Raw genomic sequence first — 57,671 nt, 5'->3', positions numbered from 1 at the left:
TACCTCGTCGACGACGACTGGTACAGTGACTGATGCGCCTGCCAATCAGAGTTTTGGTGATAATGTCGCAGTTGCACTGAATTTGTTTTTAGAGCGCTCTGGAGATGATCTTCTGGTCTCTGGAAATTTTGGTAGTAGTACGATTGTAGCGAGCTACGAGGATTATTTTGCATCTGCCTATCCGGCGACCTTTGATACTATTGGTTTCTATATGGCGAGTGCGGGTGCCAGTGCGAACTTGAATAGTATGACGATTTCGAATGCAACTGTGACAGTGCCAGAAGCATCAAACTTTGCTGCGATTTTGGGTCTCTCTGCCATCGGATTTGTTTGTGTCGTTAAGGCGCGCCGCCGTAGATAGCTGTTTGCTCCTCTCGCCCTATTTTGGATCTGTGATTTATTCCATTTCGAATATGCATATTGATAGAAAGAGAGGGTTTACTCTCATCGAATTGCTGTCTGCAATTGCGATTGCTGGAATCCTTTTAGGGATCTTGATTGTAGGGATTGGTAGAGTTCGGCAAACTGCTGATCGGGTTAAGTGTGTGGCGAATATTCGCGAGTTGGGGAAGGGCATAATGCTCTTCTCCAATGAGCACTATAATCGCCTTCCTCCTAGTGAAGAGGGCGTTAGCTCTGGGACTTATCCAGGACCGACGTTTGGTACTGACGTTCATTCGTTTCGTTCCACTTGGTCGGAATATATTATCAACATTTACCTTCATGAAGCGTATGATGTGTTGATTTGCCCTTCACGCCCTGAGGAGTGGACGGCACAAAGCCGGGGTAAATATTCTGATTATGGATTTAACCAGCGTCTTTCGCCAGTTGACGGAGAGTATCGAAAGGGAGTGCCACTGGTGACGATTCCTAATCCGTCGAACACAGTGCTACTCGCAGATTCGAAACACTCGACTCTCAATGCTGGAATGTTTCGACTGCTTTCCTATACGGACGTGGATCCGCGCCATGTGGGATCCACTGCAAATGTCCTTTACGTTGACCAGCATGTTGAATCGGTCGAGTTGAATATGGAATCACCTCCTGGATATGACGAGCCATTGGGGCGCGGACAGTTTGTTCCTGAATTTTAGAAGGAAAATTGAATAGAAAATATGAAGTTAGTGAATCAAATCTTTAACGCTGCCTTGATGGGTTTGTTGCTTGTTAGTTCCATTGCGAATGCTGCGTCTGCTGTTCCATACTTAAGTGATTCTTCATTGAAGTTGGAAGTGGGCGATTACTCGTTAGAAATTTCGAAGGAAGCGGCGTGGACAATCAACACACTGACGTATCAGGGGGAGGAGATTTTGATGGATACCGGAGCGCATCAGACCGTCCTGAAAATGAAGAAGAAGGAGGGGGTGCCAGCTAAATACGAATTTATAGGCACCAAGCATGGGGGGGAGATTATCGAATCGCTCACTCTAGAAGTCGATGGAGTCGTCTATCCGTTTCGTCAACCATTAGAGGCTCCGGCAGGCGACATCTACAAATTCACGAAGGTTTCTCGCTATGGCCCGGTTCGTGGCACGTGGACTGTCATATTATCGGAGCAGGGACTTGAAGAGCTGGCTGACTTTGAGGAGGTCGGAGATACGTCCGAGGTCAATTATGCATATGTTTATATGCATTGTTGGAACCCGAAAATGCTGACATGGTCGGCCATCCTAAAGGATGGAGGGTTAGAAGAAGGCAATTTTTTGGGTAATGTCGTTGAGAAGGGTATCCGTGATGATATTACAGGTATCGCACTATTTTCTGAGAAAACTGGTGTGGGGGCAGTTCTAGCTTATCCGCAGGTGTTTCCTGGCGTATCAAATAATAAGAGCTTCCTGAAATACCGGCCGAGCAAGTATAATAAACTGTATCTGATGGTAAATGCGAGTCGCTTGGTGTCTGAAAGTTACTCCTGTAAGGTCAAAGGTTTTGTCGCCGATTCCACTGATGAATGGAAGCCTATGGCTATGGATTTGATCGCAGGTGCTTACCCTGCGATGGAGTAGATCCTATACTTTCTTTACGAAAAGTTAGTCCCGGTTGGTTCGTCTGATTCAGTCGTACTAGCGCTAGCTATGCTTACTTATTATATCTTTTTTATTCCCCACACTTCTATTTATCTATGTTTCTCCGTTATTTTTCTGTGCTCTTTTCTTTGACCGCTTTGATGTCATTTGGAGCGTCTCTTGAGCCTGCTGAATTTTGTGTCGCAATTGCTGAAAAGCAGTCGGCAACTACAGAAGAATTGGCACGCCTGCTAAAGCTATTGGATTCGGAGGACAATGAGGTCGTCGGCCTTTCGGCCTATGCACTCCGGCAAGTTGGCGACACTTCGCCTATGACTTTACGAGTTCTCGAAGAGCAGTTGGGCTATCCAAATACTGAGTCGACGCGCTCGGTGGCTGCAGTTACTTTGCTCTCATTAGGTGAGCCAGGTAAAGAAGTTTTACTTCGACGGGCAAAGACCGCGGTTTCTCTGCGAGAGCGAATTTCGGTCATCAGTGCTTTGCGGGCACAATTAGATGGATTGAAAGATCCTGAACTTCGTGAGTTGATGCAGGAAATATTTCCTTTGATTGAAAAGGTGTATAGTCCCGATCCTACACCTCCCGCGCCAGAGGATCCCATTCAAAATGGAACTTTTGAAAATCCCAATTGGACTTCCGATTGGACTTTTTTAACTGCAGATGGAGGACTGGGGATGGTTACATTTGACGAAACTCAGAGTCGTGGTGCTGGGGGGAGCTTGAAAATTGAAAAGACTTCATCGGAGGGTGAAATCACACTACGTTCAGTTAAGCCGTTGTTGGTGAAGGCTGGGCAAGAACCATTGGTTCGGATGTATTATCACTCAAATGATGCACCTTTCGACTCAACACTTCAGATCTTTTTTGAGAGAGCCGATGGCAGTTTGACGGTGGGTGAAATTGCTCGTGGCTGGGTTGTTTTAGGTAACACGATCTTGAGGAATCGTCCCGAAGGAGTGTGGGACAAGCGCTTTATTCAGGCCGATAAGACCAAGTCTGATAAAGAGTATTATATTCGAATTGTATTAAAGGGTAACCCGGCAACGGTTTGGATCGATGACGTGAGTGCGCCGGCACCCGATTTTAAATATATCCAACCAGTCCCCACCGAAACTCTCCCAGAAGAAAGGTGGAAGCCAGAGCCTGAAGAGCCGTCATTGGCGGAAGTTAAAAAAGAGGGAGATCGATCACGCTTAGTGATCGATGGAGAGGTGAGGCCCCCTGTATTTTACACCATTCTGAGAAGCCACTTTGGCGATTATGCAGGCATGGAGCAGATTGCCGGGGTAAAAACTTTGATTTCATCCGTTCAGATGAACGATATTGTGGATGAGCGTTATCCACCTGCGTATCCTGTCTGGAATGGTGAAGAAGCGTATGATTTTCGGACGCCTTTACATTGGCTGGAGCAAGCTTCGCTCAAGGCTCAAGATAGCCAGTTCGTGTTGAACCTCCATGTCTGTTGGCCGAGAGATTGGGTCGAGACACATCCGGAAGATGCATGGCAAGATGCTGCAGGAAATTGGGGCTATGGTAACGGACTTCATTTTAAGGGGTTTTCAGAGTCTCTGCCTAAGGGGGGCGTCGATTTCTTGCGCAAGAGTGCTTTGAATGAATATCGCTGGTGGCCTTCTCCGTTTAGTGAAAAGGCACTTTTGGATGCGGAGAAAGTGATTGAAGCATTTGTTGCGGAACTAAAGACGAAGCCCTATGCGAATCGTGTCGTCGGAGCTTTTATTACGGGTGGCCATGATTTTCAGTTTATGACTGCAATGTGGCCTGATTACAGTGACGCGGCAGTGCAGGCATTTCGTGATTGGTTGACTCGCCGTTACGAGTCGGATGCGGGCTTACAGGCGGCTTGGAACGATGACGAGGTAACTTTAGCAAGCGCGGAGATCCCTCATGTGGATGATTTAGTGAAGCAGGTTAAGAAGAAAAAAAATATCTTTTTGAGCCCGACGACAGAGCAGCGTTTTGTCGACCACCAGCAGTTCCAGTCTGAGCAAGGTTTAGTCATCCGTGAACGTTTAGCGCGTGCTTTTAAGAAAGCCTGGGATCGTCCCGCCTTTGCAATGACTTGGCAAATGGGGGGCGGACGTGGCCAAGGTGCAGAAACCGTTTTGTTACCTTCTAAGGATTTGGATATTCTTGTGCCTCAGCCTTATTATGAGCTTCGTCTTCCTGGCAATGTCGGGGGCGTTCGTACTTCACTCGCTTCGATTAGCCAACACGGGAAAATAGCCGTGAAAGAACTGGACTTACGCACATGGCTACGAACGAGTGGAGCAGAGATTCAAGCGCACCGTTTGGGAGCTGCCATGAACCCGCAATGGTTTAAGGCTACGTTCCGACGCGAAGCCGCGCAAATGATTGCTGCAGGGCAAGGATTTTGGTTCTTAGATTTGGCGACCACGATGTATCGTGATCCGGAAATACTTGAAGAAATTAACAATGGAGTGCGTGCTTACAAAGAGTTGGAAATTAATAATCCAACTCCGTACCGTCCAGAAGTCGCCTTTGTTTGGAATGATGAGTCTGCCTATTGGATGGGGGATTTCTTCAAGAGTGTGAGCAAGGGATTAGGCGGCACAAGTGTCAGCTCCTTGCAGACAGTATCGCGTTACAATCCCGCTTATATGAAGCAGGCAGGCGTTCCTTTTGAGGATGTCTATCTGTCTGACCTTCTAGCATATCCTGAGCAATTTGATTACAAGGTGTTGATTTTTGCAGACGCCTTTCGAATCACGGACTCGCAAAAGAAGCGTGTGATGGACCTTCTTCAGACTGATGGCCGAACCATCGTTTGGAATTATGCTTCGGGTTATGTCAGCGATGATGGACTATCGGATGATTCGGTCAGTGAGCTAGCTGGTTTTACAATCAAATCCAATACGGTAACTACCTTTCCTAAGGTGAGGTTTGGTGAGGTCGAAGATCCATTCACACAGGGGCTATCTGGAGTCCCGGGTATGGGGGAGACTTCCTTTCGAGTGATGAGTGGCGGTATTCCGAAGAGCAATATGCCTCTAGGGTTTCAACGATTTATTGTGAAGGATTCCGAGGCGACTCCTTTGGCTTTCTATGCTGATGGTGAAGCTGCAATCGCGGTGAAGCGTTTTGATGATTGGACTAGCGTTTACTTGGGCATGTTAGGGACCTTTGATGCCGGTATGCTTGCGCGGATTGCCGAAGAGGCAGGGGTCAATGTTATGGCACCAAGTGGCCAAGTCGCTGTTGAATTTAACGGTCGCTTCTTGTCCTTACACGGTATCGTGAGTGGGACTGTGCCGCTTTCACTTCCATATCAAAGTCATGTGTATGACTTTGATACTAACGAGTTGGTCGGTTCTGGTCAAACCATGGAAATTCCATTGCAAGCGGGGGAAACTCGTTGGTTCAAAGTCGAGCCGCTCAACCAATGACTCTAAGTGCACTCTTTCTATTATGATACAGAATACTTTTAACCCGCAATCAAGTGAGATGATCTCTGATTTACCGATGGAATCTCCTTTGATGGGAGCATCAAAACTTAGTGGTCTGATTGATCGTTCGATGATTCTTCGTTCGCTTGAAGGTATGGCTTCTTGGTTAGAGGCCGCCACCCGTTCCGCCGAGGGAGTGGGGAAGTGTCATCGCATGGCGATCTATGATCGTTCGGGAGCGGTGACGTGGATGTATCCTAATAGTAATAGTGCCGAGACTATTTCTGTGTGGCTCGATCTGGCAGATATTTTGCAACGTCCAGAGCTTAAGCAAAATGCGATCGATTATGCGGATACTCTAGTGAACGATTCGGAAAAAGGTATCTATTCGGGGCCTGCTAAAGACGCTCAAGGCTTGATGTGGTACTGGACCGATGCGGGTGTCTATAGCTCGCTCTATGCGATGCGCGTGCCCGCTCATTTTATGCGATTACATCGGGAAACTGGAGAGGATCGTTTGTTAGCTGCCTGTGAAATGGTCGGGAAAACGATGGTGAAATACCAATTGCCCAGCGGAATTGTTGGTTCTGGTTGGTCTCCGGAAAATGGCTGGCGTGAATCCGGGGGACGTGTAGGAAGTCGTTTTATCTACGTTATTTCTACTTATGCGACCCTGTATCAATTGACCCGCGATGCGGCTTATCGTGATGCATACGAGCGTGCCGTCGAAGCGTTAATTGTGATGCAGTGTGAGGATGGTTCCTTCTATCAGAATTATGATCCAAACACCTTGAAGGTCTCTGATACGGATAGTTCCACCAAGTGCATGTTTTTTGCTTATATTTTCAATGCACTCGCCGAGGCGTATGAAGTGTTTGAGGATGCGCGCTTGTTGGATTGTGCAAAGCGCTTAGGGGATTTTATCGTCAACTTATACTATTGCCGAGGAGCTTTACCTTACTGCATCGGTCACGAAATATTACCGTCCGATCGTCCGGAAGCGAATATGGCGATGTATGAGTGTGCCAATGGTTTACTCTGGCTACATAGTCTTGTTCCCGATGAGCGGTTTAAGGACGTAGGATTACGTCTGTGGATCACTGGATGGTATAATCAAGCAGAAGTGGTGGATAACCAGGGTTTAAATGGAGCCATTTTAATTGGAGCCGATACGACTGCGCTCAAGTCGAATGACGGAATCCCTTCCAATCGTAAACACTTGGCTCATGATCCCAGTCGCGCGGCGAAATGCGTACTGTGGGGTATGTGCAATCATGCCTTTGCCAGTGCTAAGCTGTTTCATTCGACGAATCTACTCCATGAAAAAAGAGTCCAGCCCTAGCAAAATATTTTGGATCGGGGATAGTATCTTTGTGCATTACCGTCCCTACCTGGTGCAATACTTACAGGGAGTCGCAGAAGTCGACAATCGAAATGGTTATCGTCAAGCCCTAGAGGACTTAGACCATCCGAGAGGAACGAACTGTGGGGACTCTTCAATGGTATTATCTTTTTTAAAGATGGTATTGGCGTCGCCTGATTTTTTGGCTGATTTAATCGTTATTAATTGCGGCTTGCATGATATAAAAACGACCCCAAATGCTAGCCTGAAACAAGTCGACCGCACCGAATACATTCAAAACTTGCGAGGGATCGTTGACTTGGTGGGAGCGTATGGGCATCGATTAGTATGGGTATCGACGACTCCAGTTGACGACACACGTCATCAGAAGTTTTGCCCCGAAGTGCATCGCCATCAAAGTGATGTGCTTGCCTATAACGCTGCCGCATATCAGATCATGCGGCATACACATATCCCTGTCATCGATCTACATGGTTTTACTGCTTCTCTCGGTGATGATCTCTATATGGATCATGTGCATTATAATGAGGCAGTGCGCAGCTTACAGGCAGCCTATCTCAGTGGGCACATCGAGCGTCTTCTGCTTTGATTGCTCTAGCTGAATAATGATATCTTCATTCTTGATTCAACACTTCGTTGGGCCGAATGAAGTGTGATGCCAATTCCGGCACTTCCACTTCTAGTAAATTCAAGACCCATTGTGCGACGATCCGACTCGCCGAGAGTGAGAAGTGTGTACGGTCTGTCGTTCCTTCTGGGCTAAAGCGCTGGATGGCTTCTTTATCAGTGATCTGTGCGAGTTGATTTAAACTGTAATTATGTAAGTCTATGTGAGGGACTTGCATCTCTTGGGCAACTATGCGCACGGATTCGGCGTAAGGGGCGAGTGAGTCTCGCAGTGTGCCATCAGCTGAGTAGGTGCGTCGGCATACGGGGGTGACTAGGATTGGTTGTGCGCCGTGTTCGCGTGCTTCTTGTATATATCGACGTAAGTGATCTCGATAGTCTGTCTCGGGGGCACTCTCACGCTCTGGGCCTTTTCCTTTTTGATCATTGTGACCAAATTGAATGAATATCCAGTCGGGAGTCAGTTTGAGAGCGTCGTCCCAACGGCCTTCCGACCTAAAGCTGCGGGAACTGCGACCACCCACAGCGGTGTTGATTACTTCTATGTCGTCGGTGGTCCATTGCTGAAGTGCCCATCCCCAACCAGCCTGATCTTTGTCTCCGCTTTTTCCCGTTACCGTGGAATCTCCCACAAGCACGATAAGTTCTCGTTCTGATGAGGCGTTTTGGGACTTGTCGGTTTGATTCATCATTGAAGTTTCTAACATGGATTTTTCAGTAGGTAGGGCCGTGGTCACGGGAGTTGCTTGCATGTTTGGAAGGACTGTTGCGCTTAAGTGATTTGCTGTCTTTAAATGATTGGCCGATGCGACACTTGCTAGTGTTAGTGCTGCGATGCAGATTAAAAAACGATGGATATTTTTCATTTCGGCTAAGTATGATAATTGAAAATGTAATACACGCTTTGCGTGATTGATCGTGATTGAAGTGATCATTTTGTCGAGCGATTTTAGTGTTGTGATTTTCATATATAATTGGTGGTTTCATCATAATGAAATCTGAACCTTGCCAGTTACTACTTATTGGAATCGGAGGCTACGGCCACTATTACATTGAGGCGATCCAGTCATTCGAAAAACAGGGAATTCTCAAGTTGGTCGGGATCGTAGATCCAGCACCTGAAAGTGCTCCTGATTGGGCGGAACTTAAGAAACGTAATTTGCGGCAGTATGCGTCGGTTGAGGCATTTCTGAATGATCCGATCCGCGTTGATCTAGCGGCGATCGTTTCACCTATATCATTTCATATGTCACAGAGCTGTGCCTTACTTCGGGCGGGAATTAATGTTTTATGTGAAAAGCCGATGGCAGCCACTATTGAAGAAGTCGCTGCGATGAAGTGCGCACGGGATGAATCTGGGAAATTTCTGGAAATTGGGTATCAGTGGACATTTAGTCCAGCGATACAAGAGTTGAAGGCTGATGTCTTGAAGGGCTGCTTTGGTCGGGCGGAAAAGCTACTAACTCGAGTCGCATGGCCTCGAGCGAGTGCTTATTATCAACGAAATAACTGGGCTGGAAAAATTCACAATGCGCAGGGGCGGCCCGTCTATGATAGCCCAGTCAATAATGCGACGGCACATTATTTGCATAATATGCTCTTCATTTTGGGGGAGGAATTGCATCTCTCGGCTAGTCCTTTATCTATGACTGCGGAGTGCTATCGAGCCAATGAAATTGAAAACTATGATACCGCCTGTTGTAAGATTGAAACGGAAATAGGTGCTGACATTTACTTTTATACCACCCATGCCACGGAAACTGTGGATGGACCTATTTTTCGATATATCTTTGAAAACGCCGAAATCCATTTCAGTCATGGCAAGGATATCGTCGCTCACTTTGAAGATGGTAGTCAAAAGACCTACGGCAGTCCCGATGGAGAGCGTATGCACAAGTTGCGAATCTGCATAGATCGTTGCTCCAATACATCGACACAAGATGATATCTGCGGCGTCGAAGCTGCGTCGGCTCATACGCTGTGTGTCAATGCGTTTCAGAAGGTTCCCGTGCAGACCATTGAGAAGTCGTTTCTGGAGCAAACAACACGCGGAGAGAATGATACGCTCACCTATTTACCGCAGATGGAATCACTCATGCACGAAGCCTATGATACTGAGCAGCTATTCAGTGCACTGGATCTTGCTTGGACTGGTCAACCCACGCATATTGAGTTTGATACGATCTGAAAGTAGTGGTTTCAGATCTGTGCACGACAGCTTAGTGTGCCGGACATCTAATCCATTGCGTGAGCTCCAGGGCCAACGCGAGCGGGGCACTGGCTAGCACCTGCAGCATGTGTCTTAAGCGTGAGGCTCGCTTGGGCGAACTATGGCTGGATCTTAAGGCTTAGGGGCTTTGTGCCCAGCATAAGCTCTGAAATGCTCGGCGACTATGGCCGCTGGTCATTTCTCATTTGGACACTTCTAGTAGAAGTGTGTCCCATTCATGCCTGCGATGATAGCTAGCTTTGCTGAGTGCTGCGGTTGAAGAAAGCGTCGCGCCCTTTTGGTTTCGGCTAACATCATAGCGACAAAATGCGAGTTCAAGTTCGTAGCTGGCTTGTCCCGTGGCGAGCTTGATGGATGTCCATGGAATGAAGACGGAACATTGCCACATTTTCTTTTCTGTATTCACGGTAACTTCGCTCTGAATGAATTCCGGATCTGTTATCATGCATTCTTGCAGTGGAATGGCTCCTTGTCTGAAGTCTTCAAAGCTTTGTGGATTCCAAGCAAGCTGTAGACGTTGGTTATTGGGAGTGATGTGTAGTTCCCAGTAGTCGGACTCTCCGGGGATACCTAAGAAAATTTCGACGACATCGCCGAGCTTCCAAGTCTCTTGGTTAAAGCCAGTTGCTTCGCTAAAAATTTCATCGTCCTCTAGGGTGAAAATGACTTTTAATCCGCTTTTATTGGGGTAGAGCTCTGCTATTGCTGGTCGAAAACTGTCGCTAGTTTGCTCAAGCCAGGCTTGTTTAAATGTCAATACGTGCTGAGGGGGCTCTGTGGTCACACTGGAAGGACCTGTGCAGCACGCGTGAGGATTGGCGGAATGAGCGGATGACATGAGTAAGTAATTTAGGAAGAATAGGGAATAAATGGAAAGTGGCTTCATGTTTTTCTTTGTGTCAGTGGACTTATTATTGCACGTGTTCTTCTTCGGAGACACTGCCATCGTCATCAAGGTTTCGATCTAGGGAACCTAACTTACGAATTAAGTCCATTAAATCGCGGAAGCCGCCCCATAAGAACCAAACTACGGTAATCAGGCTCGCGCAGATCGTCATTGTGACTATCAGCCCCCACCATTTCTCCCAAGCACTATCGGGGATTGGGTAGAATACATTGATTGTAGTGCCGATGATGAAACTTATCACGAAGAACATGACCCATGCGATTTTAAGAAAGTAGATGATACGGTCACCACGGGTGAAATCATCATTAATTCCTAATCGTTTAAGTAATAGATGCGTTTTGCTGTTATTCTTTACGGATGCCAACTCTTTCGCGCTAGCTTCGAACTTTGGTTCTACACTATATTTCCCGCGATGTAGAAGTTTGTCCATATTGGCTGGGGGTGTCTTGGATATTAGTGAGAAAAATACGTAGGCCAAGACCGCTAACACTGCAGCAAAGAAAGACATCTGCATTCCATTCAATGGAAATTTTTCCGGTAAAGATTGTAGCCATCCCCATTCGGAATAAGTGAGTTTCCAGTTCGGTAGCTGTTTGGGCCAGATGATGTTGCGTAGAACAATGCCACTGACCGCTAAGGTGGATCCAGTAATCATCGCGGCCCATGCGCCGCCCACTGTTCCTCGCTTCCAATATAAGCCTCCGATGATGACGGCTCCAGCACCTCCTAGGTAAATCGCTCCAGTTATTTGGAAATACATATAGATGTACTCGTTTAAGGGGAACATGAGACTCCAAATAAAGCCAAAGCTTGCGACGCCTACGATGGAGAGTCGTAAGAGCCACATATGAGCTTTTTGAGATAATTTCTTCTTATTTTTACGAAGTGGGATGAAGACATCTTGAATAAAGATGCTGCCCCAGGAGTGGAGGTAGGTGTTGTCCGTCGAAACCGCGGCCATAATAATGACTGCAGTGAATAGACCTATGACCCCAACCGGGAGAATTTCTCCGAGTGCCATCGGCACGCGCATTTGCTTTTGTATTTGAGTATCCTCAATCAGACTTAAATTTTGAGTCACCACTACCGCATCGCTGGAGAATTCATCCAAATGTAGGTAGGCAAAGATAAAGATTGGGATCAACAGGATGACTAAAGTTGTTACCATGCCGCGAAATTCACCTAGGATATTGGCCATTTTGGCTTCGTGGGGATTTCGAGCAGCAGCGTTGTAGGCCTGGGAGCCTTGCCATGCGCGGGTTCCATAGACCTGTAGGATGCCCATCATGACGAAGAACCACATGTTAAAATCACCCACTTTGTCCTGCTTGAAGGGGTTGATTCGAGATTCTCCTGGAGGAGAATGACGCAAGCCTTCCATCACATCGCCCCATGACATGTGGCAAAACAGGATCGCTAAGATGATCAACAGCGCTACGTTGACGAACTGCCCCTGTAGCATGTCGGTTACCATAATGGAGATCTGGCCTCCGACGCTGACCATAAGCAGCGCTATACTCATTAGAATTAGCATAACTAAGGCTAGCGTGGGGAATGTGTGGCCTAAAAATTCAAATTCTACGGGGAGGCCCGTGAAATAAATGAGGAAACGAGCGCTCACCGCTGGGAAAATCCCATAATTCAGTATCCCGGAGGTCCACGCTAGGATGCCAGAGAATATACGAAAATTATGACTATAGCGCATCTCAAAAAACTGAGCCATCGTTAGAGCACGCGTTTCACGATAACGATAGACAACAAAGCCTGTGAGAGCCAAGATTAGTCCAATGGGAGCAACCATTTTAGCCCACCAGTATGCGGAAAAACCCGTCTGATAATACTTTTCGAAATTCGCAGCAATAGAGATCGCTCCGAGACCTGTCATGCCCTGACCGACAGCGAGTAGGTATCTGCCCCCCATGCGATTTGCTGCGAGGAAATCGGCCACACTTTTATTCAGAGTGCGCGCGAATAGACAGATCCCGATCATTAGCACGAGCATCGCAATGGGAATCAGCCAGTCTATGTAGTGCATGTTCATGTGTATCTAGTCTCTTGCTGGAGTGTATCTTTATGAGTGAATGGTATCATCAGAATACTATGCTTCGTCGTTGGTTGATCTTATGAATTGAATCACTTGTTCGAGAGTGGCACTCGTCCCCTGACGCACGTAGATTCCCGAGGTGAAAACAGCGAGTTGCAATTGCTGTGTCGGTGGAAGTTCGAGTAGCATCCCGAGGGCATAGCCTGCATTGAAACGGTCGCCTGCACCGGTTAATTTGACGGGATCCGCGCAATAGGGACCTGTCGTTTCGGCAGTTCCCTGTGCGGAAGCGCTGACTGCATAGTCGACGGCATGGATGACCACTTCGTCGACGCAAAGGGCTTTTAGGAGTGTTTGAGCCTGGTCCTTAGCACGTGAGATGTCTGGTTTGGGTAAGGCCTCGCCACCTGTTGCTTTGGAGAGTAGGTTGGCTTCGTTCTGGTTCAAGCCTAGCGTGGTGTGACCGGTTTGGCAAAAGCCCGGTAGTGCTTTAAGCATCGCTGCGATATCTTCGGGACTTCGACTGACAGGATCGACGAGGTCGAGGAAGAACTTGGGACGATGGCTGAGCTTTGAAAATACATGATCTTGCAGTGCTTTCCAGCAGGCAGTCATGTGCGGGAAGAGCGTCCAATCTGTGATGGCGATCAAATCGGCGGTCTCGCACTTGGCGAGGAACACCCCATCTTGGATTCGCTGTTGGATGTCTTGAGGAGTGAATTCCGATAGGGGGCTGACGGCTGAAAACATGAGTTTTCCATCATTGAATTCAAAGGCCAGTGTCCGGCCGGGCTCACGCCCCCAGCTGTGCAGTGTCGCCTTGCTTGCATATTCTTGAAATGCGGCATGCACTGGTTCACCCACGGTGGCAAAGGTATCAACTTGAACACCAAGTGCGGCGAGCCCATCGCCCATGTTGATGGCGCAACCTCCTGGATCGGTTTGGGTGACTACAATTTCCCGCAAGCTGCTGTGCCCAGCTGCGGCTTTGATTAAACTTCCAAATTGATCAATCGTTTTGACTGCTTGGTAGCGATTGATGTCATGGCGTAGATCAACCGCTTGAATCATTTCATCAACAAAACCGTCGAAGCCAGTGACGACTAGGAATGACTCGATTTGATCACGCTGCGCGTCGAGTTTGTCCGCTAATGATTGGAGTGAATTCATGAAGTGAGTTCTTGTGGATGGAAGTTTGCTGAGTCGCTACGAACTACATGTTTGTCTATTAAAGGCCCGAAGTGTCCTACAGTGGACGAGCAATCGTTTGGTTGCGTAAATAGCTATAGAAGGTTTCGGGGGAGTTGACGCCACCGCCTAATCCGCTGAGGTTGACGCCTCCGTAAGGGAGTCCGTAGGCGAATACGTTGTGCGCATTGATCCAACTATTTCCAGCGATGAGCTTTCCAGCGAGATCTGTGGCTCGGTCCAGGTCCTTTGACCAGACGCTATTGGCGAGTCCATAGCTTAAGCGGTTGATGCGATCGATGGCATTCTCTTCTTCCTCAAAGGGCACGATGTAGGCGGTGGGACCAAAGATCTCTTCGCGGTAGCAGATATTGTCTTCATCGCCTGTCAGTAAGTGTGGCTTAATGAAATATCCTGCGTTGTTTGTCGTGGTGGGAGTTGTCAAGGGGACGACTACCTTGGCACCTTCGGCGATGCCTTTTTTATAATAGTCGTTGACTCGATCGTATTGTGTTTCGGATACGAGTGGTCCCATCTGAGTTTTTTCGTCCATTGATGATCCAATGGCAGTCTTTTCTAGTTCTGCACGTACGAGTTGTGTGAAGGTGTCTAGCACGGAGGAATGGACAAACCAGCGCGTGGCAGTGCAGCAGACTTGGCCGGTGTTTAGGGTGATGGCTCCTGCCAACCCTTCGGCGGCCGCTTGCAAGTCAGCATCCTGAGTCACGAGAGCGGCGCCTTTACCACCGAGCTCCAATTTGCAGGGGACCAGATGCTCGCCGCAGATTTTACCTATGAGTTTACCGATTTGAGGTGAGCCGGTAAAAGACATGTGTTTGAGCAGTGAGTGTTCTGCCAGAGGTTGGCCGCAGGCACGCCCCTCGCCAGTATAGATATTAATGACACCATCCGGGATTCCGGCTTCTTTAATTAAATTACCTAGATAGAGAGTGGCTAGTGGCGTCACTTCGGATGCTTTAACGACAACAGTATTACCGGCTGCGAGTGCGGGTGCAGTACCCCAGCAGAAAAGTGTGAAAGGGAAGTTCCAAGGGAAGATGAAGCCGCATACGCCGTAAGGCTTACGCTGAACGTGCGCATCGATGTCGTTGACTTCTAGCGGAACAGTATACTCTGCTTCATTGCTGAGATTGGCAAAGTAGTCAAAACAGTCTGCGCCGAAGGGGATATCGAATCCACGTGAGTTTTCGATGGGTTTACCCACATCGATGGACTCCAATTGAGCTAGAGTTTCTAGGTTTTCTCGAATTAAGTCTGCAAATCGTTTGAGCAGAGCCGCTCGCTCAGATACGGGCATCGCAGCCCATTCAGGGAATGCCTTGTCGGCAGCCTGCATGGCTTGATCAACGGTGGATGCCTCGGCCGAGGCTACGGAGGCTACGACCTCGCCGCTGGTGGGGTCGATGACCGGTATGGTGGATTTACTCGAATACCATGTGCCGCCAATAAAAGAGGCAATTTGCTCTTGTGCGAGGAATTCGGTGACGAGGGAGTGGGGAGGGATGAGTGACATATCTGGGGTATTAATAGGTGAGTTTGTTTTCGGTTAGTATAAGGTCGTCTTTCAATTCTCGTAACGGGCTGATGTTGACCCTCGCGAGGTCGCCGTGGTAGGCTTTGACCGCTTCGATGGGGGTGATTTCGCCATCGGTGATGCGCCGCATGTATTGAATAAAAGCTAAGGGGTGTTCGGATAAATTGATCTTTCGACCAAAGAGAGCTACCTTTGCGCCGTATTTTTGAGCGTCATGAATGAGTTGAAAGGCATCTAGAGTTGTTCCCGAACTGCCGCCTAAAATACCAACGACTAGATTGCTATCATAAGCGACGAGCTCTTCCAGTGGCCCGGGGCCATTGTAAGGGATTTTTAGGAAAATTGGACGACCGACCTTGGTGACACCTGCTAGGCAGCGAATAATACTATCGTTGAGGAAGGCTCCTGTTTTTTGAGGATCAAATCCTGGATCTACGTTGGGGTTGAACACTTCCAAAAAGTAGCGAAACTTCTTGGCTTCAGCTTCGAGACGAAACTTGTGGAAGGCTTCGAGTGCGGCGTAGTCTTGATCCAGTTTATTGGTGAAGGTGACTGAATAAAGGCCGAGATCCGCACCTGTGTAGGGCTTGTTGTAGTCTGTTTCCGTCTTTCCGTATTTGATGTGATCCAATGTCGCAGTGCGGAAGTGGCGTGAAGGGTGATTGGCGTAGCTTCCTCCGCGAACGGCCCAGATGTCAGTGGTATCGTTGGCTCTGGCGGCAGGAGTGATCGGGGAGTTTTTAAAAAGCCCTTCATCAATGCCAAGACGCTCGAGGTTGGATGCTGAGAGCAGCATGATGTCGACGACTTGCTGCTTAATCACCTCTCGTATCTGCTCATGGTATTGAGAGAGTGTTTTATAGCACTTGCAGCTTTGGCTGTCGCCATCTTTATTTTGAGCTAGCCGTTTGGGACCTGGTGCCATGGCGCCAAATGCCATGTCGGCGTCTTTGGCATCCGCAATAATGAAGTCATTACGCGTATCGATCCCTTGGGAAATTCGCTGTAGTTTTTGATCAAGAGTTTTTAGTGTCATTATCATTTGACTCCAACGACGTTCACTTGCAGCTGCTGTTGAAGATGTTTTTGAGTGGTAGATTCTGGCGCTTTGTCGGTGATTAATCTGTCGAAGTCGGACCAGCGAGCGAATCGGACGGGAGCGCTGGATATCCATTTTGAATGATCGCAAACAAGGATCGATTGATTCGAAGATTGAATTGCATGTTGCTTGACTGAGGCTTCTAGAGTTTCAGTGGTATAGGCACCTCGGGACACATTTAACGCACTTGCTCCGATGAGTGAGTAATCAACATTTAGATTCTCGAGCCAACTGAGTGCGGCTGATCCAATTAAAGCGCGCGATACTTCACGTAGAGTGCCTCCAATGCCTGTGACGCGAGCATTGTATTTGCATGCATCAATTAAAATTGGCAGGGAATTGGTAAATATAGGGCAATCACCGCGGCGCAGTAGAATCCTTGCGACTTCTAGGCAGGTAGTGCCTGAGTCGATGTAAACCGATGCACCTGTTGGAATTATGTTTGCTGCATAACTCGCTATTTCCCGTTTCTGTTCTGGAGCGGAGAGTTCTTTGTCTAAAAAAGAGGCTTCATTAATCGCTTCGGGACGAAGCAGGGCGCCGCCATGCGTTCTGACAATTTTTCCGTTCTCTGCGAGTTCCGACAAGTCGCGACGCAGCGTCGCCTCAGAGATGTCAAGCTGCTCTAGTAGAGTGCTAATTTTTACTTCTAGATCGATTGAAAGTAAAGAAAGTAGCTTTTGTTGTCGTATGTTTCTCATGTAATATATGATTACATGTGATTGAAATAATCATTATGTCGAGCGTTTTATTGCGCGTGATATTGTAAATGCGATATGTGATCATTCAACGCTTTGATGCTGTTTCATCACAGGAAATCTTAGCCCCACTTGCGATTGCTTGGCTGCTTCTGCAATTGGGCTTCCGCTTGTGTGGAGCTCATTCAGTTCGTAGAGCGAGAGGAGAACAAATCCCCATGGAGGTTCATCGCACGTGTCAGATCGGCAGGGGGCTGACTTATTTTCTGTAGGCCTGGGCGACTGTCTTCGTTTTTTTATCCTGCGCTAAGGCTTTCACTTGCACGCTTGGAGCTACGCCGTGGCAAGCGCTCGGGTACAGTGAACCATTAGTAGCCAAGCTATAGAAGTAGGCTTAAAGGATTTTGAAGAAACACTATATATTAAGCGATAGTCACGGATGCCTATATCCCGCGGACTAATTTGAGGCAGAATCATTCTAAATTTTGATTTGCCCTAGGCTCTGTTTCCTTGTGGCCAGTTAAAGGCGAACGGGAAGGCCCTTTGACTGTAGGTGCTCTTTGGCTTGCTTAATGGTAAAGGTGCCAAAGTGAAAAATCGAAGCGGCTAAAACGGCGCTTGTTTTACCTTCAGTGATGGCGTCGGCCAGATGGTCGAGGGTACCGGCGCCGCCGGATGCGATGACTGGGACTTCGACGGCTTCGCTGACTGCACGGTTGAGTGCGTTGTCAAAGCCTGCCTTGGTGCCATCGGAGTCCATACTGGTGAGGAGAATTTCACCGGCGCCGAGGGAGACGACTTCCTTGGCCCATTCGACTGCGTCGAGCCCGGTGGGCTTGCGGCCTCCGTGGGTGTACACTTCCCACTTGCCGCTTTCGCCGACTACGCGCTTAGCGTCAATTGCGACGACGATGCATTGATTCCCAAAACGTGCGGCAGATTCCTGAATCAGGTTGGGATTCAGAATTGCTGCGGTGTTGAGGCTTACCTTGTCCGCACCTGCGTTCAGCATGGCGCGAATGTCTTCTACCGTGCGTAGCCCGCCGCCGACTGTGAGTGGCATAAAGCACTCCGAGGCGGTGCGCTCTACGACGTCGATCATGGTATTGCGCTCATCGCTGGACGCGGTGATGTCGAGGAAGACGAGTTCGTCGGCGCCTTGTTGCTCGTACGCTTTGGCTTGTTCCACGGGGTCGCCCGCGTCGATTAAATTGACGAAGTTGACGCCTTTGACCACGCGTCCGTCATGGACGTCGAGGCAAGGTATGATGCGGATCGATAACACTTTTTTGAATTAAGAATTAAGAGTTAAGAATTAGGAGTTAGAATTAAAAGTTAGGTATGCTTAATCGGGCGCGTTGCAAGGCGAGCCTAATTGAAGTATTTCCTAATTTTTAACTCCTAATTTCTAATGCTCCTGTCTATTCGTCGGCAAATGCGAGGTCTGGCTCAAATGAGAGGGCGAGACGATACTGCGTGCCTGGGCGCATCACTAGTGGGCGATCGCGTTGTAGGATTTGCAGGTAGTGTAGGTTGCCGTAGTAAGTGCGGAATTCAGGATCATCGGTGACGACGTCGAGCTCTTTCCACTCTGCCTGGAAGTCATCTTTGAGGACTTCGGTGCGGTGACCTTCGTCGCCAAGAGTAAAGGCGGTCGCAACTCGGTAGCGACTGTGAGGCGCTGCAATGCCGAGAATGTAACGCATTTTGTCGAGCGTGACTTGTTGCTTCACGGTGAAGCAGAATTCGCAAGTGATCTTACCCTTAAGGAAGGTCCAAAGAACTTTACAGCTACCGAGGCCGTTGACGATTTCCTCGTCTTTGGTGATCAATTCCGGTTGGTCGTATTTGAAATTAAGCGCATTGCGCAGTCCCATACTGGTGGTGCAGTTCTTACCGTAGAAAGAGGGCACGATCACCTTGTCTCCGAATGTGAGTTCTGGCTGCATGATCGGCAGATACTTATCGACTGGCCAGTCAAACACTCCGGGGGAGTGCGGGAAGGCGAGGTAGTCGGAAGTGCCTTTACCGAGTTTGCTGGAGCCGAGCAATGGTAATTGCACCGCGAGTCCGGAATCGGGATCTTGGTAAACGAAGAGACCTTGTTCCTTGCGGTGTGACTTGTCGAAGCTGACGTAGCGGGCCACTTTGCGGGCAGGCACTGGCGAAGCAGGTGCTGCGCTGCCGCCAGCTGAACGCGCTAGGCGGGACCACTGGCAAAGGTAGCGAGCCGCATCGAAGTTTGCCATACGTGTGGTATGGTAAGGTACTGTGCTGCGCTCGTCGTCACGGATCACGAGATAGCCGTGCTCTTGGTCGAGGTAGGTGACAAAGAAATTCATGAAGAGGCGGCGAACCGCATCGACGTAAAGGTCGCGCTGATTGGCGGGAATCCAGCCATCACGCAGTGCCTGAAGTGTCAGGCTGATGCAGTGCATCTGACCGTAGGCGCCAAGCGAGCGACCGTAGGCCCAGCCCACACCGTCCTGACGAGCTAGGTCTGGAATGAGTTTGAGATATTTCTCCGAGTAAGAGCGTAGGCTTGGCAGCTTGCGTTCGCGCAGGTGCAGGTTGGCGTGCAGCTGCAGCGATTGACGAATAAAGACGAAGCTCATGACACCATAGATGTCGAATGCGCCACCTAAGCGGGTATCGTCGCCTGCCGCGTCGTCGATATAGCCTGTGGATGATTTGCTGTCGATGCGCTCTAGAAAACGGTCGATCAAGCGGCCAGTTTCATCCTTCTTGGATAGCCCGAGGCTAAAGCGAGTGACTGCCTTGGCGATATTGAAGGCTTGGTAATGGTTTTCGTAGTCGCTGCGCTCTAGTAGAAGCTTGTCCAGTTGCTCGCGAGTGGGGTCCATCAGGCGTTCCCATACGGCGTTGCGATCTTTGGCAGGGCTGAAGGACAGTAGGCCCAGCGCTGCATAAGCGAGGCCGTTTTCCATCTCTTCCGGAGCAAAGGCTTGTGCTGTCACTGTGCGTGCAGCTAGGTCGACTAAATCATAATCACCAAGTGAGGTCTCGTTGGTCGCACGGTAATACTCACCAATGGCAAGTGCGGCGTGACCGGGCTCGTCCAAACGGCTACCTTCGCCGGCCACAGGGGTGATAGTGCCCTGCTCGGAGATAGATTCTAAATTATGTCCCAAAATGGATTGGGCCATGTCGAGGCATTGATCTGCAAAATTTTCCATTATCAAAAAGCGCGTCTTATGAGCGCATTAAAGAGCTCATGAAGCTTGTGCGGTGGGTGCTTGTCAATAGCTTTCAGGCATTCTAAAATGGAGAATTTGCATATTCTCTCATTTGATGGTACAGCGATGGGGCTTTGGGCCTACTTATTTTAGGTCGGGCTGCCTCGTAGAGGCGCCCGACCTAGTTAAGTAGTTAAGTAGTTTTGCTGGGCTTAACAGTCTGAAAAGTTGCTAAGTGGTTGTGGATGTACGGTCCCTTGCGCAGTTTCTTGAAGAGTTCGGATTTCCGTTTCAACCGCTGTGACTGCTTCTTTGCTATCCAAGGCCTCGATTGTTATATTTGTGGTGCGTGACTCACCACCTGCGAGACTGATCACACGCCCTTGCTCTCTTTCAAATCGACGGGAGTTTGGATAATTGGTCGCGGGTTCGAGTCCGGTGACGTAGCCATCGGCGGTGCCTGCGGTGTTTTTCCACTGCGTGAAGCAGGGGAAGTCCTTGAGTGAGAAACGCAGCAGGGAGGCTTGATCACCGGCAGCGTTGCGCAACATGGTAATTGTTTGCTGGTTGTCCGCCTGACCCGCTAGGTCATAGAGATAGGCTTGTTCGACGAAACCAATTTCGGGCGCGCCGTATTCGCCGAAAGTGTCGATGCCTTCGGTGGAGCGCGGGTCGCGTGGTGCGACTTGCTTGAAGGGGGCGACTAGGCGGGCGCCTTCTTCCAGGATGGGGGCTCCATAGTTTATGTGGTAGAGCATTTCGTGCTCTTGTGGGTTATTGCCTAGATTGGTCACTGTGTCGGTGATACGCATCGCGCCTGAGCCGAACTCGGTGCGGATCTCGGTGTTGAGTCGCAGGGCGGGGCCAAACATCATGGATTCGTCGACTTCACCACGAACGATAATTGCCTCGTCGGTGACTTCGATACTGACTGCTCGGGCGGGCACATTGGCGATGTTGCCATGCAGTGTGAGTGGCACTTCGAACTCGTTACCACTGTAGTCGAGCACGGTGTCCATGCCGGGGGCCCCCATACTATTGAGACCACAGCGTACGAACCATTCGTTAAAGCCCTTGAGCCAGCCGAGACCGCCGCGATCCTGTAGATTGATAAAGGCAGGGTTGACCGGATCTTTGACGGGGGAATCCCAGCCGAGTGCGACCTCACCACATTGGCCCTTCCAGATGCCCATGCCGCGAGTGGGCAGGACGGCGAAGGAGAGTTTGCCGTTGTTGATCTCCACCACTTGCACACCTTCTTGCAGTCCGCCGCGCAGGGTGTAGCTATTTACAGACCAGTTCGTGGGGCTTTCGCCTTTGAGTTGGACGGCTTTGAATCCTTCGGTAGATTGAGGGTCCAAGAGGGGTAGTTTATAAAGTGTCTTCATAATCGTTTCCTGTGTTTGGAGTTTCCCTATTTATCTGAGGCTTTTTCGATTTGTGCAATCAGCTCTTCTTTGGTTGGGCCGGTAGCGTGGGTGACGAAGAAGGCGGTGGCTGCATTGGCCATGACTAGGCGTTCCTTGAGTGGGAGGTCGCCGAGGGAGGCGCACATGTAGCCTCCGTTGAAGCTGTCGCCGGCTCCCGCGGAGCGGATGACTTTGGTTTGACGCTCTTGGATGGCATAGGCTTCGCCATCTTTCGCACTGGATGCGGCCGCAAATTCGGGCGTATGAACGACTAATTCGTCGAAGCCAATCTTCTCGCGGGCAAGTGTTAAAGTGGACGCGATGGTTTCTGGCTTCAACTCGGGGCGCTCGATACCAATGCGTGAGCAGAGCTCCAGCACCTCGTGTTCATTGAGGCTAAAGGTCATGGGGATCTTGCTGTTGTATGGCTTGATCAGCTCCAGTGACTTTACGAAGGACTCGCTGGATTTCTTTTTGATATCAGCGAAGTCGAAGAACATGCGGCGAGGCGGTGTGAGCGTCTCGTATTGCTTCATGAAGCCCTTAAAGAAGCCATCGAAATCAGCAGTCAACGACCAGTAGCCGAGGCCTAAGATGTCGACATCGGCGAAGAGTTCTTTGAGCTGTGCTTCGGTGAAATATTCTTCGAAGTCCGCCCACGTGAGGTTGGAGACCGCTTCCAGGTTGCTCATCAATACCTTGCCGTCGCCAAATTCCAGGGCGATGGTGAGGGCGGGATCGCCGAGGGAGTAGATGTCGCAGATGTCCTCAAACTCGACAAAGGCCGGGTCGATGCTGGCTTTGCCGTAAAGGCCCGGCAGGCGGGGCTTGAGTCCGAGGATGGCGGCGATGCGCCCGGAGTTGATACCGAAGCCACCTTCGCAGCGGCGTTTGGGCACGAGTTCGACGCCCACGCCACCGTCGGCGCGTTCGACCAGTAACTCGCCAAACATCTTGAGATTCGTCATTGCGCTATATTCGCTCTGACTTTTGCGCTCTTGGACGATCTCATAGGTCTCGTCGACGAATCCGTCGCAACCTAATAAGATGTTACCGCTGAGCTTGTTAATGTAACCGACGTATTTTTCCATAACCGTATTCATAATTTGTATTTCTATATTGTGATATTATGTAGAACACGCCCCCGAGTGAGGAGTGTCTGTGCTGCTTTGGTCGGTATAGAAAGTTGGTAGCTTTCTAGGAAAGTACGAGTGCGATTTGAATGCCGGGGCCGTGGACGCCTTCGATGAGGATGCCCTCGACGTCGGCCGTCTTGGAGGGGCCGGTCGCAAAGATGATCGAAGGGTCGTCGCCGAAACGTTCGATGGCCGCCGGTATGTGTGGCACGATGTCGGCCTCGTCGATGACCGCGATGTGTATCCAAGGGGCGAGGGCGCCTAGACGGGCTGAGGTATCGCCGTCTTTGAGCATGATGGTGCCGCTCTCGGCTATGCCTGCGCTACCTTTTGTGATGCCAAAGCTGTATTCGTTGATCTTGGATTCATCATATTCGGTGTCGAAAGTAATGCCTTCGACGCCGTCGAGGAGGTGTGCCAGCGCGGGATCGCAGTAGCCGAAAGTGCTTTGCTCGGCTTTTAGAAACTCGACCAGTGGCTCGATGGAGTCGTAAAAGCGACCACTGGCAAATGCGAGTTTGTCAGCAAACTGTGCTTTTAAACTATCGAACTGTCCGGAAGGTTTGCAGACCACTAAGGACTCCTCCCACTCGGGCTTTTCGGTGCGAGTGGGCAGGGGATCGAGGGCGGCGCGTATCGCGCTAAAGATTTTTTCTCTATCAGAACTCATGATGAAATTACTTTCTATTTTTGAACCATTTACGGAATTCGCCCCCTTGGAACTTCGGCAACTTGCGTGCGCCTTGCCAAGATTTAGCGGATGGGTGAGGCACTAATTCAGTGGGAATGTAGTTCATGGTGTGCCCCATGGAGAGTGCGGTTTTCCACATGGTAGGCTGTGAGCAAAGTGTGGCCCACATTGTGAGGTTGGGGGTGCCCTTCATGGCGACCTTGGCTCCTTCGCGCTTGGCTTTGTCGCGCAAGCGTAGCAATAGGTCCGGGATCGGAATGTTGACCGGGCAGACTTCGTTGCACGCGCCGCAGAGGCTGGAGGCTTTGGGTAAGTCCGCGAGTTCTGGAAAGCGATTGCCTGCCAGCAGTGGACTCAGCACCGCACCGACGGGGCCCGGGTAGACACTGCGGTAGGCGTGGCCTCCGGACTGACGATAGATCGGGCAAACGTTGAGGCAGGCCCCGCAACGAATGCAGCGGAGAATTTCGCGGCAGTCACTGGCCAGCACTTCGGTGCGACGATTGTCGACGAAGATGATATGTGTTTGCTCGGGGCCGTGAGCTTGGTCCTTTGATTTGGGGCCTGCGATAAATTGGTTATATACGGTGAGCTGTTGGCCAGTGCCGGAGCGAGCGATTAAGTTTAAAAATAGGCCGAGGTCGCGGTCGGTGGGCACCAGCTTTTCGATACCGATCACTGCAATGTGAATCTTGTTGGCCGCCATGCAGAAGCGCGCGTTGCCTTCGTTGGTGACGAGCACCACGCGGCCACTCTCTGCCGAAACGAAGTTGCCACCGGTCAGGCCGACATCGGCATCGATGTATTTTTGGCGCAGGTGCTTGCGGGCGCGGCGAGTGATCGTTTCGGGATCGTCGTTGTAGTCGCCGAGGCCTTCACGCTCGAAGCTCTTGGCGATGCCGCGGCGGTTCTTGTGCACGATGGGCGTGACGATGTGGGAGGGGTGATCGTTGTCGATCTGAAGAATGAACTCGCCCAAGTCTGTCTCGACGACTTCTTTGCCGTTCTCCTCCAGGTATTTGAGCATATGCGTCTCTTCAGTCAGCATGCTCTTCGACTTCACCAGACTCTTGGCATTGTTTTCGTTCATGATGCTGAGCACCTTGGCGTTAACCGCGTCGTCATTAACGGCGAAGTGTACCGTGGCACCGTTGCGCTGGAAGGAGGCTTCCGCTTGCGCCAGATAGGTGTCGAGGTGTTCCAGCGTGTGTTGTTTGATCAGGCCGGCGGTCTCACGTAGCTTGTCAGGGGCGTCGTAATCACGGTGTAGCGTAGCATAGCGGCGCTCGGACTTGAGCTTGGCGCCCATGAAGTTGGAATTGTGAACTTCGGGATCGAGGTCGCGCGCCGTGCGATCAATTTTTTGTTGAGTCTTCATAGCTTAGATCTTGCCTGCGTTTTTGAGAGAGTCGCGGAGGATTTGGGCGACGTGCATGCGCTTTTGTGGGAAGCCTTGTTTTTCCATCATGCCGCCGAAGTGCATCATGCAGCCCATATCGGCTGCGGCCACGATGTCGGGCTTGCAGGCGGTGAGCTTCTCAATTTTGAGCGTGCCCATACGGTTGGAAATGTTAGGGAAACTGACCGCGAAGGTGCCGCCAAAACCGCAACATTGTTCCGTCTCGTCGATCGGCTCTACGGTGAGGCCTTCGATCGAGCTTAAGAGGCTGGCCATTGCTTCCGGGCTACGTGAGCCGCGCAGGTGGCAACTGCGGTGCACGGTGATCTTGGCATCAAATTTGCCGGGCCACTCAGTCACGCCGAGGCCGAAGACGATAAAGTCCAGCAACTCCCAGGTGCGGTTGGCCAGCGCTTGAATTACCGGTAGGTCGGCTTCTTTTTCGAAAGCCAAAGGCGCACCATGGAAGACCATGGCCGCGCAGGAGCCCGAGGGGGCGACGATCGGCTTGTCACCCGCAAATACTTTGGCGGTGTGGCGCACGACTTTGCGGGAGCTGGTCCAGTCGCCGGAGTTGAAGGCAGGCTGTCCACAGCAGGTCTGCCCGTCGGGCAGTTCAATCTCGCAACCGAGAAACTCAAGTACTTCGACGGTGGCTTGGGCCACGTCGGCATAAAAGGCGTCGCAGAGGCAGGTCGTCATCAGTTGGATAGACTTGCCTGTGGGGCGATTGGGAGGTGTATGGAGCATACTCATTTAGATGTGCTCGGACTAATCAGTTAGATGTGGTAAGAATCTTATGGCTGATTCGTTCGACGATTGGGTTGTTTATGTTGTAGGTGATCTGGCGGTTATTCTGTGTGGCGGGGGTGAAGAGGCTATTGTCCCTCTGATAGTAGTATCACTGTTGCTTATTCTGTTTTGGTTTATTATGCAAGTATCTTATGGGTCTGTGCAGCATTTGTTGACTTCAAAAAAATCCCCGATGCTGCTAGGGTATTATTTTGAGCAGTATCGGGGATCGCAGATTCATATTGTAACTCCTTTATTTCGAGCAGTTAGGAAAGTAGGTTGAGGGATTGCATTGCTTCTCTGCTGAGTGCGGCTTGGCGCTCGGCTAGTTGGGGCTCAATCAGGTTTTCATCGTAGGAGGGGATGATTGCCTTCATGCGCTTGTGACCTTCTTCAGTTTTGAGCTCATGGGAGAAGCACTTTTGTACAATTTGAACAATTACATTGGTTGAAACGGATGCGCCTGGTGATGCACCCAATAGTGCAGTCAGACTGCAATCGGCACTTGTAACCATTTCGGTTCCGAAGTGCACGATGCCCGCATCACCATCTTCTTTTTTGATCGCTTGCACGCGGATGCCTGCGTCAATCAGCTTCCAGTCTTCAGCTTTTGCGCCCGGGTAGAAGTTACGCAGCTCACCTAAGCGTGTTTCCATGCTTTGTGTGCCTTGCTGGACAAGGTAGCGAACGAGTGGAATATTGTGCAGCCCGACTTTAATCAATGAGCCGATATTATCAAAACGGATAGACCCTGGCAGGTCCAATGCGCTGCCTTCTTCATGCAAAAATTTAGTCGTCCATGATGCGTAAGGCCCAAAGAGGAGTGCTTTTTTACCGTCAATAATACGTGTATCCAAGTGCGGAACTGCCATGGTCGGTGCCGCGCCGGGGGACATGCCGTAGACTTTTGCGGTGTGCTGCTCGACGAGCTCGGGCTTTTCGGAGATTAACCATTGGCCGCCGATGGGAAAGCCGCCAAAGCCTTTGGCTTCGTCGATACCGGACTTCTGTAGTAGAGGGAGGCTGCCGCCGCCTGCTCCGATGAAGACGAATTTGGCAGTATTGGTGAAGCTCTTGTTTGTGTTGAGGTCTTTGATCTCAAGCTCCCATTTGCCGTCTCGTTTGTTGAGATCGGTAATGCGGTGTTTCGTGGCGTATCCGCAGCCCTCTTGCTTGCCCAGCCACTCGATTAGTTTGCCAGCTAGCGCGCCGAAGTTGACGTCGGTTCCATAGGGCATGCGGGTCATGGCGACAGGTTCGTTTTCGTCGCGTCCATCCAGAATCAGCGGCGACCACTGGCGTATGGTGTCGCGGTCCTCGGTATACTCCATTTCTTTGAAGAAATGATGCTTCGTCATCTGGCGATGACGCGAGCGTAAGAAGTCGACTTGCTCCTGTCCGTAAACAAAGCTTAAGTGGGGGACGGGATTGATGAAATCCTTGACGGAGTCGATCATGCCAGTGCGTGCCGCATAGCCCCAGAATTGAAGAGAATGCTCAAACTGATGATAGATCTCGATCGCTTTTGCGACATCAACTTCGCCATCGGCTCCATAGTTTGGGGTGTAACTTAGTTCGCATAAGCCGGCATGGCCGGTGCCTGCGTTGTGCCAGCCGTTGGATGCTTCGGCCGCGAAGTTGTCAGTCATCTCGTATAGTTGGATACGTAGACTAGGATTCATTTCCTTTAAGACAGCTCCAAGCGTCGCGGACATGATGCCGCTGCCGATAAGTATGACATCAGGGTTTTCGATATGATTCTGGCTTTTCATTATGGTAGTTTTTTTCAGATTTTAAGCCGCAGGTCGCTGCGGGAGTATCTGTTGCTTAGTTTTGGCAGAGGGTTTTGAAGCGTTCTTTTGCCGCATCCCAGTCGGACGTGTCGACTGGCTCGTAGCTTTCGAGTGGGAAAGATTTGGCGACGATCTGGCGGCCTTCAGCGAGTGTTTGAATGACGCCGTCGGCCATCATTTGTGCAATGATATTGCCGAGGCCGGTGGCTTCGACGGGGCCAGCCAATACTTTGGTGCCGAGCGCGTTAGCGGTGAATTGATTTAAGAGCTTATCCTGACAGCCGCCACCCACGATGTGTAAGCAGTCGGGCGCTTCGTCTGTGTAGTTGGGCAGTTTGGCCCAGACTTCAGCATAGCGTAGCGCGAGGCTCTCGTAGATGCAGCGGATGGTTTCGCCCGGGGTTTCGGGTACCTGTTGCTTGGTCTCACGGCAGAAGTCTTGAATCTTCTCTGGCATGCGGCCGGCCTCGGTGAAGCGTGGATCGTCGGGATCGACCAAGGATCGGAAAGGTGTTACTTTCGAGGCCAGCCCCGCCATGTCGGCGTAGCTGTAGTCATGCCCGTGGTCGAGCCAGTAGCGACGTGATTCTTGAATCAGCCATAGGCCGCAGATGTTTTTTAAGAATCGAACGCTGCCGTTGACGCCGATTTCGTTCGTGAAGGCGTCTTGGAAAGATTGCTCGGAGATGACTGGCTTGGATAGTTCGAGCCCCATTAAAGACCAGGTGCCACTACTTAAGAAGGCGGGGGTCGTTTTCTGGCTGGGCACTGCGGCCACTGCGCTGGCAGTATCATGCCCGCCGACGGTGATCACTTTGAGCTTCTTTAGTCCTGTGTGTTGTTTTAGGTGGGCACGCAATTCACCTAGTGTGTCACCGGCATCAGTAATTTGCTTGAAGAGGCGCTTGGGCAGGCCGAGGCGCTCGATGAGAGGGTAGTCCCAGTCTTGTTTGTTGGGATTGTAGAGTTGGGAGGTGCTCGCGATGCTGCGTTCTTGTGTCTTTTTGCCCGTGAGCCAGTAGCCTAGTAGGTCGGGTGTGAAGAGTAAGTCTTCGGCTGCTTCCACTGCGGGGCTCTGTCGCTCGACCTCGGAGAGCAGTTGAAAAGCCGAGTTGAAAGGCATGAATTGAATGCCCGTCGCTTCGTAAATTTCTTTTTTCGGAATGATGGAAAAGGCTTTGTCCATCATGCCATCGGTGCGAGGGTCTCTATATTGGTAGGGGAGTCCCAGTAGGTGGCCATCTTTGTCGAGTAGCGAGTAATCTACGCCCCAAGTGTCGATGCCGACACTGATCGGGTGTTTGCCATATTTCTTGGCCGCATTTTTGAGACCGTCCAAGACATCAAGGTAAATGCCTGTTAAGTTCCAGTGGCGCCCATCGGGGAGTTCCAGCGGTCGATTCTCGAATCGGTTTAACTCTTGTAGCTCGATGCGTTCGCCATCGTATTCTCCGGCAAGGACGCGTCCGCTGCCACCGCCTAGGTCGACAGCGAGGTAGATTTTTTTCTCTGACATGTTATTGGTAGTTATGGTTGGGCAATCGTTACGGTGCAGCCCGCAGCTCGCAGCTCTTTGACGAAGTCGGCAGGGGCACCGTTATCGGTAATGATTTCGGTAATGTCGTGTAGGTTCGCGAAGAAGTATTCGGAGTTTTGATTTAGTTTTGTGGAGTCGACCAGTAGCACGACTTTTTGCGCCACTTGTATGAGTGTCTCTTTGAAGACGGCTTGCTGCTCGAAACCCTCCGAGGGGCCGCGTTGCTTATCGAGTCCGATGCAGGAGACAAAGGCGCAGTTAATGTTGTGCCTGCGTAGCACACTATAGCTCTCGCCGCTGATGAAGGTTTGAGTCTTTGGATGGTAGTTGCCCCCGGTTGAAATTAAATCGATCTGCTCCATGTTGACGAGTTGAGCGATGACCGCATAGGCATTCGTCAGCACGCGGTAGGGGAGGTCGGGTAGCATGGTGACCAGTGCAAAACTAGTTGTGCTGCTGTCGAAGGCGTAGGTCTGTCCCGGGCGAATGCGTTCTAGCGCGACTTTGGCGATTGCTTCCTTCTTTTCGACTTCAAGTAGGTGACGTTCGCTGAATGATTGTAGCTTGGGGCGCCCATTGAGGCTGCTCGCGCCTCCGTGGACCCGGCTGAGCTGTTGATTGTCCGCGAGGACCTGCAGGTCGCGGCGAATCGTTTCGTCCGTCACCTGGAATTCTTCCGCGAGGTCGATCGTGCGCACGGTGCCGCGCTCTTCTAAGAGTGTGAGTATTTGCTGTTGGCGTTCGGGGGCGAGCATGCCCACTAATTTTTGATTTATTTGGGAAAATGCAAGAAATATGTTGACTTATGTGGGGAAAATTTGGATTTCTTTTGTAAATTCCAATTTTCTAAAGATATTCCTATGAGTCAATCACCCCTAAATCGTGCTCAGGTTGAGCAGTTAGTGCGTCAGAGTCTTTCTCGTTTTGTAGGCCAAGGAGGCTCGCTGCGGAGCTCAGCTTCGAATGCAGCTCCTAATCCACTGGTAGTTAATATTAGTGCGCGTCACTGCCACTTATCGCAGGCTTCGGTGGAGGTCTTATTTGGTAAAGGGCACACGCTGACGCCCATGAAGGATCTATACATGGATGGTCAGTATGCGGCTAAAGAGTCGGTGACTATGATTGGGCCGCGTAGCCGTGTAATCTCTAATTTGCGGATTCTTGGCCCCTGTCGCGATTTTGATCAAGTTGAGCTGGCCTACACCGATGCGATTTCTCTGGGCTTTAAGATACCCGTGCGTAACTCGGGTGACATCGCCGGCACACCAGGCTGCATGTTGATGGGGCCTGCAGGTTTTCTTGAAATGAAGGAGGGTGTGATCCGCGCTGCGCCGCACGTCCATATGGCGCCCGAAGATGCCGCTTATTATGGCGTCGAAGATAAGTCATTTATGAAGTTGCGCGTCGGCGGTGATGTTGGCGTCACCTTTGACCGCATTTTTGTCCGAGTGGATCCTGCCTTTAAGTTGGAGGTTCATATCGACACCGACGAGGGCAACGCCTGCGGCTTTACTCAAGACACCCCTTGCGAGCTCATTAAGTAGCCGTTTAAATATTCTGCACTATCGCCACGTTTACGCGGCGTTCTCTTTTACTCAAATCTTCGCTTTCTAGCGTTTAATTCAAACACAACACACAACCCACAAATATTATGAGTGAATCCATCGGATTAGTAGAAACAAAAGGTCTCACCGGCTCGATTGAAGCCAGTGATGCTATGGCAAAGGCGGCCTCGGTTAGCCTTGTGAAGCAGGTCTCCATCGGCGGCGGTTTTTTGACTGTTCTCGTTAAAGGAGATGTTGGCAGCGTGAAAGCAGCTGTCGAAGCGGGAGCCGAAGCGGCTAACCGTGTTGGCGAACTCGTCGCCTCCCACGTCATTGCGCGTCCGCACGATGACTTGTTGAAATACTTTGAAGCATAACCCTTAAAATCGGGAGATATATTATTATGGCAAGACAAGCAATTGGAATGATCGAATGTAAGGGGCTCGTGAGCCTCATGGAAGCATGCGATGCCGCACTTAAATCAGCCGACGTCGCAATGACTGGCTACGAAAAAATTGGTTCCGGTCTGGTCACAGGCTTCTTCACAGGTGATGTCGCTGCAGTTAAGGCTGCTGTTGAAGCCGGTGCAGATGCTGCAGGTCAAATCGGTGAAGTGGTCGCTGTGCAAGTGATCCCTCGTCCACACGACGATCTTAGTAAACTCGGTAATTGGATCGCTTAAGCGAGCTCGCTCGGTTTATCAGTTTTTCGGTTTTCAGTTCTCCAGTTTATTTACGGGGAACTGGTTAACTGAAAACTAGTTAACTCAAAAGATATGAAGATTCTCATCGCAAACCTTGGTTCCACCTCGTTCAAATATCGCCTCTTTGATATGGACGAAAGCAACGCCGCGCAACTCGCCAGTGGTGGGTTTGAACGCGTTACTGACTATACTCGCTGCATCGAAGAGATGTTAGAAAGTCTAGTCGGGGAGGGGCATCTTCAATCTGGCGAAGAAATCGATGCCGTTGGTTTCAAGACCGTTCTCGGTAAAGATCTCAGTGGTTGTGTCACCGCGGATGCGCGCGTCCTTGAAGCACTTGAAGGCTTCAAGGAAGTCGCGCCCGCCCACAATCCAGCTTATGCCGCCGGCATTCGTTGCTTTGCGGAAAAACTACCAACTGTCCCGCGGGTCGCGCTCTTTGAGACGGCCTTTTATCAATGGATGACTCCAGCCGCTTACAACTATGCGATTCCGCAGGCTTGGCGCGATTTGGGCATCCGTCGTTACGGCTTTCACGGTGCCAGCCATAAGTTTGTGGCCGAGCGCTCCGCTGAAATGCTCGGTAATGAAGCCATCGCTGATCGTGTGCGTCAACTCTACGTCGACGGACCCGGTGAGTATGACGGCGCTCCCTTGCGCGTATTGTCTTGCCACCTCGGTGGCAGCAGCTCCGTGACAGGGATTCAGAATGGTGTCGCGATCGGCGCCAGCATGGGCTTTAGCCCACAAGGCGGCTTGCCGCAAAACAATCGTGTCGGCGATCTGGATTCTATGGCGATCCCTTATGTCTGTAAGATGTTGGGACTCTCCGTCGAAGAAGCAGAGCGTCAGCTCAATAAAGAGAGCGGCTTGCTCGGGCTTTCCGGAGTCAGTAACGACGCTCGCGATATTGGCGAAGCCATCGAAGAGGGGAACGAAAATGCTCAACTTGCGATCGATGTATTGATCGATAGCATACGCCACTGGGCAGGCTCCTTCTTCTTTAAAATGGGTGGCGCCGAGGCGATCGTGTTCACTGCCGGTATCGGCGAGAATGATGCCGATCTGCGTGCTGCAGTCTGTGCCGGACTCGAAGGTTTCGGAGTGCAAATAGATCCTGAAGCGAATGCGAAAGCAATTCGCGGAGCCGAGGGCGTGATTAGCACACCCGACTCCAAAATTAAAGTGCTCGTTATACCTGCCAATGAAGAGCTCGTGATCGCACGAGAAGTCTTCCGGAAGGTGCAAGCCAGCTAAAACTCCTCTACCTAACTTTCCTACAATCTAAATTCAGATAAAAAACATCAACCTACAAAATATTATGGCTAAACAAGCAATTGGAATTCTCGAAACTAAAGGACTCATCGGTCTCGTGCAAGGCACAGACGCTATGCTCAAATCAGCAAACGTTGAACTCGCCGGCCCTATGAAGGGCGTCGGTAGTGCACTTGTCAGCGCAGTTGTTACTGGCGATGTGGCTGCAGTCAATGCTGCGATTGAAGCGGGCGCCGAAGCTGCAGGTCGCTACGGCGAAGTTGTGAGTGCACACGTGATCGCACGTCCTCACGAAGATGTTGAAAACGTCGTGCCTGCTCTTAAGTCCGCTCCCAAGCGCGCTGCTAAGTAAACTTCGATGTATCTCGCAAAAGTCATAGGATCCGTCGTGTCGACGAAAAAGGATGAGTCCATGCGGGGGCGTAAGCTCCTCATGGTTCGCCCGATGCTGGTCGATCCAGAGGATACCTCTAAATTCAAGCCAGGCAGCAATACTATTATTGCAATCGATACGCTTGGAGCTGGTGAAGGGGAACTGGTCATGCTCGCGCAAGGCAGTTCTGCTCGCCAGGCCGAAGGCTTGAAGCAACTCCCCGTCGATGCTGCCGTCGTCGGACTGGTCGATACGGTCAGCATTGGAGGTCAGAAGACTTACGAAGCTAGAAACAGTTAATAAATAGAAAGAACTTTATATGAGTCAGTTGAATGAAGCCGCGATTCGCGATGTAGTGAGTGAAGTGCTCGCACAGCTCCAGTCTAAGGGATCGATCGGTATGCCTACGATCCAAACACGCCCCGGTAAGCACGGTGTCTTTGATGACGCCGACCAGGCCGTCGCCGCTGCACGCAGTGGCTTCGAGCAACTCCAGAAAAAAGGTTGGGCTGCTCGCACTACGATTGTCAATCTGGTGAAGAAGATGTGTGTCGACAGCGCTGAGCGTTGGGGCGACATTGAGTATAACGAGACCAAGATCGGTCGTCGTGCGCACAAGCCCTTGAAATTGCAAGGCGTGCAGAACGTGCTCGGACCTGAGTTCCTCGTGCCTCAAGGCATGAGTGGTGACTTCGGTATCACTATGGATGAAGCCGCTCCTTGGGGCGTTATTGTCGGGGTCACACCTCTGACTCACTCGGTGCCTACAATTGCAGGTAACATCATTAACATGGTGGCTGCCGGCAACTCCGTGGTCTTTAACCCACACCCAGGTGGCGCTGCCGTGGCGGCTCTGGCGATCAACGAAATCAATGAGGCAATCAAAGCCGAAATTGGTATCAGCAATCTGGTCTGCACTATTGAAAAGCCTACGCTTGATTCTTTCAATTCACTCTGCTCACACGAGGATGTCGATCTGCTCTGCATCACTGGTGGCCCCGGTGTCGTGGATGCGGCGATGAAGACTGGTAAGCGCGCGATTTGTGCCGGTCCTGGTAACCCGCCTGTAGTGGTCGACGACTGCAATGCGCTTGATTTCGATCGCGTCGCTCGTGACATCATCACCGGTGGTGGCTTCGACAACAACCTTCTTTGCATTGCAGAAAAGCAAATCATCGCAGTTGCCGACTCTTATCAAAAGACACTCGACGCCATGGTTCGCCAAGGTGCGGTCTTGCTCAATGCGCAACAACTCGAAGCTATTAAAAAAGAAGTCTTTGACTTCAAAGACGGCGTCGGCTGCGGCAGCCCAGTGCTCAACCGTAAGTGGGTTGGCGCAAACCCTGATGCACTCGCTCGCATTGCGGGGCTTAATATTGACTCCAGCGTTGAAATGCTGATTGCGGAGACAGATGCCAATGACCCATTCGTTCAGGAAGAACAAATGATGCCCTTGCTTCCAATCGTGCGTGCCAACGATTTCAGTCAAGCGCTTAGCATCGCCAAGCAATCCGAGCATGGTGACAAGCACTCTGCGATGATTCACTCCATGAATGTTGAGCGTTTGACACAGATGGGGCAGGAGATGGACACCACTATTTACGTTAAGAACGGTCCATGTGTGGCTGGTCTCGGTATGGGCGGCGAAGGCTTTATCAGCTACTCGATCGCTACCACCACTGGTGAAGGTATCACGACTCCACGCACGTTCACCCGCTACCGTCGCTGCACTTTGGTCAATAACCTAAACATCGTTCGATAGAGGGTTTTATTCCTCATTCTTATTTCCTAATTCTTAATAATTGTAATGATACTCGCCCGCGTAGATGGCCATGCTGTGATCAGCATCGGTCACCCCAGCCTCAAGGCTCAAAAGATCGTGCTCTGCACACCGATCGATGAGCATGGGGCGGACGCGGGATCGCCCTTCGCCGCACTCGATCCGATCGGAGCGGGGAAGCATGCACGAGTCTTTATTACCACCGATGGTTCGTGGACACAAAATTCCGTTCACGATGATACTTCACCCATACGCAACCAAGTCATGGGCTTGGTCGACGACGCAGAATGAAAATAGGTAGAGTCATCGGGAATCTAACACTCAGTCACGCAGACTCTGGTTTGCGTGGCGGACGTTACATTGTAGTGGTGCCACAAGGGGCTAAGGAATTAACAGGAGAAAATCCTACTGGCTTGTCCGATGCTTGGACGCTCATTGCTTATGACAATCTCGGTGCTGGAGTCGGAGACGACATTCTCTACGTCGAAGGAGCCGAAGCCATGCAGCCCTTTGAGCATCGCACGCCACTCGACGCGATCAGCGTCGCACTTCTCGACCGTTACCATTATGAGCCGCCTACTGGCAGCTCATAACGGCAGCAGTTCACCAGTCACCTGTTTACTAGTTACCAGTTTAAAAAACAAATTGCCTCACTGAAAAACAGATAACTGAAATCCAGATTACCAAAAAATTTTTTAACTTCAAAAATCCAACCGAAAACCGACCACCTGAAAACTGGTCAACCCATTCATATTATGAGCAAACTCTACACCGCAAACGATCTCGAAAAAATGATCAAGCAAGGCCAGTGCCTGAGCACTGTTCCCGAAAACGCGAAGCTCACGCCGATGGCGCGCGACCTTATGCGGAAGCATAAAGCCAAGCCAGGCGCTGCCGCCGCGGCCCCTGCGGCTTCTGCTTCAGGTGCGCCACGCATCCACACTCCAGAGCTGCCCGATGCCGAGTATAACTGGAAGCCAGGCGGCGATCCTAAGACTGCGGCCGAGCTTGAAAAGTTCTTTTACTCTCCCGAGATTCAAGCGATCAAAGAGCGCATGTGTGGCATCGGTAAGCGCATTTGGAGTAAGGGCTACGTCGATGGCAACGGTGGTAACATCACGGTCCGCGTAGGCGACAACATGGTGCTGTGCACACCGACACTCATTTCTAAGGGCTTCATGACCGCGGATGATATCTGCATGGTGGATCTCGACGGTAACCAAATCGCAGGCACACGCCCACGCACTTCTGAGGTGAACACACACCTTGCAATCATGAAGGCCGAGCCTAAGGCAAAGTCTTGCGTGCACGCGCACCCTGTATACGGCACCGCATTCGCGGTTGCTGGAGTGGTGCCACCTGCTTGCTTGATTCCTGAGCCCGAAGTTTTCCTCGGTGTGATCGGTCTTGCTAGCTACCAAACTCCAGGTTCACCTGAGAATGCCCGCGAAGTAGGCGCACTCGCCAAGAAGCACCAGTCTATCCTGATGCAAAATCACGGTGTGATTTGCTGGGGTAAGGATGTGGAAGATGCTTACTGGAAAATGGAGAATACGGATGCATTCTGTCAGACAGTTGCCGTCACGATGCAAATCGGTGGTCCTAAGCAATACGGTCCCGATAAGCTGAAGGAACTAATCGAGATTCGTAAGAAGCTCGGTATGCCTGATTCTCGCCTTGACGAGTTTAAAGAGTGCGAACTCTGCGACGCGGGTGAAATTACCGTACACACCCAGCCTCAGCCAGCTGCTTGTGCTTGCAATGTAGGCAGTGCACCTGCAGCGCCTGCAGGCGAAGCAGATGAAGCACTGGTTAAGAAGATCACCGATATGATCATGCAAAAACTCGGCTAGCGGAGAGCAGTTCATCTGTTATCGGTTTTAATTAGCCGATAGCTAGTTAACCGAAAACCAAACAACCTTTTTTTATGAAATCTAAAACACCTATCCGTGTCGCCGTTACAGGCGCAGCTGGTAATATCGGCTACGCTCTTCTTTTTCGTATCGCATCTGGCCAAATGTTTGGGCCCGATCAACCGGTTGCTCTCAACCTGATCGAGATCGAACCTGGAATGGCCGCACTTAAAGGTGTCGCAATGGAGCTCGATGACTGTGCATTTCCACTACTGACGGAAATCGTGCAGACCTCCGACCTAGCAGTTGGCTTCAAGGATGTGGATTGGGCGCTGTTGGTCGGTTCTGTTCCGCGCAAGCAAGGTATGGAACGTGCCGATCTGCTCGGTATTAATGGTAAGGTCTTCGTCGGCCAAGGCAAAGCGATCAATGACAATGCAAAGCCTAGCGTGCGCGTTGTGGTGGTCGGTAACCCTTGCAACACCAACTGCCTGATTGCGATGAAGAGTGCGCCAGACATTCCTGATAATCAGTTCTTCGCGATGACTCGACTAGACGAGAACCGTGCTAAGACACAGCTCGCTCAAAAAGCCGGCGTGTCGGTGAAGGAAGTTTCCGAGCTCTGCGTATGGGGCAACCACAGCCCCACGATGTTCCCAGATTTCTACAACGCCAAGATTGGTCGTTTGAAAGCTACAGCCGTCATTACCGACGAATCTTGGTTGCAAGATACCTTTGTGCCGGTCGTCGGACAACGTGGCAAAGCAATTATCGAAGCGCGTGGGGCCTCCTCTGCTGCTTCGGCAGCCAATGCGGTCGTGGATACCGTGCGTGACTTGTGCACACCCACCCGTGGCGATTTCCATAGTGTCTGTGTCATCTCCAGTGGTGAATATGGCTCGCCCGCGGGTCTCATTACTTCGATGCCGATCAAAGTCGATGCCATCGGTAAGTGGCGCGTCGTAGAAGGCATTAGTCTGACAGATTATGCCAAAGAAAAGATCGCTGCTTCCAATCAAGAGCTGCTGGACGAGCGTGAAATGGCTTTCGCTCAACTCGGGCTCAGCGTCTAGGCGCCGTGTTTCATTTTTGATCCACTCAGGCACCCGGAATGGGTGCCTTTTTTTTCCTTCTCAAGAATTCACTGTAAACCTGGAAAACCTATTTTATGAACGTAAGTAAAGAGCAAATTGATCGTATTGTGCGAGAAGTCATTGCAGGCGTTGGTGCTCAGAACGAAGCCGCACCCGCTACACCCGCCGCACCCACCACATCGAGTCCAGCAGCTAAGACCGCCCGCGCTGCGGTGCTGGTAGAGCCACGCAAATTTGAAATCAAAGAATTCCCGATTCGTGAAATCGCAGACGATGAGATTCTAATCAAAGTCGAAGCCTGTGGCGTATGCGGCACCGATGTGCATTGCTACAAGTCTGACCCCTTCGGCCTCACACCGAATGTGCTCGGGCACGAAGGTACGGGGGAAGTTGTGAAGGTCGGCAGCGCCATTAAAATGGACAGCGTCGGCAAGGCCGTGAAGGTGGGCGATAAGATTGTGACCAGCCTATTGGAAACTTCGCCCGACTGTTTGGTGGCCAAATACAACCCCGCCAAAGCCAATTTGAGCGATGATCTTAAGGTCTACGGCCTCTTGCTCGACGAGCCCGATAACCATTTAAACGGCTACTTTGCGGAATACATGATTATCCGGCCTGGCTCCTCTTTCTTCGTGGTCAACGACATGAGTGTCGAGCTACGTTGCCTGATCGAGCCCGCCGCCGTTGTCTGCCACGCCTTGGAGCGTGCCAAGAGCTGCAGTAGTAATCGCCTGAATTTCCGCACTCGCGTGGTGGTGCAAGGCTGTGGCCCCATCGGTTTGCTGATGATTGCAGTGCTGCGCGCGCATGGCGTGAATAACATCATCGCACTCGATGGAAATCCTGAACGTCTCGAAATCGCTCGCAGCATGGGAGCCGACGAGGTGATCAATTATAAGGAGTATTCCGGCATCGATGAGATCGCTGAAAAGGTCAAGGGCCTGACCAAAGGCCTTGGTGCCCACTGGGGCTTCCAAGTGACCGGTGTGCCCGCCGCGCACGCCAATCTCTATAAATTGATTCGCCGTGGTGGCGGCATTTGTGAGGTCGGTCACTTCGTCGATGGTGGCGAGTGCGCGATCAATCCGCACCGCGACATTTGCGCCAAGGAGATCTCACTTGTTGGCAGCTGGGTGTATAACAGTTTCGAATACCCCAACGCCTATCACTTCCTGCAACGCGCTGAGCGTATCGGGTTGCCGGTTTCCACTTTGATCACTCATAAGTTCCCACTGGATCAAATCGACGAAGCCATTCAAGTGAACCTACGCCAAGAGGGCATTAAAGTTGTCGTTGAAGCGAAGTAATTCCAGCGATTACTTCGGACGCTCCATTTCGAACAAGTGATCTGTTTGACAATACCAACTCGGAGAGGCCATGCGGCCGATCGGTTGGTAGGCGTCGACATTGATGTGCTTCGTTTTCGGATCCAGAATGCCCTCATGCACATGCACACGTTGCACAATGCCCAGCACCACACGGTTGGAACCAATTTCAATCGTGCTGTGCTGACGGCATTCCAGGGCTGCGGGCGCTTCACGTATCCAAGGCACGGAGACGCTTTCACCCGCTACCAAGCTTAGGCCGAGACGGTCGAGCTCGCTTTCGCCATAGGGTAGGGAGGCTGCGGTGGCATTCATCGCCTCGGCCATCGAGGCATCCACTAAGTGGATGACAAATTCGCCATTTTCACGGATATTGCGCGCGGTGTCTTTGGGCACACCTGCTGCACGGTCTCCAGGTGCGAAGGCAACTAGCGGAGGATTGGAGCCAAATACATTAAAAAAGCTAAAAGGGGCTGCGTTGACCACAGTTTCAGCATTCAGAGTCGTTACCCAGGCAATCGGGCGCGGAGTGACTAGACTGGCTAAAATTTTGTAAGCGTCTGCGGCATCTTTATCGATTAAATCAAAGGTCATCCCGTGGTCTTACTCGGCGGGAGAGCATTTGACCAGCCAGAACCCTCGCAGATCCTCCTGAGATTTGAAGTTTCGATGCCGGTTCGTCCTAAACTAGAACCACATTTTGATGCCACCAATTTGCATGTGCCGCTCGCTGAGCTCTTCCCAGGGGATCCATTCTACGTGTCCATCTCTGAAGCCAGCATGGGAGCCCGTGGGCTCGCCGGATGCATCGTGGTGGGTGACTCCTGTGCCCCATTCGCCGCCCATTTGGCGCGTTAAATCAACCCACAGATGTTGGTAAGCGCTTTCGTCGGTGACTCTTTTTGCAAAGGGTGTCAGCTCTTCGCTGATTTTCTCGCTTAAGACTGCGCTGTTGGCCCAGTTGTTGTCGTTGCCCATATATAGATAACCAGCGACTTTAGCAGTTTCGGAGTATTCCCAAAAATTTTCAGCGTCCCAGTCTGGGTTGGAAGAGGAGTAAAATGTATCTACAGATAATTGGTATGTGTCTCGAAAGGACTCCAAGTTGTCGGCATCAAACCAATAAGGATTATTGTAAGTGGATTGATGCAACTCGGGTAGGACTCCGTTTTTAAAGGAAGCCTCTTGTAGGGTGGCGGTGAGTAATGCCCGAATGTTGGATACGCAAGCGACGCGATCTCCCCGCTCTCGAACGTGTGCGATGGCTGGGAGAATCACAGCTATGAGGATCGCGATGATGGCGATCGATGCGAGCAGCTCGATTAGGGTAAAGGCCTGTTGTCTTCGCTGGTTTCCGATGAGATGTGGTGTGTGTGTGTGCTTTGGTCTCATTCTACTTGGTCTCAGGTGGCTGTGTGGTTCCTCTTTTTGTCGCGCGTATGCCTTGAATGGGGCTCGGACTGTAAGACTGCGCGGGATGCTTTGCATCCCGCGCAGTCAAATAAATTTCTGTAATTGCTGTTAGGCTGTTACGAATTTTTCTGTTTGCGTCTTAGAGAGACGGCTGAGCCTAAGGATACGAGCGCGAACACGAAGGCCATTGAGGAGGGCTCCGGGATGACTACACTGCTCGCAGTGAGACTGATGTTGTCTATGCGGTGGGTGCGATCGGTCGCGGAGGAATTATCGTAGAAGTAGAAGCGAAACTCAACATCTGAGGTCAGATTTTGAAATTCAGTGAGGCCCGCCAAGTTGATAGATTGTGCTACGGTCGTGTTGGCATCGGTAGTGGTCGCGCCGTCGATGGTGTAGGTTCCTAGCAATTCTCCTGCAGTTGCGAAGCCGTCGAAGCTGCTGAGTACGGACACGCTAAAGTCCAAAGAGGCCGCTGTGTTCCACCAGCCTTGGTCGAAGTCGAGTGATTCTAAGCTGACTGAGGCGCCAGCTGTCTCTACGTCGAGGGTGAAGGACTGGTAGTCGTTGCTGCTGATGGCATCATTTAGGTTGGCAGCCGTTTGAAATGAGAAAAAGAAGGCATTGTCGGAGGAGCTGCTGGTTCCAGAGTAGGACGTAGTATTCGGTGCAACTGTCGCTACATAGTCACCGGCGATTGTGGCAGTTTCGGTGTCGCTGGAGCTGATGCTTCCGCCATCAAAGCTGTACTCAGCGACAACGGTGGACGCAGAGCTGCTGTTTACCAAGGCTCCGATGGATAATAAGGCGACGAATGCAGAGAGTTCCCGTTGCTTGCTTATGTGTGAGCTGATTTTTGTATTCATGAGTAGTATTCTTATTTCCTTGTTTTTTTGTTTTTTCATACAGGAACCCTGGTGTTCCTTTAACAGATTCATCACAGATTGCGTGTGTCTGTCAAGCTGACATTCGCAATTTTGCAGTTGCGTGGAGCTTAGCATTTTCCTTGCCAGGACTTTATTTTGATCAAATTTTGATCTCTGAGTCGCTTTAATTCAATGTGTTTGCTGTCGTGGCTTATGTTTATTGTAGCTGCTGTTGGGGGCCTGCCCTGGCTGCATATGTTGTGTCATGTTTTTGCTATGTGTGCTTTTTTTTGTGGTTTGTGGCTGTCTGTGTGGGCTGCTCTTTCTTTGGCCGGGCTGTTTGTGTTGTGCTTGTTGGGTATGTATTTTATATCTTGCTTTAGAAGATAGTGTTACAGTTTATTAGATGGCTTCTTTTGTGGATGGATTGAGGGCTGTGATCGTTTGAAATTCTTCGTTGGATTGTTTTTTTGATTCAAATGATGAAATGCCATTGACAGGACATCATTACAGATGTGATACAGTTGTGCAGTGTAACTTGTATGAATATTATTATTATGGATCAGATATTTGGAATTAAGTGGCGTTGTGCGGTGGACGCGGTTGTGGATCGCTTGTGTCTGCGTGGTCAGAGACATGGTGTTGGGCGTGGGAAGTTGCTCGCCTCTTCGTTGTGCCTGTTGGTGTTGGGCGCTGGTGCCCATTCTCAAGTGCTGCTGTTGGATGAGGATTTTTCTCGTTCAGCGAAAGGTACTTATTTAGAGCACTCTTCCGAATCTAAGTGGCTCGCAGAAGAGGGGCGCTTGATAATTGGTAATGGGCGTTTGCTCAATGGTCAGGCGCTCGGTTATGCTCCGAATCGCACCTGGGCTAATCAGATTTATTCGCGCGCCATCAATGCGACTCTTGCGCCTGATGAGGCAGTTGAACTTAGCTTTTCGGCTGCTGTGAAGACGGATGCTTCGCCAGAGTTTTATATATATGCAATGCGTCTCTACGATGGAGATGACTATGTGCAAATTCAGGTGAAGGGTGGGGAAGATCGTCCAGCTGTTGTTTTGGAGAGCTTCGTCGGTGGGCGTAAAGTTCAGTCTGAAGGGCTGAGTGCCTCTTATTATGAAGAGTCAGAAGGGGCGGGGCTGGTTGCTGTAGCGATGTTAATTTCCGATGGATCTGCTCAGGCCTATTATGATCAAAGCGGCACGGGGAATTGGCTGCCGATTGGGGATCCGATTGGCTGCCGTTTGAGCACCTTGGATCGTTTGCAATTGCGCTACTATGCAATGGGTTTTTGGAGTGCGATGGACGATCTAAAGGTAGCCATCGGCAAGCCTGCAAAATAAGTAAAATAGGAGACCTATAAAATGGCTATATCAGATACAGTAGATGCAGGAGATGATGGGACTACATCATCAGTTAGCACGCCGGAACGCAGTCGGGTCGTGAAGTATATAAATAAACTGGTGCGCCAGCGGCATGGGGGGGAGCGCTTACCCTCGGTTCGGCAGATTAGTAAATCTTGCCAAGTGAGTTCTGTCACAGTTCAGGCGGTGGTCGAGGATCTGTGTAATCAGGGAATCATCGAAACGCGTCCACGGCGTGGTATCTTTCTCTCTGAAAGCAAGTCCAAGCCGCGCGCTGCTCAAGTTGACATCCTCTTCATCACCAGTAATACGCGCGCGCTGGATGCGGACACGACTGAGGTTGAAACATTTCACCCGCAACTACTACACGAATTAGCCAGCCGATGTGGGCAGGATTTGCGCAGCACGCGGGTGCATGTGGTCTTGGGCAGTGCCGCGGATGACGAATTGCATGATCTGATCAGCCGGGTGGACTTTCAATCCTGTGTGGTCATTGGTATGCAGGATGCCCATGTCAATCAGGTCTTGCAGGAGCATGAGGTCAGTTTTGTGCACCTCTTTCCCTCGGCTCCGGTGCTACCTGAATTTTGTGTTGCTGTGAATAATGAAAAGTTGGTTCGTACGCAGTTGGAGCATCTGCAGGAGCTGGGCCATCGTAAGATTGGTTTATTTGCGCGTTCTGATGCAGCCGCCTATCACCGGGACAAGGCAGAGCGCCGCATGTGGTACTATCGTCTAATGGCGGAGGCCGGCCTACGTGTGGCACCACATTGGGCGCCTGAATTGAGCTATCAGCCAGCCTCTGCAATCGAAACGATTCAGTCGGCACTGGCGGATCCCGCAGATCGGCCCACGGCTTTGATTGTGGATGACGGTTCATTGCCACTTATTTATCAGACCCTTCAAGGTTTAGGACTCACTCCGGGGCAAGATATTGCCTTAATGGGAACGGATGGTCTGCCTATTTCGGCAGGCATGCACCCTCGGGCGACGTCACTGCGTATCGGTTTGGGCGAGGCTGCTGCACTTGCATTAGACATGTTAGATAGTCGGGCGCAGGACGCTAATTATACCACCGAATGTCGCTGGGCACCGATCGAACTTTTGCCGCGTGAGACGTCCTGCCCGCCTCCTGCCTCTGCCAGTCATTCGTCTACAGATTAAGGCAACGTCTCTTTGTTTACTAATTTAAATCAGGTAATATCTATGTTCTATTCTCTACGAAAATTCTTATCGCGTGCAGTCTGTCTTTGGGCGGTCATGTGCGCGCCTGTTCTGGCTCAGGGGCAAATTGCAGTACCCTTCATAGATTCGGCTTACCAGATCGACGCTACGTTCTCCGAGTCTTTCTGGGATCAGCTGACATGGCAGGACTCGTTTCATTCATTGAAATCGGATTTGCCGCCGCCTGATCCGACGCGATTTACTGTGGCGGTTACATCCGACGCATTGCTAGTGGGCATCTTAGCCAAGGTAGATAAGAGCCTGTCGGTAGGAGAGGGGAATCAAGCGACAGCTGCAAATCCAACTTTGGTGGGTTATGGCAAAGAACCTGGCATTGAGTTATTCATCGCACCCAGTGCGGATAGAGATCAGTATGGTCAATGGTATATCACCACTGCAGGTTTGGCCAACGACATTTGGCGAAAAGCTGGCACCGGTGCGGGTGGTTTGACTGCCTGGCGCAGTCAGGCTGAGGTGGTGTCGCGCGTGAAAGATGGTTTGTGGTATGTGGAAATGGCGATCCCTCTGGCTGCATTGAAGTATAATCCGGAATCGATCGCGCAAGATTGGCGTATCATGCTGGGGCGTGTGCACCCTAAGCAGGCGGGGCGACCTGTATCCTATAGCACAAATGCACCGCTTTCGGATAATTTCCACGAATTGGCGAACTATGTGCCAATGCAGATGGGGCATGATGGTCTGGAGGATTTTCTCTGGAGCGTCCGGCCGGTCAATGAAGGCAAAGTGATTCAAACTACGAATGGCGCGCTCGAGTATCAGATTGAGATTGAAGCGGGACGCCTCGGAAAGAGCGACTTCAAGTTCGGAGAGCTTCATATCGATGGTAGCTTGGAGACGAGCGCTGGCACGGCTCAAGCATCGCGCGTGGTTTCGATTGATTCTGCGAAGCCCACATTGGTGCAGCTGGCCTTTACTTTGCCCGCAGAGAAGGCGCCTCAAACAGGGATTCTAAAATTAAGTTTAGCTGCGAAAGAGGCTTCCGAGCGCTCGCTGGCTCTGCATGTGCAAGATGTCTCCTTGGACTTTAAGCCAATCTCGGTGCAAATCACTCAACCTGCTTATCGTAACAGTGTATACGCCACTGAATCAGTCGATGCGATTGAAGCACAGGTAGCGGTGGCAGTCGCGGCTGAAGATCTTCGAGGAGCCCGCTTGTCGGCTGCACTTTATGCACGCGGTCAAGGTAAGCCCCTGGCACAGCAGGCGCTTGAGATGACTTCCCTGCAAAGTGCTTTGAGTCTGAAATTAGATCAAGCGCTCGCAGTCGGAGCCTATCAGCTGAAGATTCGTGTGGAGAAAGCAGATGGCACCCAGTGGGAAACAGAAGAGACGATCCGCAGTCTACCTCGCGCACCTTATGATGAATGGCGGATTGATGCCAACAAAGTGCTTCGTCGCAATGGCGAACCCTTCCTTCCCTATGGTTGGTTTGGCTGGAAGACCGCTGCAGATCCTGCCACCGAGGGCGTGAATGCTGTGCATGTGTATCACCTGCCCAATCAGGGGATTGAGAAAACTTTAGCGTTTATGGACCGCATGGCAGAGGAGGGCGTAGTCTGCCTGGCAGACCCTTGGCCGGCCGCTTTGTATCGTAAAAATCAGAAAAAGCCTCTGTCTTTATCAGAAGAGGAGCAACTGCGACAATATGTGCGCCGCCTGCGTGATCACAAAGCACTCATGGCCTACTATATTTACGATGAGCCGGAGTTCGTACCAGTGCTTCCCGAGCGATTGAACCGTGCCTATGAAATTATTCAGGAGGAGGATCCCTATCATCCCTGCATTATTTTGAATATGCAGTTCGATGCCATTGACCGCTACGCAAGCTCGGCTGACATTATTATGCCCGATCCGTATCCTTCCTTCCGTGAAAACATGGGGCCGATCTCCGGTATTGTGAAGGTTGGCAAGCATCTAAAAGAGGCCGCTCGTGCCGCTGCCGGACGTCAGGCTCTCTGGATTACACCACAGGCATTCGAATGGGATGCGCAAACACCAGCGGCGCGTGCACCCAATTTTCTCGAACTTCGTAACCAGCAAGTGCAAAGTATTGTGAGCGGTGCGAAAGGCTTCATGTGGTGGATTTATGGACGCCAGCTGAATGATAAGAACCTGGAGCTTGGCATGCCCTTCCTTGCCCGCGAGGCGCGTTTGTTAAAGGATGCGATACTCTCTGCCGACATCGAAGAAGAACTGCAGGTGAGCGCGGACGATACTTCGCATCTCCATAGCGCCGTTCGTCGGGTGGGGCAGCACATTTTTGTCTTTGTCGTAAATACCAGCCCAGAGCCTATGGGACAGGTGAACTTTTATCTCCCATCTTTAGGCACCGGGCCGATGCAGCTGGTATCTGAGGAACGCGACCTGCGGGTGGGCAATGGTAAATGGCGCGATACATTCGACGGCTATGCCTCGCATATCTATACGACCGATCCACAGTATGCATATGGTCAAACAGTCACCGCGGTGCAACGACGCATCGACGAAGCTGTTGCAAAGCTGGATAAGCCTGCGAACCTGGCCTTCCGAGGTCGTGGTGCTGTAGTCGAAACGTCACCACATCTTGAATACGGTGCCTATCCGAAGCGTCTCAATGATGGCTATGATGGGCGCTGGTGGCAGGCCAATCAGGATAAGAATCCGGCTTGGATACAGATCAACTTCCCGACCGCGACAGAGGTGGGGCGCATTGTAGCAGTCAGCAATGCTAGGAGCTATGAGGTGCAGATCCAGGATGGCAGCGAGTGGAAAACTGTGGCCAGGGGAGAGAAGCCGGCTAACACGCCTATGGTGGCCCCATTCACGCCACAGACGACAGATGCAGTCCGACTCCTGATCCATTCTGCAGGTGCCCGTTCATGGGACAAAATTACGGTGCAGGAGATCGAAGCGTATGCCAACTGATTTGATAGAAGCGCCCATTCCGGCAGCTCATATGAACACGCCATTACATACTGTTTATTCGACGCAGACACCTGCGGTCGATCGACGGGGTGTGCACTTAGACCTGAAGGGGCTGCCGCCGACTTTTGAGCGCCTCATGGACTTGGTGGAAGTGTTTGCTCAGATGCGCTTCAACATGTTGGTTGTCGAGTGGGAAGACATGTTCCCGTGGTCATTTGATCCCAGCTTGAGAAATCCTTCTCACTATACGCGCGAGCAAGTTAAATTGTTTGTGGCACGCTGTGGAGAACTCGGCATTGAGTTGATTCCATTGGTTCAATGCCTGGGGCATCTTGAGTTCGTGCTGCAACATGAAGCTCACCAGCACCTCGCGGAGTCCCCGGACTTTGCAGATACCTTGAACCCCTTGCATCCTGGTTCGGCGGATCTGATTATACGCATGCTGGATGAGGTGTTATCGCTGATGCCAGGTGTGAAGCATTTCCATTTGGGAGGCGATGAGGCTTGGTCTTTTGGTACCCATCCCGATTCTAAAAAGTATATCGCGGAACACGGTAAGAACAGTCTGTATCTGCAGCATGTTCAACCGATACTAGACGCCCTGCGTGGCCGTGAGGTTCGTCCACTCCTGTGGCATGATATGATGATGGACTGGCCCATTGAGTCGCTACAGCAGATTGGAGCACAGGCGGATCTCGTCGTTTGGGGCTATCGTGGCACACCTGCTATGGGAACACATCATCATCGAACCCCGGTGCTGGATCATTTGCGTGCCGCGGGTATTCCGATTTGGGGGGCTTCCGCGTATAAAGGTGCCGATGGGCCCTTTCGCGATCTGCCCAATCAGCAAGCCCGCTTGCTCAATCATGTCGGCTGGATGGACGTCGCAGAACCCTACAGTTTTAAGGGGCTAATTGCCACTGGATGGTCGCGCTATGCCAGCGGTCGCGTGCAAGTGGAAGCCATCGATGCCTGTCTGCCTGAACTCGCCATGGCCAGTCTGATCTTCTATAATGGGAGCTGGTCTGAAAACGGTTGGGAAACTTGTGATCAACTGTTGCAGGATGTGGGAGAATTGGAGCGCTCGCAACGCTTACGTCAGCACTTTGAGTCTGCGGATGCAATGCGTGAAGAGGCCTGGTTGGCCGCCCGACAGCTCAAGGAGCAATTGGCCGGCATGCAGGTTGCCCCCGGCCTACCTTCCGCTGGAACAAACCGGATCTTATGGGACTTTTTTCTAGATTTGGTCCAGCGTACCGAGGCACACAGTGAGCAACTCCCAGAACTTTTAAAGGGGCTCGTGTGTGCTCCCTTTATTGACTCTTACTACCGAACTTGGGCGACGGCATTGCGGACCGAAGCTGATACCATCAAAGCCCGCTTAAAGACTGAAGAATTATGACAACTATTGAAACGACCTCGAGCCTGCTAAACTGTGATGTCTGCGTGGCAGGCGGTGGCCCTGCTGGAGTGCCCGCCGCGATTGCTGCGGCAAGAAATGGAGCCAAGGTGATACTTTGCCAGGATCGTCCAGTGCTGGGCGGTAACGCATCGAGCGAGATCCGTATGCATATTGTCGGTGCCGATGGTTCGGGCAAGCGTGGCAGTGCCCTAGCCACCGAGACGCGCGAGGGGGGGATCATCGAAGAAATTCGCTTGGAAAATGCCATCCATAATCCACAGCGCTCAGCTTCCATGATGGATTTCATACTGTTCGATATGTGCCAGCGGGAGCCTAATCTGACATTGATGCTCAATACCTGCGTCACTGCCGCGCAGGTCGAGTCGGGTGTCATTCGTTCCGTCACGGCAGAGCGCCAGAGCACAGAAGATATCTTTCAGATACATGCCAAAGTATTTATTGATTGCACCGGCGACGGGCGTCTTGGCTTGGAGGCGGGTGCTGAATTTCGTGAAGGCCGCGAATCCAAAGCAGAGTTTGGCGAGTCGATGGCGCAAGATGCACACGACGATAAGCGGCTAGGTTCCTCACTGCTCTTTCAGGCTCGCAAGCATGATAAGCCGATGCCCTTTACCGCTCCATCTTGGGCAAAGCGTTTCACCGAGCGCGAGTTGCATTTGAGAAATCACGCCGCCGCGGGGGATACTGATTGTGGTTTCGATTACGGCTACTGGTGGATCGAATGGGGCGGCTGCTTCGACACCATCAAGGATAACGAAATGATTCGCGACAAGCTACTGGCCATCCTGATGGGTGCGTGGGATCACGTGAAGAATGGAGATCCCACCGATCCCAATTATCCAAATCCAGATTCTCATGGCGCCAGTCATTGGGCTCTAGACTGGTTCGGCTTTGTTCCCGGCAAACGGGAAAGCCGGCGCTTTAAGGGCTTACACACTATTACTGAACTTGATGTGATGGCTGGCAGTGCCTTTTCAGATGCCATCGCTTATGGAGGTTGGCCCATCGATACGCATCCTCCGGAAGGCACCGATGCGATCGACGAGCGACCTGCGGTTCAGCACGAGGTGCCATATTTGTTTGATATTCCACTCAGCGCCTGTGTCAGTTGCAATGTCCCGAATTTGATGTTCGCAGGCCGTAACATTTCGGCCACACACCTAGGCTTTGCCGCTACGCGAGTGATGGCGACCTGCGCTGTAATGGGGCAGGGGGTCGGCGTGGCCGCAGCGTATGCGGTGCAGCAAAATCAGCAGCCCAACACCTTGCCTCAAAATACGGTAGCGATGCGCGCGATCCAGCAGGAGTTGTTACGTGAGGATGCCTATTTGATCGATCCATTGAATGACGATCCACGCGACCTTGCTCGCAGTGCAAAGCTTTCGGCCAGTAGCGAACAGCCAGAGGGCAAGGCGGAGAATGTGCTATCGGGGCAGACTCGCGCCACTCACGGGCCTAAGGGCGTTGCGCCCCAGCGTATGCGATCCGGCGTACACCGCTGGATGAGTGATCCCGCCAAAGGTTTGCCCGCATCTCTCGAACTAAGCTGGGAACACGCAGTCAATATCGGCGAAGTGCAGCTGATCTTCGACACTGGACTGCACCGTGTGCTGACACTCAGTATGAGCGGTGGCTATACCAACCTTATGCAGTGGGGGCAGCCACAAGAAGAGACCGTCGCCGCCTACAAGATCGAAGTGGAGCGCGATGGAGTTTGGCAGACCTTTGCGGAGGTGGAGGGGAATTACCTACGCCGTCGCTGCCATACTGCAGAGGAAGTCGTGAGCAGCTCACGTTTGCGTCTGACTGTGCTGGCAACACACGGCCTAGACCATGCGAGACTGTGCGAAATCCGCGTCTACCCCGAGCCTGCTCCCGGCTTTTTGCAATCAGCTGGCACCGAAGCTTAAAATGGGCGAAGCAAGTAAGCAGTCTGTTAGAAGCCCCTTTGCCGATGGCGCGCTCCATCGCGTTTTGCTGCTGTGGGCGGCGCCTGTGCTGTTGACGCTTGGAGGTTGTCACACTGCAGACATCGCCTCGGTGCCTGTGCCTGTGCCGCCTACACTGCTCGCGTATTGGACCAGTGAAAGCATGAGAATGGATGGTCAGCTGCAAGAATCGGTTTGGGCGCACGCGCAGGCTTACCCACTTAGCTTTTCCCTCGCTGACAGTCCAGCCGCCAGGCCGCCGACTGAAGCTGGTACTGTGCGGCTGGCTTGGGACGCTGAGTGCCTCTATGCCGCATTTGAATTTCAAGATTCAGATGTGATTGAAGAGGGCGATGCGGACCAACTGCAGCAGCAAAGGACCGGCGATGTTGCGGAACTTTTCCTAAAACCTGTCGGCGCATCATGGTATTGGGAATTCCACGCGACTCCGCGCAGTCGCCACAGCGCATTCTTCTTTCCCAGTCGTGGCCGTGCTGGCTTACCCAGTAATTTTGATTATCAGCTAGCGCTTGAGACCGGGGCCAGGGTCGAGGGCACGCTGAATGAGTGGAGCGATCAGGATCAAGGCTGGACGGTGGAAATTGCCATTCCGCTACGGGAGCTCACCGTGCAAGGCCACGCATTCGATCCTCGGTCCGGATACCGTGTGTTGGCTGCCCGCTACAATTATGCGCGTATTTTGCCTGCTCCCGAACTGTCCTCCGCGCCACGACTCCCGCGCACCGCTTTCCACGACCACGACCACTACGGAATCCTGCTATTTCAAGATCCGTCGAATGGCGTGGGCACAACTCCAAGGCCATCCTCGGCTAACCAGAAGAAATTATAATGAATGACCCAAAAGAATTGAGACTCGGCTTGATCGGCGCGGGTAGGCGCGGTGCGTTTGCTCAATATATACATCAGCCTGAAAACCATGTATACCTGACCGCCGCCGCCGATACCGATGCGGCGGCGCTGAAAACCTTTCAGGAAACCTTAGGGCACGACATCGACCTGACTCTGGATTATCACGAATTGCTCGCTCGACCCGATATCGATGCTGTGATGATTTCCACGCCTGATGATATGCACGAGGCGCAAGCCATCGATGCTCTGGAGGCAGGCAAGAGCGTCTACTTGGAGAAGCCCATGGCGATCACAATCGAGGGCTGCGACCGAATCCTTGAGACTGCGCGCGCCAACAAGGTCAAACTCTACGTCGGCCACAATTTGCGCCACTTCGCAGTCATGCGGAAGATGAAAGAGTTGATCGACTCTGGTGCGATCGGCCAGGTCAAGACCGCCTGGTGTCGACATTTCATTTCGTATGGTGGTGATGCCTATTTTAAAGACTGGCACGCCGAGCGCCGTCGGACGACGAGCCTACTGTTGCAAAAAGGGGCACATGATATCGATATTTTGCATTGGCTCTGTGGCGGCTATACGCAAACCATCACCGCCATGGGTGACTTGTCTCTGTATGATCAGATCACTGATCGGCATGCACCTGAGGAAAAGGGCGATGCATACTGGCATATGGAAAACTGGCCTCCTCTATCACAGAAAGGGCTGAATCCTGTGATTGATGTTGAGGACATCAATATGATGTTGATGCGCTTGGACAATGGCGTTCTTGCGACGTATCAGCAATGTCATTACACGCCAGATGCTTGGCGCAATTACACCATCATTGGTACCGAGGGGCGCATTGAGAATTTTGGAGACATGTCGGGAGACTGCGTGGTTAAGCTGTGGAACAAGCGCCACAACTACCAAGCAGAGGGCGATGCCGAGTTCGTGATTCCTGAGGAAGCGGGCTCGCATGGTGGGGCAGACCCCAAGATCATTGCCGAGTTCATTCGCTGTCTGCGTGATGAGGGCGGTCCCACCATTACCTCACCAGTGTCGGCTCGCTATAGTGTGGCCGCTGGTTGCAAGGCGACGGAGTCCTTACGTAATGGATCTCGCCCCGTCGAGGTTCCGCCATTGTCGCAGGAGCTGGCAGACCATTTTGCTGCCTCGTCACAGCCTTAGCGCTGATGCAGGGTTCTATGCGAGGGGCCCCTCGCCAACATCTTCTATTTTATTCACTACGCGCTCAATTGTAAGCGATTTAAACAAACACCATGTTCCCACTAGCTCTCTCCAACCTCCATCCAGTGGACCTCGGCATTATCGGAGTCATTCTCGCGGTTATAATCGGTTTTGCCATCTACTCGCAGCGTTATACGCGAAGTGTGGCGGACTTCCTGTCGGCAAATCGTTGTGCCGGTCGCTACCTGTTGACGGTCGCTTCAGGCTCGGCAGGTATGGGAGCTATTTCAATCGTAGCGACTTGGGAAAAGTTTTATCAGGCGGGCTTCACAGCCTTGTTCTGGGGGCAAATGTTGGCACCGCTCGGCTTGCTGATGGCACTCTCTGGCTGGATCATCTATCGTTACCGCGAGACACGGGCGATGACTTTAGCTCAGTTTTTAGAGATGCGCTACAGTCGCCGCTTTCGCGTCTTTTCCGGGGCACTGTGCTGGGTTAGCGGTGTCTTGAATTACGGGATCTTTCCCGCCGTGACGGCTCGGTTTTTTATCTATTTCTTAGGTTTGCCCGTGCACATGTGGACGCTGCCAGGCACGGGGATTGAGCTGAATCTCACCCTCGGCGTGGTGATGGCTGTGATTTTGATTTCGGCCTTATTTGTGACTTTGAGCGGAGGCCAGATCTCGGTGATGGTCACAGATTTTATTCAGGGGCAGATCAGTAATATCGCCTTTCTTGTGCTGCTGGGAGTGATGCTCTACATGTTCCCGTGGAGCACTATTGTGGAGACTCTGATGCAGGCACCGCCAGGGGCGTCGAAATTAAACCCCTTCGATACCGGATCGCTGCCAGACTTCAACCCCTTATTCTTTTTGATTCTAATGTTCCTCACGGTCTATAACTATATGGTCTGGCAGGGGAGTCAGGGCTACAATGCCTCTGCCACCAGTCCACACGAAGCAAAGATGGCAGGCATTCTCGCTCAGTTTCGCAGTGGGGTTACCTATTTGCTGATTCCGCTTGCAGCCATTTGCGCCTATGTGCTGATGAACGCTCCGGTGCATGAAGCGGCCACCCAAGCCACGCAGGCGACTTTGGATGCCATTGGAGATCCTCAAATGGCCAAGCAAATGACCACGACGGTTGCCATGTCGCAGATCCTGCCGATCGGGGTGATGGGCCTGTTGGCCGTTGTTATGATCATGGCTTCATTGGGCACAGATACGACGTACCTCCACTCATGGGGGAGTATTTTCGTGCAAGACGTATTATTTCCGATTCGCCAACTGCGCGGGCACGAGGATCGATTGACTCCAGAAACTCACTTGCGTTGGTTGCGCTGGTCGATTTTCGGAGTGGCGGCTTTTACCTGGTGTTTTAGCATGATCTTTCCGCTCAAGGAGTATATACTCATGTATTTCCAAGCCACAGGAGCGATCTTTACCGGTGGCGCGGGAGCGGTTCTGATCGGTGGGCTCTACTGGAAACGCGGGACCACATCCGGGGCATGGGCCTCCATGATTGTAGGATCCTTTCTCGCGGTCGGTGGCATTCTCACGATTAACATTATCTGGCCCAATGCCGTGCCGGCTTTGCAGAATGCTTTTCCCGCCAGCGAGTGGATACAGGCACTGCCAGAAAAGTTCTGGTTGAATGGAGTGCACATGGCCTTCATCGCCTCACTCTCTGCGACGCTTACCTACGTGGTCGTGAGCCTGCTCTCGCCGGACCCACAACTAGACATGGACAAACTACTCCATCGCGGCGCCTATCAGGTGAAGGCTCCCGAGGGGGCCGACCACTTTGCACCCGTGCAAACCGGTTGGCGCGGACTCTTGCCCGGCGCTGAATTCACACGCGGCGACCGCATTATTTACTATTTAAAATTAGGCTGGGTCGCCTTCTTTTTCTTCAGCTTCATCAGTATTTGTGTCTGGCAACTCTTTTACAAATGGCCGGATCGTTGGTGGGCGAATTGGTGGCTCATTAATCTCATCCTGACCGGGGTGACGGGGACCCTCACCACAATTTGGTTCCTGATCGGCGGCTATTTTGATTTGAAGGCGATGTTTGCCCGCCTGTCGACCATTCAGCGCGATGCTGAGGACGACGGCACGGTGGATTAGTCGAAGCCCGGTTCTCAGAACAGAGCTTAATGCTGTGCGGGTTCCTTTGCCTTTAATTCGGGGAAGTCGATTCCTGCGACGATTATTTTCCAGATGCGTATTCTGACGGAGATCAATCTTTCCCTGTTACTGATCTACTGCATGGAGCCGGTGGCTCACATGCAGGCTGGAACCAAGCTGCGAAAGTAGATGAGTTGGCGGATGCCTATGGCATGATCATAATCTGCCCGGATGGGGGTTGCCTTGTTTCTTGCGATTCGTCACCCGCGCACATTTCGATGATACTATGCGCCCACTCTCGATGAGCCGTGGCCTTTATGCTCTAGGCCGTGATCGGGTTCGGCGAGATCTTCGGCGGGCATTTCGGCAATGATATCGGCCCAGCGCTTGCCAGCGGGAGGATTTTTCGAAAGCGGTATTGCTGTGGCGGAAGCTTCTAGGCTGTAGACGCGCAACTCGCTGGCGCCCCAGGTGCTTTGGCCCGTCCAGCGAATGGCCGTTACGCTTTGTTCCACAGGTAAGATGTAGAGTCGGCGTCGGTTGTCTTTAACTGTAGTCAGTTCCACCCAGTCACCTTGTTCTGATTGGATTTCTACCGTGAAAGAACGCACCATTGTCGCAGGCACCTGCATGGCTTTATCGTTCAATCCGTAGCGACAAGGCATGCGCTTATCATCATTTAAGTTGCTGTCGAAGATTAGGCGCAGGCATTCCACTTGCTGGGGTGATTCCCATTTCAGCTCGATGGATGTTCCGATGGGGGCCGTCCAAGTGTGTGGCATTTTGTCGGTTTCTCGCTCGTGGCCGTCGAGTAGGGCGTCTATCGCTTCGCCGTTGGAGCCACTGACTTGTGCCGCTTGCATGAGCTTACTTAGTGGACGAGTCTTGCCTGGCAACCAGCAATCGTCTTCCATTAGACGTGCTTGTAGTGTTTGTATTTTTTGACTGCTCATCTCTGCTGGTAAACATTGCTGTTCCACGCAGAGTGCAGCTGCAGTGCCTACAGCTTGCCCCAATAGCGAGCAAGTGCCCATGACACGGGTGGAAGATAAGGCGGCATGTGTGGCTGAAATATTCCGTCCTGCGCAGAAAAGATTTGTAATGTTATTTGAATACAAGCAGCGGAATGGAATTCCGTAAGGCGAAGGGGCCGGGTGGAAGATGGTTGCGCTACCAGGATAATACAATCCGGCTGGGTGATGATCGTCCATACTCCAGCCGCCGTATGCGACGATGTCGTCAAATTTACCTTCTGATTCGACATCCATTTGCGTGAGAATGTGTGGGCCCATATAGCGACGGTTCTCTCGTTTGCCCGGAAGCGATCCAAGCCAGCATAAGCGCCAGTTACGTAGCTTCTCTGCCTGCGGTCCGCGATTTTTCATGTAATCCCAAATGCCCCATGCTGCTTTAACCAGCTCGTCGTAGATGTCTTCTGAGTCAGTAATCGTATTTTTCAGACCTCCGATTTCCAACCACCAGAAATTGTGGCCAAATCCACTTGCCACGCGTGAGGGGAGGTTGGATTCTTCATCAAAGACATAGGCCCATTCAGGCGGTGTGAAGTCTTGCGGCTCGCTCGTTTCTTCCAACTGCAGCAGGATGGTATTGCCCATCGTCTTTAGATCCGACTTCAAGGGGGCTATGGGCTCACCAGTTTCTTCGCGACTCTCGCGCCCCCAGCGCACTTCAGCGCCCGATAAGGGAGCTAGAATTGAATCGCCGGAGCAATCGATAAATAAATCGGCTGATATGCTGTGCCAAGTCTGAGTGGTCAATTGCCACGCGTTGACGCCGGTGATGCGATCGCCCTCCATCGTTAAATCATTACAGGTGCAATTAAGTAAGGTTGTTAGCCCCGGCGTCATCTTTGCAAATTCTAGCAGCACCGAGTCCCAGGTGGAATAGTTGCCATCGGGGTTGCGCTTGAGGTTAAGCAATTGAATTTCTTCCAAGATGCCGGTCTCTTTGCGGTGATGACCGTGAGCGCCGCAAATCCACATGCGCACTTCGGAGGAAGCATTGCCTCCCAAGACCGGTCGATCGTGGATTAGCACGACTTTAGCGCCACGCCTCGCTGCAGCGACCGCAGCGATCAATCCGGTCATGCCGCCACCAACGACGCATACATCTGTCTTAAGTTCTTGGGAATCGAGTCGAGAATTCATTCCAGCAGGATTGACTGTCGCCCTTCAAAAATCAAATGGACAGCCTATCTAATATTACACATTTTATATCAAATTGTGAACATTTCTAAATTCAACCCTTATCCCGAATACAGGCTAGAGCAGTGGAGTAGTCTGCGTATACAGTTGCTTTGGGCTTATCAGCAGCAGGGGAATTTACCGCAAGCGATCGACCTGATGGATTATCACTTTCAAAGTGCGGCACTCGTCATCAAAGGCTGGGCAAAGGTGGGGACCGACACCCAGGCCGAGCAACTGGCGAAGCCGGGGCAGTGGCTCATTTTTAAGCAAGGGCAACGGCGGCAGCAATTTAGTTCGGATTGCGAGCTACTCTCGATCGTTTATCGTTTTCAATTGCCTACGGGGCAAGCGCTCTACGATGCGGGACTGCCTTTGATCTTTGACGCGGCGGACGCACCAGGGCTTGAAACGGAGGCGCGGAAAGTGCTCCCGCTAATGGAGCGTCATGTGGCTGCGGGCTTTCTTCGCTCGCAGCAAGTTTTAGACATGCGTGAGTATATGCTTACGCAAAATGCACTACGTTCTTTTTTGTTGGAGCTTACGGCTGTCCTACATGCAAAGGGCGTGCATCCTTACGCAATGAACGAAGGCGCGCCACAGGTGGCGCAAGCTTTGGAAATTATCAATGCAGCTGAAGTTCCTGACTTAGGGAAGTCCGTAACTAGTGCTAGCATCGCCAAGCAAGTCTCTTTAAGCCTGACACATCTCGAGCGCTTGATGGTGGCCGAGACAGCGCGCACGGTCTTTCAGCATATTGATGCGCGTAAATTGCAGACTGCACAAGATGCACTTTTAGTGGATCATGATAGCATGAAGGCGATCGCCTATTCATTGGGCTTTTCCTCGCCGGCTCACTTTAATAGCTGGTTTAAAAAACGAACCCAGATGACACCTTTGCAGTTTCGAAGGCGAGGCTCCTTAGGCTGAGAGCGTTCTAGCAATCAGTATATTAAGTTGTCGGGCATAGCTGTTGTGCCAAGTGGTCGCACAAAAAGGTCGCACAAAAAAGCGGCGAACCTCCAAAGAGATTCGCCGCCAAATGGCGGGATAGACGAGACTTGTTCCGAGGCGCTTGCGCCGACAAGACCGGGCGC

Annotated in this window: 49 protein-coding genes (1 of these 49 running past the window's edge); 28 read left to right on the top strand and 21 right to left on the bottom strand. The window is 51.5% G+C overall.

Annotated elements, in window-relative coordinates:
* The 6 genes from QEH52_RS12660 to QEH52_RS12635 form a co-directional block, all read left to right on the top strand.
* Window positions 1–361, top strand: the end of a protein-coding gene (locus QEH52_RS12660; RefSeq protein WP_308950917.1) for a hypothetical protein. Its footprint begins 500 nt before the window's first position; the window shows 361 of its 861 coding nt (coding positions 501–861); its start codon lies off the left edge, out of view; its stop codon occupies window positions 359–361.
* A gap of 52 nt (window positions 362–413) precedes the next feature.
* Window positions 414–1,094: a type II secretion system protein gene (locus QEH52_RS12655; protein WP_308950916.1), complete on the top strand. Its 681-nt coding sequence runs from the start codon at window positions 414–416 to the stop codon at window positions 1,092–1,094.
* 21 nt (window positions 1,095–1,115) lie between these two features.
* The gene (locus QEH52_RS12650) at window positions 1,116–2,006 is read left to right on the top strand and encodes a hypothetical protein (RefSeq protein ID WP_308950915.1); all 891 of its coding nucleotides are present in this window, start codon (window positions 1,116–1,118) and stop codon (window positions 2,004–2,006) included.
* Window positions 2,007–2,122: 116 nt separating this feature from the next.
* Window positions 2,123–5,452 carry a HEAT repeat domain-containing protein gene (locus QEH52_RS12645; RefSeq protein ID WP_308950913.1) on the top strand — a complete coding sequence of 1,110 codons (3,330 nt, stop codon included), beginning with the start codon at window positions 2,123–2,125 and terminating at the stop codon, window positions 5,450–5,452.
* Window positions 5,453–5,474: 22 nt separating this feature from the next.
* Complete coding sequence (locus QEH52_RS12640; protein WP_308950911.1) at window positions 5,475–6,794, top strand: beta-L-arabinofuranosidase domain-containing protein; 1,320 nt, start codon at window positions 5,475–5,477, stop codon at window positions 6,792–6,794.
* Entirely contained in the window at window positions 6,772–7,404 is a 633-nt protein-coding gene (locus QEH52_RS12635; RefSeq protein WP_308950910.1) for an SGNH/GDSL hydrolase family protein, read from the top strand. The genes QEH52_RS12640 and QEH52_RS12635 overlap by 23 nt, the downstream gene beginning before the upstream one ends.
* 25 nt (window positions 7,405–7,429) lie before the next feature.
* Here QEH52_RS12635 and QEH52_RS12630 read toward each other — a convergent pair whose 3' ends face one another.
* Window positions 7,430–8,194: a rhamnogalacturonan acetylesterase gene (locus tag QEH52_RS12630; protein ID WP_308950908.1), complete on the bottom strand. Its 765-nt coding sequence runs from the start codon at window positions 8,192–8,194 to the stop codon at window positions 7,430–7,432.
* Window positions 8,195–8,433: 239 nt separating this feature from the next.
* Here QEH52_RS12630 and QEH52_RS12625 point away from each other — a divergent pair, with 239 nt between their 5' ends.
* Window positions 8,434–9,630 (top strand): Gfo/Idh/MocA family protein, encoded by a 1,197-nt coding sequence (locus QEH52_RS12625; protein ID WP_308950906.1) that lies wholly within the window; start codon window positions 8,434–8,436, stop codon window positions 9,628–9,630.
* 223 nt (window positions 9,631–9,853) lie between these two features.
* Here QEH52_RS12625 and QEH52_RS12620 read toward each other — a convergent pair whose 3' ends face one another.
* The 16 genes from QEH52_RS12620 to QEH52_RS12545 all read right to left on the bottom strand — a co-directional run bounded on the left by QEH52_RS12620 (window position 9,854) and on the right by QEH52_RS12545 (window position 29,872).
* Window positions 9,854–10,558 (bottom strand): DOMON domain-containing protein, encoded by a 705-nt coding sequence (locus tag QEH52_RS12620; RefSeq protein ID WP_308950904.1) that lies wholly within the window; start codon window positions 10,556–10,558, stop codon window positions 9,854–9,856.
* A gap of 25 nt (window positions 10,559–10,583) precedes the next feature.
* Window positions 10,584–12,620: a sodium:solute symporter family protein gene (locus tag QEH52_RS12615; RefSeq protein WP_308950903.1), complete on the bottom strand. Its 2,037-nt coding sequence runs from the start codon at window positions 12,618–12,620 to the stop codon at window positions 10,584–10,586.
* Between the two features lie 57 nt (window positions 12,621–12,677).
* On the bottom strand, window positions 12,678–13,793 hold the full coding sequence (locus QEH52_RS12610; protein WP_308950902.1) for a PfkB family carbohydrate kinase: 1,116 nt from the start codon (window positions 13,791–13,793) through the stop codon (window positions 12,678–12,680).
* A 76-nt stretch (window positions 13,794–13,869) separates the two neighbouring features.
* On the bottom strand, window positions 13,870–15,345 hold the full coding sequence (locus QEH52_RS12605; protein ID WP_308950901.1) for an aldehyde dehydrogenase family protein: 1,476 nt from the start codon (window positions 15,343–15,345) through the stop codon (window positions 13,870–13,872).
* A 10-nt stretch (window positions 15,346–15,355) separates the two neighbouring features.
* Window positions 15,356–16,402: a hypothetical protein gene (locus QEH52_RS12600; RefSeq protein WP_308950900.1), complete on the bottom strand. Its 1,047-nt coding sequence runs from the start codon at window positions 16,400–16,402 to the stop codon at window positions 15,356–15,358.
* A 2-nt stretch (window positions 16,403–16,404) separates the two neighbouring features.
* Complete coding sequence (locus tag QEH52_RS12595; RefSeq protein ID WP_308950898.1) at window positions 16,405–17,166, bottom strand: DeoR/GlpR family DNA-binding transcription regulator; 762 nt, start codon at window positions 17,164–17,166, stop codon at window positions 16,405–16,407.
* A 517-nt stretch (window positions 17,167–17,683) separates the two neighbouring features.
* Window positions 17,684–18,448 (bottom strand): imidazole glycerol phosphate synthase subunit HisF, encoded by a 765-nt coding sequence (gene hisF, locus QEH52_RS12590; RefSeq protein ID WP_308950897.1) that lies wholly within the window; start codon window positions 18,446–18,448, stop codon window positions 17,684–17,686.
* Between the two features lie 136 nt (window positions 18,449–18,584).
* Entirely contained in the window at window positions 18,585–20,360 is a 1,776-nt protein-coding gene (locus QEH52_RS12585; protein WP_308950896.1) for a hypothetical protein, read from the bottom strand.
* Window positions 20,361–20,572: 212 nt separating this feature from the next.
* Window positions 20,573–21,748, bottom strand: a complete 1,176-nt coding sequence (locus QEH52_RS12580; protein WP_308950895.1) for an aldose 1-epimerase family protein — start codon at window positions 21,746–21,748, stop codon at window positions 20,573–20,575.
* 26 nt (window positions 21,749–21,774) lie between these two features.
* Window positions 21,775–22,872: a PfkB family carbohydrate kinase gene (locus QEH52_RS12575; RefSeq protein ID WP_308950894.1), complete on the bottom strand. Its 1,098-nt coding sequence runs from the start codon at window positions 22,870–22,872 to the stop codon at window positions 21,775–21,777.
* 94 nt (window positions 22,873–22,966) lie between these two features.
* Complete coding sequence (locus tag QEH52_RS12570) at window positions 22,967–23,575, bottom strand: LutC/YkgG family protein (protein WP_308950893.1); 609 nt, start codon at window positions 23,573–23,575, stop codon at window positions 22,967–22,969.
* Between the two features lie 7 nt (window positions 23,576–23,582).
* Window positions 23,583–24,974, bottom strand: coding sequence for a lactate utilization protein B (locus QEH52_RS12565; RefSeq protein ID WP_308950891.1), 1,392 nt, complete (start codon window positions 24,972–24,974; stop codon window positions 23,583–23,585).
* 3 nt (window positions 24,975–24,977) lie between these two features.
* Window positions 24,978–25,745: a (Fe-S)-binding protein gene (locus tag QEH52_RS12560; RefSeq protein WP_308950890.1), complete on the bottom strand. Its 768-nt coding sequence runs from the start codon at window positions 25,743–25,745 to the stop codon at window positions 24,978–24,980.
* A 308-nt stretch (window positions 25,746–26,053) separates the two neighbouring features.
* Window positions 26,054–27,559: a malate dehydrogenase (quinone) gene (gene mqo / locus QEH52_RS12555; RefSeq protein ID WP_308950889.1), complete on the bottom strand. Its 1,506-nt coding sequence runs from the start codon at window positions 27,557–27,559 to the stop codon at window positions 26,054–26,056.
* Between the two features lie 55 nt (window positions 27,560–27,614).
* Window positions 27,615–29,096 (bottom strand): rhamnulokinase, encoded by a 1,482-nt coding sequence (locus QEH52_RS12550; RefSeq protein WP_308950888.1) that lies wholly within the window; start codon window positions 29,094–29,096, stop codon window positions 27,615–27,617.
* Window positions 29,097–29,107: 11 nt separating this feature from the next.
* Window positions 29,108–29,872, bottom strand: a complete 765-nt coding sequence (locus QEH52_RS12545; protein WP_308950887.1) for a DeoR/GlpR family DNA-binding transcription regulator — start codon at window positions 29,870–29,872, stop codon at window positions 29,108–29,110.
* A gap of 105 nt (window positions 29,873–29,977) precedes the next feature.
* On the opposite strand from QEH52_RS12545, the gene QEH52_RS12540 reads away from it, so the two are divergent.
* From QEH52_RS12540 to QEH52_RS12485, 12 genes are all read left to right on the top strand, one after another.
* Entirely contained in the window at window positions 29,978–30,661 is a 684-nt protein-coding gene (locus QEH52_RS12540; RefSeq protein WP_308950886.1) for a PduL/EutD family phosphate acyltransferase, read from the top strand.
* 107 nt (window positions 30,662–30,768) lie between these two features.
* A complete protein-coding gene (locus QEH52_RS12535; RefSeq protein ID WP_308950884.1) occupies window positions 30,769–31,038 on the top strand; it encodes a BMC domain-containing protein in 270 nt (89 codons plus the stop codon).
* A 26-nt stretch (window positions 31,039–31,064) separates the two neighbouring features.
* The gene (locus QEH52_RS12530) at window positions 31,065–31,343 is read left to right on the top strand and encodes a BMC domain-containing protein (RefSeq protein WP_308950883.1); all 279 of its coding nucleotides are present in this window, start codon (window positions 31,065–31,067) and stop codon (window positions 31,341–31,343) included.
* 93 nt (window positions 31,344–31,436) lie between these two features.
* The gene (locus QEH52_RS12525) at window positions 31,437–32,621 is read left to right on the top strand and encodes an acetate/propionate family kinase (RefSeq protein ID WP_308950881.1); all 1,185 of its coding nucleotides are present in this window, start codon (window positions 31,437–31,439) and stop codon (window positions 32,619–32,621) included.
* Window positions 32,622–32,685: 64 nt separating this feature from the next.
* Complete coding sequence (locus tag QEH52_RS12520) at window positions 32,686–32,991, top strand: BMC domain-containing protein (RefSeq protein ID WP_308950880.1); 306 nt, start codon at window positions 32,686–32,688, stop codon at window positions 32,989–32,991.
* Between the two features lie 6 nt (window positions 32,992–32,997).
* The gene (locus QEH52_RS12515) at window positions 32,998–33,312 is read left to right on the top strand and encodes a EutN/CcmL family microcompartment protein (RefSeq protein WP_308950879.1); all 315 of its coding nucleotides are present in this window, start codon (window positions 32,998–33,000) and stop codon (window positions 33,310–33,312) included.
* Between the two features lie 19 nt (window positions 33,313–33,331).
* A complete protein-coding gene (locus QEH52_RS12510) occupies window positions 33,332–34,774 on the top strand; it encodes an aldehyde dehydrogenase (protein ID WP_308950878.1) in 1,443 nt (480 codons plus the stop codon).
* A gap of 45 nt (window positions 34,775–34,819) precedes the next feature.
* Window positions 34,820–35,083, top strand: a complete 264-nt coding sequence (locus tag QEH52_RS12505) for a EutN/CcmL family microcompartment protein (protein ID WP_308950877.1) — start codon at window positions 34,820–34,822, stop codon at window positions 35,081–35,083.
* Window positions 35,080–35,385 carry a EutN/CcmL family microcompartment protein gene (locus QEH52_RS12500; protein ID WP_308950875.1) on the top strand — a complete coding sequence of 102 codons (306 nt, stop codon included), beginning with the start codon at window positions 35,080–35,082 and terminating at the stop codon, window positions 35,383–35,385. The genes QEH52_RS12505 and QEH52_RS12500 overlap by 4 nt, the downstream gene beginning before the upstream one ends.
* A 162-nt stretch (window positions 35,386–35,547) precedes the next feature.
* Window positions 35,548–36,645 carry a class II aldolase/adducin family protein gene (locus QEH52_RS12495; protein WP_308950874.1) on the top strand — a complete coding sequence of 366 codons (1,098 nt, stop codon included), beginning with the start codon at window positions 35,548–35,550 and terminating at the stop codon, window positions 36,643–36,645.
* A gap of 74 nt (window positions 36,646–36,719) precedes the next feature.
* Window positions 36,720–37,718 (top strand): malate dehydrogenase, encoded by a 999-nt coding sequence (locus QEH52_RS12490; protein ID WP_308950872.1) that lies wholly within the window; start codon window positions 36,720–36,722, stop codon window positions 37,716–37,718.
* A 95-nt stretch (window positions 37,719–37,813) separates the two neighbouring features.
* The gene (locus QEH52_RS12485; RefSeq protein WP_308950871.1) at window positions 37,814–39,046 is read left to right on the top strand and encodes a zinc-dependent alcohol dehydrogenase; all 1,233 of its coding nucleotides are present in this window, start codon (window positions 37,814–37,816) and stop codon (window positions 39,044–39,046) included.
* A gap of 9 nt (window positions 39,047–39,055) precedes the next feature.
* Here the strand turns inward: QEH52_RS12485 and QEH52_RS12480 are convergent, their stop codons facing one another.
* The 3 genes from QEH52_RS12480 to QEH52_RS12470 form a co-directional block, all read right to left on the bottom strand.
* The gene (locus QEH52_RS12480) at window positions 39,056–39,658 is read right to left on the bottom strand and encodes a flavin reductase family protein (protein ID WP_308950870.1); all 603 of its coding nucleotides are present in this window, start codon (window positions 39,656–39,658) and stop codon (window positions 39,056–39,058) included.
* 93 nt (window positions 39,659–39,751) lie between these two features.
* Entirely contained in the window at window positions 39,752–40,456 is a 705-nt protein-coding gene (locus tag QEH52_RS12475; RefSeq protein WP_308950868.1) for a prepilin-type N-terminal cleavage/methylation domain-containing protein, read from the bottom strand.
* Window positions 40,457–40,593: 137 nt separating this feature from the next.
* Complete coding sequence (locus tag QEH52_RS12470) at window positions 40,594–41,343, bottom strand: hypothetical protein (protein ID WP_308950867.1); 750 nt, start codon at window positions 41,341–41,343, stop codon at window positions 40,594–40,596.
* A gap of 542 nt (window positions 41,344–41,885) precedes the next feature.
* Here QEH52_RS12470 and QEH52_RS12465 point away from each other — a divergent pair.
* From QEH52_RS12465 to QEH52_RS12430, 8 genes are all read left to right on the top strand, one after another.
* The gene (locus tag QEH52_RS12465) at window positions 41,886–42,686 is read left to right on the top strand and encodes a hypothetical protein (protein WP_308950865.1); all 801 of its coding nucleotides are present in this window, start codon (window positions 41,886–41,888) and stop codon (window positions 42,684–42,686) included.
* A 21-nt stretch (window positions 42,687–42,707) separates the two neighbouring features.
* Window positions 42,708–43,871, top strand: coding sequence for a substrate-binding domain-containing protein (locus QEH52_RS12460; protein ID WP_308950864.1), 1,164 nt, complete (start codon window positions 42,708–42,710; stop codon window positions 43,869–43,871).
* A gap of 42 nt (window positions 43,872–43,913) precedes the next feature.
* Window positions 43,914–46,856 (top strand): discoidin domain-containing protein, encoded by a 2,943-nt coding sequence (locus tag QEH52_RS12455; RefSeq protein ID WP_308950863.1) that lies wholly within the window; start codon window positions 43,914–43,916, stop codon window positions 46,854–46,856.
* Window positions 46,857–46,887: 31 nt separating this feature from the next.
* Window positions 46,888–48,258, top strand: coding sequence for a family 20 glycosylhydrolase (locus QEH52_RS12450; protein WP_308950862.1), 1,371 nt, complete (start codon window positions 46,888–46,890; stop codon window positions 48,256–48,258).
* The gene (locus QEH52_RS12445) at window positions 48,255–50,189 is read left to right on the top strand and encodes an FAD-dependent oxidoreductase (RefSeq protein ID WP_308950860.1); all 1,935 of its coding nucleotides are present in this window, start codon (window positions 48,255–48,257) and stop codon (window positions 50,187–50,189) included. Before QEH52_RS12450 ends, QEH52_RS12445 begins: the two co-directional genes overlap by 4 nt.
* Window position 50,190: 1 nt before the next feature.
* Window positions 50,191–51,057, top strand: a complete 867-nt coding sequence (locus QEH52_RS12440) for a carbohydrate-binding family 9-like protein (protein ID WP_308950858.1) — start codon at window positions 50,191–50,193, stop codon at window positions 51,055–51,057.
* Complete coding sequence (locus tag QEH52_RS12435) at window positions 51,057–52,244, top strand: Gfo/Idh/MocA family protein (RefSeq protein WP_308950856.1); 1,188 nt, start codon at window positions 51,057–51,059, stop codon at window positions 52,242–52,244. Before QEH52_RS12440 ends, QEH52_RS12435 begins: the two co-directional genes overlap by 1 nt.
* Window positions 52,245–52,336: 92 nt before the next feature.
* Window positions 52,337–54,370, top strand: a complete 2,034-nt coding sequence (locus QEH52_RS12430) for a sodium:solute symporter family protein (protein ID WP_308950854.1) — start codon at window positions 52,337–52,339, stop codon at window positions 54,368–54,370.
* Between the two features lie 284 nt (window positions 54,371–54,654).
* On the opposite strand, the gene QEH52_RS12425 is transcribed toward QEH52_RS12430, so the two are convergent.
* The gene (locus QEH52_RS12425) at window positions 54,655–56,538 is read right to left on the bottom strand and encodes an FAD-dependent oxidoreductase (RefSeq protein ID WP_308950851.1); all 1,884 of its coding nucleotides are present in this window, start codon (window positions 56,536–56,538) and stop codon (window positions 54,655–54,657) included.
* 75 nt (window positions 56,539–56,613) lie between these two features.
* Between QEH52_RS12425 and QEH52_RS12420 the strand changes: the two genes are divergently transcribed.
* The gene (locus QEH52_RS12420; protein ID WP_308950849.1) at window positions 56,614–57,504 is read left to right on the top strand and encodes a helix-turn-helix transcriptional regulator; all 891 of its coding nucleotides are present in this window, start codon (window positions 56,614–56,616) and stop codon (window positions 57,502–57,504) included.
* Window positions 57,505–57,671 lie beyond the last annotated feature (167 nt).

The sequence above is a fragment of the Thalassobacterium maritimum genome (assembly GCF_031127805.1).
GTDB classification, from domain to species: domain Bacteria; phylum Verrucomicrobiota; class Verrucomicrobiia; order Opitutales; family Coraliomargaritaceae; genus Thalassobacterium; species Thalassobacterium maritimum.
Note: the sequence above shows the minus strand (reverse complement) of the source record. Positions and strands in the feature narration are given on the sequence as shown.

Coding starts and splice junctions, on each gene's coding strand:
- QEH52_RS12445 (WP_308950860.1), top strand. CDS start 48,255: ATGACAACTATTGAAACGACCTCGAGCCTGCTAAACTGTGATGTCTGC.
- QEH52_RS12465 (WP_308950865.1), top strand. CDS start 41,886: ATGAATATTATTATTATGGATCAGATATTTGGAATTAAGTGGCGTTGT.
- QEH52_RS12485 (WP_308950871.1), top strand. CDS start 37,814: ATGAACGTAAGTAAAGAGCAAATTGATCGTATTGTGCGAGAAGTCATT.
- QEH52_RS12540 (WP_308950886.1), top strand. CDS start 29,978: ATGAGTCAATCACCCCTAAATCGTGCTCAGGTTGAGCAGTTAGTGCGT.
- QEH52_RS12470 (WP_308950867.1), bottom strand. CDS start 41,343: ATGAATACAAAAATCAGCTCACACATAAGCAAGCAACGGGAACTCTCT.
- QEH52_RS12460 (WP_308950864.1), top strand. CDS start 42,708: ATGGCTATATCAGATACAGTAGATGCAGGAGATGATGGGACTACATCA.
- QEH52_RS12600 (WP_308950900.1), bottom strand. CDS start 16,402: ATGACACTAAAAACTCTTGATCAAAAACTACAGCGAATTTCCCAAGGG.
- QEH52_RS12605 (WP_308950901.1), bottom strand. CDS start 15,345: ATGTCACTCATCCCTCCCCACTCCCTCGTCACCGAATTCCTCGCACAA.
- QEH52_RS12640 (WP_308950911.1), top strand. CDS start 5,475: ATGATACAGAATACTTTTAACCCGCAATCAAGTGAGATGATCTCTGAT.
- QEH52_RS12455 (WP_308950863.1), top strand. CDS start 43,914: ATGTTCTATTCTCTACGAAAATTCTTATCGCGTGCAGTCTGTCTTTGG.
- QEH52_RS12475 (WP_308950868.1), bottom strand. CDS start 40,456: ATGAGACCAAAGCACACACACACACCACATCTCATCGGAAACCAGCGA.
- QEH52_RS12435 (WP_308950856.1), top strand. CDS start 51,057: ATGAATGACCCAAAAGAATTGAGACTCGGCTTGATCGGCGCGGGTAGG.
- QEH52_RS12550 (WP_308950888.1), bottom strand. CDS start 29,096: ATGTCAGAGAAAAAAATCTACCTCGCTGTCGACCTAGGCGGTGGCAGC.
- QEH52_RS12530 (WP_308950883.1), top strand. CDS start 31,065: ATGGCAAGACAAGCAATTGGAATGATCGAATGTAAGGGGCTCGTGAGC.
- QEH52_RS12645 (WP_308950913.1), top strand. CDS start 2,123: ATGTTTCTCCGTTATTTTTCTGTGCTCTTTTCTTTGACCGCTTTGATG.
- QEH52_RS12625 (WP_308950906.1), top strand. CDS start 8,434: ATGAAATCTGAACCTTGCCAGTTACTACTTATTGGAATCGGAGGCTAC.
- QEH52_RS12655 (WP_308950916.1), top strand. CDS start 414: ATGCATATTGATAGAAAGAGAGGGTTTACTCTCATCGAATTGCTGTCT.
- QEH52_RS12580 (WP_308950895.1), bottom strand. CDS start 21,748: ATGAAGACACTTTATAAACTACCCCTCTTGGACCCTCAATCTACCGAA.
- QEH52_RS12545 (WP_308950887.1), bottom strand. CDS start 29,872: ATGCTCGCCCCCGAACGCCAACAGCAAATACTCACACTCTTAGAAGAG.
- QEH52_RS12450 (WP_308950862.1), top strand. CDS start 46,888: ATGAACACGCCATTACATACTGTTTATTCGACGCAGACACCTGCGGTC.
- QEH52_RS12490 (WP_308950872.1), top strand. CDS start 36,720: ATGAAATCTAAAACACCTATCCGTGTCGCCGTTACAGGCGCAGCTGGT.
- QEH52_RS12520 (WP_308950880.1), top strand. CDS start 32,686: ATGGCTAAACAAGCAATTGGAATTCTCGAAACTAAAGGACTCATCGGT.
- QEH52_RS12495 (WP_308950874.1), top strand. CDS start 35,548: ATGAGCAAACTCTACACCGCAAACGATCTCGAAAAAATGATCAAGCAA.
- QEH52_RS12620 (WP_308950904.1), bottom strand. CDS start 10,558: ATGAAGCCACTTTCCATTTATTCCCTATTCTTCCTAAATTACTTACTC.
- QEH52_RS12570 (WP_308950893.1), bottom strand. CDS start 23,575: ATGAGTTCTGATAGAGAAAAAATCTTTAGCGCGATACGCGCCGCCCTC.
- QEH52_RS12610 (WP_308950902.1), bottom strand. CDS start 13,793: ATGAATTCACTCCAATCATTAGCGGACAAACTCGACGCGCAGCGTGAT.
- QEH52_RS12500 (WP_308950875.1), top strand. CDS start 35,080: ATGAAAATAGGTAGAGTCATCGGGAATCTAACACTCAGTCACGCAGAC.
- QEH52_RS12585 (WP_308950896.1), bottom strand. CDS start 20,360: ATGGAAAATTTTGCAGATCAATGCCTCGACATGGCCCAATCCATTTTG.
- QEH52_RS12575 (WP_308950894.1), bottom strand. CDS start 22,872: ATGAATACGGTTATGGAAAAATACGTCGGTTACATTAACAAGCTCAGC.
- QEH52_RS12425 (WP_308950851.1), bottom strand. CDS start 56,538: ATGAATTCTCGACTCGATTCCCAAGAACTTAAGACAGATGTATGCGTC.
- QEH52_RS12525 (WP_308950881.1), top strand. CDS start 31,437: ATGAAGATTCTCATCGCAAACCTTGGTTCCACCTCGTTCAAATATCGC.
- QEH52_RS12510 (WP_308950878.1), top strand. CDS start 33,332: ATGAGTCAGTTGAATGAAGCCGCGATTCGCGATGTAGTGAGTGAAGTG.
- QEH52_RS12505 (WP_308950877.1), top strand. CDS start 34,820: ATGATACTCGCCCGCGTAGATGGCCATGCTGTGATCAGCATCGGTCAC.
- QEH52_RS12535 (WP_308950884.1), top strand. CDS start 30,769: ATGAGTGAATCCATCGGATTAGTAGAAACAAAAGGTCTCACCGGCTCG.
- QEH52_RS12560 (WP_308950890.1), bottom strand. CDS start 25,745: ATGCTCCATACACCTCCCAATCGCCCCACAGGCAAGTCTATCCAACTG.
- QEH52_RS12440 (WP_308950858.1), top strand. CDS start 50,191: ATGGGCGAAGCAAGTAAGCAGTCTGTTAGAAGCCCCTTTGCCGATGGC.
- QEH52_RS12650 (WP_308950915.1), top strand. CDS start 1,116: ATGAAGTTAGTGAATCAAATCTTTAACGCTGCCTTGATGGGTTTGTTG.
- QEH52_RS12595 (WP_308950898.1), bottom strand. CDS start 17,166: ATGAGAAACATACGACAACAAAAGCTACTTTCTTTACTTTCAATCGAT.
- mqo (WP_308950889.1), bottom strand. CDS start 27,559: ATGAAAAGCCAGAATCATATCGAAAACCCTGATGTCATACTTATCGGC.
- QEH52_RS12430 (WP_308950854.1), top strand. CDS start 52,337: ATGTTCCCACTAGCTCTCTCCAACCTCCATCCAGTGGACCTCGGCATT.
- QEH52_RS12480 (WP_308950870.1), bottom strand. CDS start 39,658: ATGACCTTTGATTTAATCGATAAAGATGCCGCAGACGCTTACAAAATT.
- QEH52_RS12635 (WP_308950910.1), top strand. CDS start 6,772: ATGAAAAAAGAGTCCAGCCCTAGCAAAATATTTTGGATCGGGGATAGT.
- QEH52_RS12615 (WP_308950903.1), bottom strand. CDS start 12,620: ATGAACATGCACTACATAGACTGGCTGATTCCCATTGCGATGCTCGTG.
- QEH52_RS12515 (WP_308950879.1), top strand. CDS start 32,998: ATGTATCTCGCAAAAGTCATAGGATCCGTCGTGTCGACGAAAAAGGAT.
- QEH52_RS12630 (WP_308950908.1), bottom strand. CDS start 8,194: ATGCAAGCAACTCCCGTGACCACGGCCCTACCTACTGAAAAATCCATG.
- QEH52_RS12565 (WP_308950891.1), bottom strand. CDS start 24,974: ATGAAGACTCAACAAAAAATTGATCGCACGGCGCGCGACCTCGATCCC.